29 protein-coding genes and 1 pseudogene (1 of these 30 only partly in view) are annotated in these 57,671 nt (G+C 50.4%); 25 read left to right on the top strand and 5 right to left on the bottom strand.

All coding sequences use genetic code 11. The annotated features are described in order from the left end of the window. A protein-coding gene (locus tag BN3912_RS10470) for a hybrid sensor histidine kinase/response regulator transcription factor (protein ID WP_230204691.1) crosses the window boundary here: on the bottom strand, window positions 1-3,745 show its 5' portion. Its footprint begins 302 nt before the window's first position; only the first 3,745 of its 4,047 coding nucleotides appear in the window; the start codon lies at window positions 3,743-3,745; its stop codon lies beyond the left edge, outside the window. A 186-nt stretch (window positions 3,746-3,931) separates the two neighbouring features. Here BN3912_RS10470 and BN3912_RS10465 point away from each other — a divergent pair, with 186 nt between their 5' ends. From BN3912_RS10465 to BN3912_RS10425, 9 genes are all read left to right on the top strand, one after another. Next, a complete protein-coding gene (locus tag BN3912_RS10465; RefSeq protein WP_023984065.1) occupies window positions 3,932-6,631 on the top strand; it encodes an alpha-L-rhamnosidase in 2,700 nt (899 codons plus the stop codon). After that, complete coding sequence (locus tag BN3912_RS10460) at window positions 6,628-8,475, top strand: hypothetical protein (RefSeq protein ID WP_023984066.1); 1,848 nt, start codon at window positions 6,628-6,630, stop codon at window positions 8,473-8,475. Before BN3912_RS10465 ends, BN3912_RS10460 begins: the two co-directional genes overlap by 4 nt. A 20-nt stretch (window positions 8,476-8,495) precedes the next feature. Continuing rightward, a complete protein-coding gene (locus BN3912_RS10455; protein ID WP_023984067.1) occupies window positions 8,496-11,540 on the top strand; it encodes a SusC/RagA family TonB-linked outer membrane protein in 3,045 nt (1,014 codons plus the stop codon). Window positions 11,541-11,561: 21 nt separating this feature from the next. Continuing rightward, the gene (locus BN3912_RS10450) at window positions 11,562-13,346 is read left to right on the top strand and encodes a RagB/SusD family nutrient uptake outer membrane protein (protein WP_023984068.1); all 1,785 of its coding nucleotides are present in this window, start codon (window positions 11,562-11,564) and stop codon (window positions 13,344-13,346) included. 41 nt (window positions 13,347-13,387) lie between these two features. Continuing rightward, window positions 13,388-15,007 carry a DUF4998 domain-containing protein gene (locus BN3912_RS10445; RefSeq protein ID WP_023984069.1) on the top strand — a complete coding sequence of 540 codons (1,620 nt, stop codon included), beginning with the start codon at window positions 13,388-13,390 and terminating at the stop codon, window positions 15,005-15,007. A gap of 61 nt (window positions 15,008-15,068) precedes the next feature. After that, entirely contained in the window at window positions 15,069-16,850 is a 1,782-nt protein-coding gene (locus tag BN3912_RS10440; RefSeq protein WP_023984070.1) for a phosphodiester glycosidase family protein, read from the top strand. A 357-nt stretch (window positions 16,851-17,207) separates the two neighbouring features. Continuing rightward, window positions 17,208-19,985 carry a beta-L-arabinofuranosidase domain-containing protein gene (locus BN3912_RS10435; RefSeq protein WP_023984072.1) on the top strand — a complete coding sequence of 926 codons (2,778 nt, stop codon included), beginning with the start codon at window positions 17,208-17,210 and terminating at the stop codon, window positions 19,983-19,985. 43 nt (window positions 19,986-20,028) lie between these two features. Then, window positions 20,029-21,261 carry an SGNH/GDSL hydrolase family protein gene (locus tag BN3912_RS10430; protein WP_023984073.1) on the top strand — a complete coding sequence of 411 codons (1,233 nt, stop codon included), beginning with the start codon at window positions 20,029-20,031 and terminating at the stop codon, window positions 21,259-21,261. Window positions 21,262-21,294: 33 nt separating this feature from the next. Then, window positions 21,295-22,266 carry a sugar phosphate isomerase/epimerase family protein gene (locus BN3912_RS10425; RefSeq protein WP_023984074.1) on the top strand — a complete coding sequence of 324 codons (972 nt, stop codon included), beginning with the start codon at window positions 21,295-21,297 and terminating at the stop codon, window positions 22,264-22,266. Between the two features lie 705 nt (window positions 22,267-22,971). Here BN3912_RS10425 and BN3912_RS10420 read toward each other — a convergent pair. Together BN3912_RS10420 and BN3912_RS10415 are read right to left on the bottom strand one after the other, a co-directional pair. Then, window positions 22,972-24,165, bottom strand: a pseudogene (locus BN3912_RS10420) (site-specific integrase); the annotation flags it as partial. 329 nt (window positions 24,166-24,494) lie between these two features. After that, window positions 24,495-25,523 carry a helix-turn-helix transcriptional regulator gene (locus tag BN3912_RS10415; RefSeq protein WP_023984076.1) on the bottom strand — a complete coding sequence of 343 codons (1,029 nt, stop codon included), beginning with the start codon at window positions 25,521-25,523 and terminating at the stop codon, window positions 24,495-24,497. Between the two features lie 374 nt (window positions 25,524-25,897). On the opposite strand from BN3912_RS10415, the gene BN3912_RS10410 reads away from it, so the two are divergent. From BN3912_RS10410 to BN3912_RS10330, 16 genes are all read left to right on the top strand, one after another. Continuing rightward, on the top strand, window positions 25,898-27,637 hold the full coding sequence (locus BN3912_RS10410) for a helix-turn-helix domain-containing protein (RefSeq protein ID WP_023984078.1): 1,740 nt from the start codon (window positions 25,898-25,900) through the stop codon (window positions 27,635-27,637). Window positions 27,638-27,901: 264 nt separating this feature from the next. Continuing rightward, complete coding sequence (locus tag BN3912_RS10405; RefSeq protein WP_023984079.1) at window positions 27,902-28,165, top strand: hypothetical protein; 264 nt, start codon at window positions 27,902-27,904, stop codon at window positions 28,163-28,165. Between the two features lie 58 nt (window positions 28,166-28,223). Next, window positions 28,224-29,504 carry a hypothetical protein gene (locus BN3912_RS10400; protein WP_023984080.1) on the top strand — a complete coding sequence of 427 codons (1,281 nt, stop codon included), beginning with the start codon at window positions 28,224-28,226 and terminating at the stop codon, window positions 29,502-29,504. Between the two features lie 77 nt (window positions 29,505-29,581). Continuing rightward, a complete protein-coding gene (locus BN3912_RS10395; protein WP_023984081.1) occupies window positions 29,582-31,174 on the top strand; it encodes a M26 family metallopeptidase in 1,593 nt (530 codons plus the stop codon). 132 nt (window positions 31,175-31,306) lie between these two features. Continuing rightward, window positions 31,307-33,988 (top strand): hypothetical protein, encoded by a 2,682-nt coding sequence (locus BN3912_RS10390; RefSeq protein ID WP_064972317.1) that lies wholly within the window; start codon window positions 31,307-31,309, stop codon window positions 33,986-33,988. Between the two features lie 71 nt (window positions 33,989-34,059). After that, window positions 34,060-34,266: a hypothetical protein gene (locus BN3912_RS10385; protein ID WP_036859531.1), complete on the top strand. Its 207-nt coding sequence runs from the start codon at window positions 34,060-34,062 to the stop codon at window positions 34,264-34,266. Between the two features lie 303 nt (window positions 34,267-34,569). Continuing rightward, a complete protein-coding gene (locus BN3912_RS10380) occupies window positions 34,570-36,864 on the top strand; it encodes a hypothetical protein (protein WP_023984086.1) in 2,295 nt (764 codons plus the stop codon). A gap of 551 nt (window positions 36,865-37,415) precedes the next feature. Continuing rightward, window positions 37,416-38,195 (top strand): DUF6261 family protein, encoded by a 780-nt coding sequence (locus BN3912_RS10375; protein ID WP_023984087.1) that lies wholly within the window; start codon window positions 37,416-37,418, stop codon window positions 38,193-38,195. A 35-nt stretch (window positions 38,196-38,230) separates the two neighbouring features. After that, window positions 38,231-42,883 carry a peptidase M26 gene (locus BN3912_RS10370; RefSeq protein ID WP_230204689.1) on the top strand — a complete coding sequence of 1,551 codons (4,653 nt, stop codon included), beginning with the start codon at window positions 38,231-38,233 and terminating at the stop codon, window positions 42,881-42,883. Window positions 42,884-42,954: 71 nt separating this feature from the next. Continuing rightward, entirely contained in the window at window positions 42,955-43,161 is a 207-nt protein-coding gene (locus BN3912_RS10365) for a hypothetical protein (RefSeq protein ID WP_036859531.1), read from the top strand. A gap of 303 nt (window positions 43,162-43,464) precedes the next feature. Then, a complete protein-coding gene (locus tag BN3912_RS10360; protein ID WP_064972316.1) occupies window positions 43,465-46,752 on the top strand; it encodes a hypothetical protein in 3,288 nt (1,095 codons plus the stop codon). A gap of 129 nt (window positions 46,753-46,881) precedes the next feature. Next, a complete protein-coding gene (locus tag BN3912_RS10355) occupies window positions 46,882-50,058 on the top strand; it encodes a peptidase M26 (RefSeq protein ID WP_154665159.1) in 3,177 nt (1,058 codons plus the stop codon). 88 nt (window positions 50,059-50,146) lie between these two features. Then, window positions 50,147-52,288 (top strand): hypothetical protein, encoded by a 2,142-nt coding sequence (locus tag BN3912_RS10350; protein WP_023984091.1) that lies wholly within the window; start codon window positions 50,147-50,149, stop codon window positions 52,286-52,288. A gap of 72 nt (window positions 52,289-52,360) precedes the next feature. Next, window positions 52,361-52,561: a hypothetical protein gene (locus tag BN3912_RS10345; RefSeq protein WP_036859540.1), complete on the top strand. Its 201-nt coding sequence runs from the start codon at window positions 52,361-52,363 to the stop codon at window positions 52,559-52,561. A 659-nt stretch (window positions 52,562-53,220) separates the two neighbouring features. After that, window positions 53,221-53,430 (top strand): hypothetical protein, encoded by a 210-nt coding sequence (locus BN3912_RS10335; protein ID WP_036859542.1) that lies wholly within the window; start codon window positions 53,221-53,223, stop codon window positions 53,428-53,430. 34 nt (window positions 53,431-53,464) lie between these two features. Beyond that, window positions 53,465-56,191 carry a fimbrillin family protein gene (locus tag BN3912_RS10330; protein ID WP_023984094.1) on the top strand — a complete coding sequence of 909 codons (2,727 nt, stop codon included), beginning with the start codon at window positions 53,465-53,467 and terminating at the stop codon, window positions 56,189-56,191. Between the two features lie 295 nt (window positions 56,192-56,486). On the opposite strand, the gene BN3912_RS10325 is transcribed toward BN3912_RS10330, so the two are convergent. Then, window positions 56,487-57,149, bottom strand: a complete 663-nt coding sequence (locus BN3912_RS10325) for a class I SAM-dependent methyltransferase (protein ID WP_036859544.1) — start codon at window positions 57,147-57,149, stop codon at window positions 56,487-56,489. 241 nt (window positions 57,150-57,390) lie between these two features. Continuing rightward, on the bottom strand, window positions 57,391-57,671 hold a 281-nt coding region (locus BN3912_RS10320), incomplete at its 5' end, for an ATP-binding protein (RefSeq protein ID WP_195906779.1).

Below are 57,671 nucleotides of genomic sequence, written 5' to 3'. Positions count from 1 at the left end.
GTTCGGCTTCAAGCAGCGTGTTAAGTTTGTTCATGAAGATGTAATCGGCAGAGAGGAAAGGCTGGTCGGAGGGTGCCTGTTCGCTCATGCCGGGCGTGGTGAAGTAGTGGCGGAGGCGCTCTTTGTGCTTGAGGAGATTCTTAATGGTGAGTAGAAGCTCGTTGGTGCCGAAGGGTTTACAGATGTAGGCATCGGCTCCGCGGTCGAGACCTTCGATGCGGTCAGCCGTTACAGTCTTGGCAGTGAGCATCACGACGGGGATTTGGCAGTAGTCGATGTCGTCTTTGATGGCAGAACAAAGTTCGTAGCCCGACATGCCGGGCATGATAACATCGGTGAGTACGAGGTCGGGCGTGTGTCGCTTTACGGCTTCCCATGCCCTTTTTCCGTCGGGAGCTTTGATGACGGAGTAGTTTTGTGAGAGGGTGTCGGCAATGAAGTCCAGCAGTTCGACGTTGTCTTCGGCGACCAGCAAGGTGTAAGTCTTGCCCTTGGGCGTGTCTTGTTGCGGTTGTTCGGCTGCTTCATTCCGCAGGGGGGATGTGACGAAAAGGCTCTCGGTCACTTCCTGCTTCTCTTTGTCGGTGTAGATGTCGTCAAGGGGCAGCACGAACGAGAAGCTCATTCCTCCTCCCTGCACGGCTGTGGCTTTGATGTGTCCCTTGTGTGTATTGACCAATGTTTTGGTGTAATGCAGCCCTATGCCGTTGCCGCTGTAATCGGGTTTGTACCCTGATGTCATTTCTATTTGTTGGTAACGCACAAAGAGGTCTTTAATTTTGTTTTCTAGGATGCCCTCTCCGTGGTCGGTTACGTTGATTTCAAGGTAGTCTGTCACGCTTTCATTATCGGAAATTCCGTATGTTGTAGCAGCTTGTGCGGCGTCGAGATGTTGTGTTGACAGGCTGATGCTTTTTCCGCTTGGGGTGTGTTTAATGGCGTTAGAGAGCAGGTTGTAGAGTATTTTCTCAATTTTGTCAAGGTCTGTCCACATGGTTTGTTCAGGCGCATGGGGGCTGAAACTCATTTCGATGCCTTTGCGTTCTGCGATATAGAGAAACGACTCGTGGATGTCGCGTAGCCGGTTGATGATATCCGTGTGCTGTACGTGCAGGCGCAGGGTGCTGTTCTCAATCTTGCTGAAGTCCATGATTTGGTTCACCAACTGCCACATTCGTTTGGTGTTTCGGGCGATGGTGTTGAGGAGATGTGTGCTCTTTGCATCACTTTGGGAGGAGATGATTTTCTCCAACGGTGCCGAGATGAGGGTGAGCGGGGTGCGTAGTTCGTGGGATATGTTGGTGAAGAAGGTCATCTTCATGAGCGCTATCTCTTGCTCTCTTTTCCTTTCATTGTGCTCTATCTCAGTGAGTTGTTTGTTGAGTCGCAATCGGATGAGAAATCTGATGATGAAGATGCTGAGCCCGATGGTGCATAAGATGTAGAACAACCAAGCCTGCCATGTGAGCCATGAGGCTGGTTTTATGATGATTTGGAGTCTTGCGGGGCGGCTGCTTTCCACGCCATCGCCGTTGATAGCGCTGACGCAGAAGGTGTAACTGCCGGGAGGAAGGTTGGAGTAGGCTGCGCGACGAAATGTTCCGACATAGTTCCATTGTTTTTCAAAACCTTCCAGTTTATATTTATAAGTGAGCTTTTGGGGCGAAAGAAAATCGATGCCTGCATAGTCAATGGATATGGTTGTTTGCCGGTGGTTGAGCGTTATCTCTTTGGTCAGGAGGATATTCTTTTGGAGTGGAGAGCCTTTTTCTCCCGGTCGAGCACTCTTGTTGAATATTTTCAAGTCTTCAATGTTGACCGTCGGGGCATAGGTATCGGGCTTGATGTCTGACGGATTGAAGAATGTGATGCCATGGTTGCCTCCAAAGAATATCTTTCCATCATATCCTTTGCAGCCCGCTTTTTCATGATACTGGTCGCCCAAGGTACCATCTGCCTTGTAGAAGTTCTTGATTCTTGGCTGTTGGCGGGCGAATGATATTATGGCTATTCCGTGTGAGGTGCTCAGCCATATATTCCCATCCAGGTCTTCCTTAAAACATAAGGTGTTGTTGTTTGGAAGTCCTGTAGCAACGAAGAACGGGATATATGTCCTGTCTTTGTAACAAAGTGCGCCGTTTCCGTAGGTTCCGAGCCATATTCTGTTTTGCATGTCTTCGAAAATCGTCACACAGTTTGTTGCTATCGGCATGAAACGGTGGGGGAATTTCACGGGAAAAGCAGCCGTTGTGTTCGGCTTTATGCGGAAGATGCCATTGCCGAAAGCAGAGAAAAGGATGTCGCCCGTGTGTAATACGCGGATGTCGGGGATGTTTGCGGTATATATTTTTTGCAGTGTTGCCGACCCGTTGTGCTCTGTCAGTTTGTACAATCCGTTCCAAGAGCCTATCCAGATATTGCCTTGTTTGTCTTCTTTTACCACCCTCACATTCTCTATATCAAATTGCTTCTTGACTTGAATGCTTCCTTCTTTGGTGATGTTTCCTTTCAACAGTTTGTGTTCAAAGGATAACCATATTCGTTTTTGGGAATCAATATAAATGTCTTCGAGAAACCCTTTTTCCGGAAGTTGGGTGACCTTTTTGATACCTTTCTGCGCATTATACCAATATAATCCCTTATAGCGGGTGGATATCCACAGGTTTTTATCGGTATCTTCGAGGATGCGTGTTACGAATATTCCTTTGAAATAATTGCTAAGTGTTTGATTTGTGTTGAAATTACTCCCATCTTTCTTATTTACGATGAACCCTTTATCGTAAGAACCAATCCACACATTCCCTTGCTTATCGCTATAGCATGTGTGCAATTGGGGGGAGAGTAGCGGATTGAAACGAAGAGGTGTGTTTTGTTGTAGGCTATGTGATACGATATCATAGCAGAAAAAGCCTTCTGTGGCAGTCCCGATCAGGAGTTTCAGTGGTTCAATTTCTTTTATAAAGGTAATCTGTGTTTTATTGAGCAGCTCGTTTTCTGCCGATGAAATGATCGGGGACTTGACGGCTTGAGTGATTGGATCGAAAATCACGATGCCATGGTCTGTGCCCAACCACCACTTGTTTTGCGGGTCAGCATAGATGCATGTCACTTTTCGGTTCCCCGGCAAAGTAAAATACTTCCATTCATTGTTGTTCTTTCTAACAGCCAACCCTTGGTCTCCATTCAACCCCATCCAAAGTCGTTGTGATTTGTCTTCCCAAAGTAGATTTACCGCTTCTGTTTTATTGGGGAAAACGATCTTGTGCGCTTCCTTGTTTATATATCCTGCGCCGGAAGGCGTTGCAAGCCAGACTTTCCTGTCAGAAGTCTCGAACATAGAATAAACAGGTGCTGGTCTTGTTGCGGTATATCTTTCAAAACACTGTTTCTCGTAGTTGAACCTGTTGAGTCCGGCAGAGGTGCCTACCCACAAATTGTGTGAGGAGTCGATTAATAAGGAGAAAACGAAATCATTTAATAATGAAGTACTGTCTGATGCTTGATGTGAAAAATGCAAATAATCATACCCGTTATAACGATCCAACCCTCCTAATGTCGCAATCCACATGTAGCCAAAAGCGTCTTGAGCAAAATCGTTGATGTCAAGAAAAGAAATGTCTTGCGAGACGATAGGCTCATAGCTGGACTGTTTTGTATCCGGTTTATATTCGTGTGTAGAACATCCCCATAGCACGAAAAAGACAACTAATATAGTTGTATAATAATGTATTTTCATGTACCTCATAGACGTTAGTAGAAATTATGCCGTTAAATTAGACTTATTTTTTGACATAACAGCATCTTTTTGACCGAAAGGTACAAAAACATCGTGATAAGATTAGATTTTACAAAAATAAGATTAGATTTTACAAGAAACAAGTATTGTACATTCGTATCTTTGTGATGGTTTAATACTAAAATAAGGAGCATCATGAGTTTACAAAAAGGAGTAAGAACTTTTTTAATATTACTATTTGTCGGCATTGTCTCTTTGCCTGTGGTGGGGAAGCAAAAAAATCCAACATTTCGTGTTCTTGGTTTACAATCCGAATATCAAGTTAATCCGATTGGAATAGATGTTTCTCCACGATTGAGTTGGCGCGTGCAATCGAATGAAATAGGATTTATGCAAGCAGCTTATCAGGTAATTGTAGCTTCTTCATTGGATAAGTTGAGTGCAGACAGTGCCGATGTTTGGAATAGTGGGAAAACAGTTTCTTCGCAATCTTTGGGCATATCTATATATAATAAGGTGTTGCAAAGTCGGCAACGATACTATTGGAAAGTGCGAGTATGGAAAAATGCTCGCGAAGTTTCTGATTGGTCGGCTCCCGCTTTTTTTGAAATGGGATTACTATCTTCTGATGATTGGAAATCAGGATGGATAGGTTATGTGCCAGGTATGCCGGGTAGAGTCCTTTATTTCAAAGGGACTTTCGTTCCTCGAGCGGCTATCAAGCAGGCACGAGCTTATGTATCGGGATTAGGTTTTTATGAACTTTATATCAATCGTAAGAAAGTTGGTAATCATGTTTTAGACCCTGCTCAAAGTACATACAGCAAGCGGGTTTATTATGTTACTTATGATGTGAGCCGCTATTTTAATAATAAGGCAAACAGCATCGTAGTGCCGGTTGCTCCCGGATGGCTTGGTACTTCTCGTTTACGAATGCAGATAGAGGTGACTTATCAGGATAACACAACGGAAATCTTGAATTCGGATCGCTTCCGTTCCGTAATAGGCGGTCCGATAATTTCTTCTACTGTATTTGATGGAGAAAACTATGATGCTCGCTTGGACACGGAGAAATTATATGCTCCGGGCATACCTTCCGGTCTGATGAACGACGAATGGGCATGGGCTCATAATACGGATGACCCTACAGGGAAGATGGTCGCACAGAAAATTGAGCCGATAAGAGTAGTAGAAGAAGTTGTGCCCATGCTCAAGCAAGAGATACGTCCGGGTGTATATGTGTTTGATGCCGGACGCAATCTTGCGGGGTGGGTCGCATTGAAAGTAAATGGAAAAGCAGGAGACAAGATATCAATACGTTATGCCGAAACATTGTATAAGGATGGTACTGTGAACCAAGAAAATCTGAGAAACGCAAAGTCGACCGATACTTACATATTAAAAGGTGGTAGTGTGGAGACTTGGGAACCTGCGTTTACTTATCATGGGTTCAGGTATTTCCAAATAGAAGGATTGCCGGGAAGACCGAAAAAGGGTGATTTTACCGTGAAAGTTGTACGTACCGATGTTGCTAAGACGGGTACCTTTGAGTGCAGCAATCCATTGTTGAATGATATCCATAAGATGGTTGTCAATACGGAAGCGAGCAATCTTCACAGCGTGCCAACCGATTGTCCGCAGCGTGACGAGCGTATGGGGTGGTTGAATGATTTGACTGTCAGGATAGAACAGGCTATTTATAATTTCAACCTGTCTCGTTTCTACCCCAAGTTTATTGATGATATACAAGATACTCAAGATAAAAACGGGACCATTACCTGTGTTGCTCCTTTCCGTTTCGGTATGCGACCTGCCGATCCTGTTTCGGCAAGTTACCTGCTGTTGGCGCAGAAGTGTTATGAGTTTTATGGGGATAAGCAAATTGTAGCTGACCACTTTGACGGGATGAAAGCATGGGTGGATTACTTGTATTCTCGGACTAAAGATGGAATTGTGGATTACAGTTATTATGGAGATTGGTGCCCTCCACGTGCATTCCTTGTTGACCCAAATGGCTCTGGGGTTTCGAGAGATACACAGGGGAGAATGATCTCTACCGGATATTTGTATTTATGTTCTAAAATCCTATCTGAAATGGCAATGGTTTTGGACAAGCAAGAAGATGCGGCTCGGTATGCACGTATGGCTAAAGAAACTGCACAAGCTTTCAACCATCACTATTGGAATGAAGAAGTGGGAGGTTATGCTTCCAACAATCAGGCGTCCAATTCGTTTGCCCTGTATTTAGGGCTCGTAGATGAAAACCATATACAGCACGTTGTGGAGAATCTTGTGGAAGATGTGAAAAAGCACGGCTATCATCTTACGACCGGAAACCTCTGTACAAAATATTTGTTGGAGATGTTGACGGAATACGGATATGTGGATGTGGCATACAAGATTGCATCACAAACGACTTATCCAAGTTGGGGTTTTATGTTGAAAAATGGTGCCACTACGTTATGGGAACGCTGGGAGTTTTTAACCGGTGATGCCATGAATTCTCACAATCACCCCATGATGGGCTCTGTTGGTTCTTGGTTTTATAAGTATTTATTGGGTATCGTCCCTATGTTTGAACGCCCAGGCTTTGAGGAGTTCTGTATCAAACCTTATATGCCAAAGGAACTTACTTTCGTAAAGGGTAGTTTAGAGACTGTGAAAGGTCTTATTAAGGCATCGTGGCAGAAAGAAGGAAATATGTTAATAATGGATCTAACTATTCCTGAAAACACGAAAGCTAAAGTATATTTGCCTGCCAAGGATGAAAAGATGATAACAGAGGGGACGCGGACTGTTTCCCATGTGAAAGAGATAACATGTTTGCAAAAAGAAGGAGAGCATGTTGTGTTGTTAGTTCCTTCAGGAAGTTATCACTTTAAGTGTAGACTATGAAAAAGAAAGAATTTATGCAAATTGCGTCGGCAATGTTTTTGCTGATTTGTTGCAGTATATCTTTATACGCTTACGGCGACCATAATTCTATCTCAATAAAAGATGGGATGGAAGAGGGACTTCCGGCAGGTAATGTTGGAAAGAATAACTTTCATGTGGTGGGCGTTGATCAATTTGGCAGAAGTTTCGGAACGATTTCCGGATACAAAAAAGACAGACAGGTTGGTCTGTTCTATTGGCCTTGGATAGGGCAGCCATTTGCAACCGGTATATATGATGCAACAAAAATATTGGCAAAACCTGATGGACTAAAAGTTTTAACGACGGTAGAAAATTCGGTTATCAGTCCAAACGGACAAATGCATTATTGGGGAGAACCTATATGGGGATATTATAACTCTGATGACGAATGGGTTATTCGCAAACAAATGCAGATGTTGACAATTGCCGGTATCGACTTCATTTATTTTGATGTAACAAACGCTTTGATTTATTCAAATGTAGTGTTGAAAGTTTGCGCTGTTCTTGACGAAATGTTGAAAGCGGGTTGGAATGCTCCCAAAGTGGTGTTCTATACGCATTCTCATTCTTTTCAAACGGTGAGAGACCTGTATAATACAATTTATCTTCCACATCATTATCCTTCTACATGGTATTATGTCAAAGGCAAACCTATGATAATAGCCTATACAAATCCGGAAGACGATTTAAAAGAGGCTGCCTCAAGAAAAGATACGGGATATCAACCCGGTGTACTGTCTCCAGAAATTCTGTCGTTTTTTCATTTTGTTAAGCCCCAATGGCCTTCTGATAAAGTTTTTCAGGATGGTTTCCCATGGGTGGAATGGCAGTTTCCACAGCCCTATCATTCTGTTTCTAAGGTGATGAATGTGACTGTAGCCAGTCATCCAATGGTTCCAATGTCATTCTCATTGACGCGTCCGAACTGGACTAATTGGGGAAGGGGATGGAATCCTAAAACAAAAAAGAATGAAACCGAGAATGTAGATAAAGGTAGCTTCTTTCAAGCACAATGGGACCATGCGATTGCTTGCGCTCCTCAAATTGTCTCCGTGGGTGGTTGGAACGAGTGGATTGCCTACAAGCAGCTTTATGATGGGGAGTATATGTTATGTGATGCAGCCACTAAAGAATATTCTCGAGACATAGAGCCTATGGTTGGAGGATACGAGGATGCATTTTATCTTCAGCTCATAGCAAATATTCATCGTTATAAAGGTATTATGGATACCCCAGTTGTCTATGCTCCTCAAACTATTACTCAAGGTAATATAGATGCACGTTGGAAGAATGTTGGGTATAAAGTACATAATACGGATCTTGCATTCGTTTCTAGAGATGCTTATGGTGGTGCTCCTACAGTTCGTTATGTGGAGGCAGCTCCTGAGAATAAAATTGTCGAAGTAAAGGTGTCTTATGATAAAGATTACATATACTTTTTATTAAAAGGGAAAGACCGGTTTAGTAAATATAATGATCGGAAAAATTGGTTGAATATTTTAATCGGAATAGGGTCGCCAAAGTCTCAAGGGTGGGAAAGTTATAACTATGTGATAGGTAGGAATATCTACAATAATACTATTTCTATTGAAACGTTGTCTAAGGATTTTAATACTCGTGAAAAGGGGAAGGGTAAATTTATTCAAAAGGCAGATGTTATTCAGATTTCATTACCACAATCTGCTTTAGGGCTTAATAGAGAAAAGATGTTCTATTTCAAGGTGGCTATGGGGGTATCGAAGCCGTCTGATATCATGAACTACTATACAACAGGGTGTGCAATACCCATGGGGCGGTTGAGCTATCTCTATATAATGAAATAAATGTTTAACTTTATAAAAGTATGAAAGCGAAACTAATCAAACTATTTACGATGGTCGCATTACTATTTTCTTATATGCAAGTAATGGGACAAACTGAACAATCCTGGGCTTCGGGTTCGGTTGTTGATAAGCAAAATGAGCCTTTACCCGGAGTAACTGTTAACATAAAAGGAGGTAATCAAGGGGTTGTAACCGACTTAGATGGAAAATATCGGATTAAGATCCCCAATAAAAATGCTATCCTTGTATTCTCTTTTATCGGTTTTCGAACCCAAGAAGTTAGGGTTAATGGGCGGTCAATAGTTAATGTGATATTGCAAGAAACTGTCACTCAATTGAATGAAATGGTTGTTGTGGGGTATGGACAACAGAAGAAAGAAAGCGTTGTTGCTGCTCTGTCTACAATCTCTGCCACTGGTCTGAAACAAACACCGGCATCGAATCTTGGCGTTGCTTTGGCCGGCCGACTACCGGGGTTAACCGTTTTACAGCGTTCCGGTGTTCCCGGTGGAGAAAGCTTAGACTTTTATATTCGTGGGCGCAGCACGATCAACGGGCAGCAGCCTCTTACGATTGTTGATGGTGTGGAGCGTAGCTTTACTGCTCTCGATCCGCATGAAGTGGAAACGATAACTGTCCTAAAAGATGCTTCTGCAACGGCTGTATATGGTGTACGTGGTGCAAATGGTGTTATTATAGTTACGACACGTCGTGGTAAAGTAGACAAACCGGCGATTGATGTAACGATAGAGCAGGCTTGGCAACAGGCTACACGTCTGCCCGAGATGACCTCTGCATACGATTATGCGAGATTAACCAATCAGGTGGATCGGCAGAATGGCAGACTCCCGACCTACAGTGATTACGCTTTGGAACGTTATCGATTGGGAGATAATCACACGTTCTTTCCTGTGAGAAACTTCATAAAAGAGTTTATAAGGCAATATGCGCCAATGCAGAGAGTGAATGTGAATGTCAGTGGTGGAACTGAAAGGATGCGTTATTTTGCGACTGTAGGCTATCTTCATCAAGAAGGTATATTCAAGACAGAAAAATTCAAGGAGTATGACTACGATCCTTCATCAAAAGCTAATCGTGTGAATTTCAGATCAAATTTTGATATTGACTTACATCGGAACTTAAAGATATTCCTCAATATTAGTGGATACATGCAAAAGAAAAACGATCCAGTTGTCGTTCCGAATAATGCAAGTTACCTGAACGATGTTCTTGGCTACTCTATTGTGTTAAGTAATTTGTTGTCTATTCCTAATAACTCACATAACGACCTCACTCCTGATGGAGAAGTTATGACAAGTTATCAAAGAGCCAATGTTCCTTACGGTATGTTGAACAGAACCGGATTTAGAAATACGCAGACAAATCAGGTTACCGCGACCTTGGGTGTAGAGCAGAAGTTAGACTTTATCACCAAAGGACTGTTTGCCAAGGTGGTTACTTCCTATGATTCCTATTCCAGTAATCAGCAGGTTAGGCAAAGAACTTATCAGTCATATCAGGTGCAAGGCGATCCAATGAATCCCGAAAGTGCTACTTATGAGCCGACAGGTTCCTCTACAAACAGCACCTTGTCAGATGCACAGTATCAAAGCTTTAGTAATTTATTCGATATTGATGCCTCTTTGAATTATAATAGAACTTTTGGCAAACACGATGTTACCGGTCTTATATTATTTAATAGGTATCAACGTGTTATTAATATTCAACTACCTTATAATTATATAGGATTGGTTGGAAGAGCTACCTACGGCTACGCTCATAAGTATTTGGCTGAAGTTAATTTCGGATATAATGGCTCAGAGCAATTTGCTCCCGGGCACAAGATGGGCTTCTTTCCCTCTTTTTCCGTAGGTTGGGTTTTGACAGAAGAGCCGTTTATGGACAAATTAAGAAACTATTTGTCTTACATGAAGATACGTGCATCATACGGGCAGGTCGGAAATGATAACATGAATGGTACACGTTTCGCCTTCTTGACTTTATGGAGTGGAAGCTACGAATCACAGATTGGAAATAAAAATTTGGAATGGGAAAAAGCCAATAAGTATAATATAGGTATTGAAACTCGTTTGTTCAAAGACTTTGGATTAGATATAGATCTGTTTTATGAAAGGCGAAACAATATTCTGATACCTGCAACCGGTCTGATTCCGACAGGAGTTTTTGGAACTGGTGGTGTTACAGCCTCCGGCATTATTCCTAAAATAAATGCAGGTGTTATAGACAATAAAGGAATGGAAATCACTGCAACTTACCAAAAGAATCTTGCTAAAGATCTTCGAATAGACTGTAGAGCAAATGCAGCTTTTAACCGAAATAAAATCATCTATATGAGTGAGGTCTTGCTTCCTGAAGACTATGCCAGTCGTTTACGGCGGACAGGCTATCGCTTAGGAGAGCCTTTTGGATACGAAGTCGCCGGTTATTTTAATACGGAGCAAGAAATTCTTGATTGGTATGACCAAACAGCATTAGGACCTAAACCTAAATTGGGAGACTTAAAATATAAGGATAAAAATGGAGACGGCATTGTAAATGACAAAGATATGGTGCCAATAGGTTATCCTGAGATTCCCGAATGGACGTTTGGTGCAGGTCTAAATATCCAATATAAGAATTTTGATTTCAGTATGATGTGGCAGGGAGCAGCCAACAGAAGTTATTATATGACGGGGCAGAATATTACTGAAACTTATAATTTCAATAATTGGCACAAGGAAGCATGGAGCCAAGAGCGTTATGATGCCGGAGAAAAAATAACTTATCCTCGATTAGATCCCGGAAGTTCTATCAATCATCTTCCCTCCAGTTTTTGGTATGTCAATGGAAACTATGTACGATTAAAGAATATGGAGATCGGCTACACGCTTCCTAAAAAAATAGCGAAGAGCATTCGTGCTTCCTCCATACGCTTATATATGAATGGATTAAATCTGTTGACATTCGATTGTTATCCTGTGAAGTATCAAGATCCTGAGCAGAGTAATGAACTTCTTTATCCGGTTTTCAAAACTTATAATGTCGGATTTAATATATCTTTTTAACGTATTTCAAAAACAAAGGTCATGAAAAAAATATCATTTTATTTACTTACATTACTAATTGTTTTGTGTAGTTGTGAGGGAGTTTTGGAAAAGACTCCGGATGGACAAATTACATTAGACAAAGTATTGAGTAACTATAGTCGCAGCAGAGGATTGCTTGATGTGGCTTATGGCGAAATCTATCTTGGTCGAGATTATATTTGTTTTATACATAATACCATAGAATCATTGACGGACAACACCTATTGGGCGGGTACATATAACGCATATGAGTGGCATAATGGCGCGTTGTCGTTAAGCAATCCGGTTATCGATTGGCAGACAAATTCCCCGCGTGACCAGTTGTGGGCTGATTTTTGGCGTGGTATCAGATTGGCTAATAATGCCATAAAGTATTTACCGATGTCGACAGCAATAACAGAGAAGGAAAGGGATACATGGGTAGCTGAAGCCCGCGTGCTGCGTTGCTGGTATTATATGAATTTGTTAGAGTTCTATGGTCCGATGCCTTGGATTGATGAGCCTTTGCAAGATGACTTCAATGGCTGGAATGAATTGAAGCGTCCCACATACGATGAAGTTGCTACGAAAATATCTGATGAGATCATGGACGTTGTTCGTTCCGGAATACTCCCCAACAGACAAACGCCGAGTGAGGCGCGGCATGTGGACAATGGAGTAGCCTACGCTATTCGAGCCAGAGTTCTTCTCAACAATGCGAGTTTATTGAACAACCCCACGCATGATAACGAGAAGTGGAAACGGGCTGCAGATGCAGCGCAAGATGTATTGAATTTGCCCGACTACAGACTTGTTCCGATGAGTGAGTATAAGAAGCTGTTTGTCGGAGCATTTACAACTCCAGTCTCTGAAATAATCTGGAGATCGTGGTTAGACAATTCGCATATCAATGACACCAATGGTGTGGATGTCGGCACTTACACTTGTTCTGACAATAGAATTAAATTGAATCACCTGTGGAGATGTGGAGACAGTCCTACACAGGAGCTTGTTGATTGTTTCGAGATGAAGAACGGTTCGCTGCCTGTAACATACAATGATGATTCGCGGACGAATGTCACAGTAACCCCGGGTGCTGCAGCTCTCGGATACAGTGAGGCTCCCGGTGGAGATCCGTATTCCAATAGAGATGCTCGATTCTATGTTGACATTCTTTATAATATGGCAAACTATGGAATTCCTTATAACTGTACTGAACCTTTTATTGTAGAAACCTACGTCGGAGGGAAAAACGGGTTCAATGAGTTGATTACAGACGCGGCTACAAACTCCTGCACAGGTTATTATAACAGCAAAGATACGCAGATAAAGTACTTTGGCCCGGGTGGAAGTCGAGGGAATGAGCCTACGCATTGGGTATTCTTCCGCTTGGCAGAGTTTTACCTTAACAAAGCTGAAGCACTTTGCGAACTGGGAGATTTGGATGGTGCATTGTCTGCACTCAATGTTATTCGCGAACGTGCATTGCAGCCAAAACTTCAAGAGGTGGAAGGATTCCAAAAGAACTATGATTTCATCATGAAGCGTATTCGTAATGAACGACGCGTTGAGTTCTGTATGGAAGGCTGGCGTTTCCACGACCAACGCCGCTGGAAGATATTGGATAAGACCAATAACTTCGTCACAGGTATGAAAATCACGAAAGATGAAGATAATAAATTCCATTATCAAAGGAAGAAAATCCGTGATTATCAATCAAACACTGATAAGTATTTGGTATTGCCAATTCCCTTGGAAGATGCCAAGAAGATGGAATCTATGAAACAGCCTGAGGCATGGCAATAAATGTGAATCGTATAGGAAAAAAGAACTAATTCTATCAAGATATGAAACGTATAATATATTTTGTCTTATCAACCATTCTTGTTGTTACGACATTCAGTTGTAAGGATGATCAAAATGGTGCTCCGTCTGCGGTCAACTCGCTGAGTGCATTCTCCGGAAACAATCGTGCGCTCTTGGAGTTTGCCACGCCCGGAGATGCTGTCTCGGGGAGAATCTTCTACGGATCCGGCAAGTTTCAGGATTTTACGATTGATAAGTCGGCAGAGCGCCAGCGGATCGTAGTGACACAATTGCCCGAAGGCGAACAAATTATTCGTGTCGTTACCTACAACTCGGCAGGAAACAACTCCGATCCCAAAGGCGTGAAGGTCACCGTTTACGGGAATACCTATTATTCCATGCTGGAGAATAGAACCCTGTTGACGCTCAAGCGCGTATCGTCTTCGTCCATTAGGATTGATTTTGACGAGAAAAAGCGAGAAGACGAATTGGGCGTAAGGGTGCTTTTTGTTAATACTTCAGGCAAAAACGACAGCGTCTTTATAGACCAAAGCCTGAAAACAGTAACGGTGAATGATATCGATTTGACCAAGCCTTACTATTTCTGCACGGTCTACAAACCTACCTCTACATGTATAGACGAGTTTGAAACACCCAAGGTTGATGCAAAAGAGGCTTCAATGAAAATCTTTGCAAAAGAAGATTGGACCATAGCCGGCATGTCGGGCGAGGTGACCAACAAGGAAGGTGCAAAACTTTTCGACGATAAAGTGAATACCGATTGGCAGTCAGAGACGACAACAACACCCCATTGGATTGCAGTTGACATGCAATTGGAGAAAATCTTCAGCGGTTTTAATATTGTACAATCACTGGCCCCCAAAGATCTCAGTTTCGGAAAAGACTTCCGTTTTGAAGTAAGCAACGACAATACCAATTGGGAAACGGTTAAAGAAGGGCGATTAAGAGGCTACAGCTACAAGCAGACCATTCGCTTTGACAAACCTGTAACAGCCCGTTATTATAAAATAACGATACTCAACAGCTATGGCACCGGAGCCACTTCGGCACAGATTGCAGAGATTGATTTGTTTAACGATTTGAATGTCAGCGGAGTCAATGGCGGCGATATGCCTGCGTTGAAGAATGCCCGTGCACCTTACAAAGGCGATGGTTCCGACTTGTTCCCGGGTGCCGGGGCGGGCAGAATGCAAAAGGTAACCGACTGGACACACAGTGACAATGTAAGGATCAGCTTCGATAATACCGAAAATCTGTTCAGTCCATGGTGCGCTCCGGTATGGGGCATTGCCCCTATCAACAACGGAAAGATGTATCAGACCCTCGATCTTCTGCCCGGTTTGTATCTTCTGAACGTCGAAGTAGGGAGCGTGAGCAGCGCTAATTGTGCCGATATGTATGGCGTTGTTGCCGAGGGTACAACCTTACCCGACTATAATGTGGTGGAGACGACACCAGAAACTTTGGGCAGCGATAAACTCTCTGACCATATCGGTACGACACGTTCTATTCGGTTCGCAGTCAAGAAAGCATCGAAAGTGACCTTTGGTACGGTCTTCAACCTGTACAACATGTATGGCGTAAACGGAACACCATGGTCTTACATGACCATTCGTGGCTTTACACTTGCCACACAGTAAATCCGGAAGATACGAACAGTTACAAAACAGATAAAGCTAAGAACTTGAAATAACAGCTATTATGAATAAAGATAATAAAGCTCATTATACAGTCATTCTGCGAGGAGCACAGACGCTATTCACGTCTATCGTCGTTTTCTGTGCCTGTGGGTGCACGGATTGGACGGGCCTCGTCAACAACGAAAAGAAGTTCACCATTCATGCCGTTGTGCCCAAGCAGCTCATGGCAAAAGACACGGTGACCATCGAAGGCATTGGCTTCGACGATGCTGTTAAGGTGTTGTTCAACAAGACCGAAGGCACTATCTTGTCGAAAAGCGAAGATGCTATCAGAGTGATACTTCCTGAAATTGCGAACGACAGTGATGCCTTGGTAGGGAAGGTGGCTGTTCGGGTGTATTCGCCCACCCAGTATCGCGAGAAATCCTACGAGATGCAATTCCGCAATGCGGTGTTCACACTCGAAGACCTCAAGTACACTGTCGACACAATTGCGCATTATCAGGTAGGTCCGGGAACCTATTACACGGAGTTGCAAATGGTGAATGAGGCACATCCCTTAAAGATTCATTTCCTGACAATGGACGTGCGAACCCCCAACCTCAAGTTCAGTCCCGTCCTTGCCAACGACCAATTGGGTAAAGTTGAGCGGGTTGTCCACATGGGACCGCGCAAAACCGAGCAGGGACACGGTCGTTACTTTGCCGGAGTCAATGGTGACTTCTTCAACTTGGGAGGCGATAACCGCATGCTGGACGGAATGATTATGAACGGAAATGTTGTGGCATTGCCCACAGAAACAGGCGTCGGTAACGTTATCGTGCAGAAAGACGGAGCCGTTTTCATCGACGAACTCTCTTATTCCAAGCCTCAAATCACGCTCAACGGCACCGCTACGCAGCTTGACAACATCAACAACGCCCGGGGCAGTAATCAAATAGTGCTCTACAATCGTTATTACGGAGAGGCAACCGGCACCGACAATGCCGGTACGGAAGTGGTTATCAAACCTACTAACGGAGGCGAATGGGCGCTTAATTCCAACGTAGAGTTCGAGGTAACAGCGGTGGCTGCCGCCAAAGGTAGCACCGCCATTCCCGAAGGTTGCGCCGTACTGTCAGCCAATGGCACCAAACAAGCCGTGCTCAACGCCTTGCATGTTGGCGATAAAGGCACGTTCAATCTCACTATTGCTGCCGGAAGTTACAATCTTTCAGCTCCTGTTCACTCACTTGGGGTCAAACCGCTGATCTTGAAGAACGGACAACCCACCTCGTATGTATGGAATGAGCGTCATCCCAGAACCTCCATAGGTCTCTCGGCAGACAGAAATACCATGTATATGTGCGTTGTCGACGGACGATGGAGCAACGTCTCGGTCGGTGTCACCACCACGCAGCTGGCACTCTTGATGAAACGTGCAGGCGCAACCACCGCTTTCAATCTCGATGGTGGCGGCTCGAGCACCATGTATGCCTACAATACGGGCTTTGAAGGAACGGGCTTGATGAATCGTCCCAACGGCGGAACCTACACCAGAATGGTGGCAAATGCCTTTTATGCCATAGCCGATGTGCCGGAGGATAATGCAATTGCCAAGATTGCATCTTCCGCTTACACCCTCCGTGTGAAGAAGGGTGAGGCAACCGCTCTTCGTTTCTACGGCATCAATCAGCACGGACTCATCGTCGACAATGATTTGAAGAACGTGCAGCTGTCGGTTCCAGCAACATTAGGTGCAGCCGAAGGCAACACCTTCACGGCATCGGGAACGCAGCTCAATGGCGTCATCACGGCGACCTATCAGGGCTTCAGCACGAAAATCAGAGTGTATGTCGAATGAACATAAAGCCTATAACCATGATGCAGGAGGCTACCGGTCACTCTTCAGCTATCGTATCCGACTTCACTTATATAGGGAGTGTAGTCAACAAGATACGGTGCTCTAAAAATTATCTACACGGTGAGACTTATTTCTCTACATGTAGAAAAAGATTTCTCTACGTGTAGAGACAAATTTCTCTACATGTATGGAATTTGATAAAATGCTTGCCTATAGACTACTGGCTACGGTTCTGATAAACAGAAGAGGCGCTTTGACAGAGCACAGGAGTAGATATCGTGTGGCTGAGCGCATACAGATGTGAGGAAGGAGAGGGCGGTTGTCCCGAATGTTTTAATAATGATAATCATCAAACGAATGAAAAGAAGGAGAATGTTTCTGTGCGTTATGCTTGCTTTGCTGATGCAGCATGGCGTGACGGCTTATGGGCAGAACGGAAACGGCAGCGATACGATAAAGACAGATCGCAAGGATAAGGAGGTTTCGTATGCCGGAATTAAAATGGAGAAAGTGGGCAAAAGCGAGCAACCGGCAACAGCCTATCGGTCGAATGCCAACGAACGGGTCATCAACGATACGGAGTTGACTTACTCGGGCAATTGGGAATTCAATCGATTGTTGCCCCGAAGCGGAGGCTATTTCTGCAATACGCGCAGCTATGCCCGGCAGGACGGCGCCACTGCTACGTGTTTCCTGACCGATTGCGAGGGCGTGCAATGGTATGCGAAGCCCGTTTCCCCCGGTGCAACGGCAGCAGTTTATATCGACGGGAAGTTGGTGGCAACAGTCGATTGTGCCAAGTCCGGCGCTCATGATTTGCTGTTTGATTCGGAACATCTGGCGAAGGGAAATCACACATTGGTCATTGTTGCCAAGTCGGGTGCGGTGGAGATTGACCGTATTCTGTGCAAAGGAAAGCAGACAAGCCCCGTGAAGATTGATGCCGGGAACCGCTCTTTCGTGCAGTACACGGCGGGTTTCAACCTCAAGCCGGCATCATTGGAGCATGACCGGAGTGTTGCTGAGGCGAGTTTATCGGACGAGGAATGGGAGTTTTATGCCAAGGGCAGCACCGTGAAATGCTATGGTGAGACCGGTCCCGATGGCGGAACAATGCAGCTTTATGTCAACGACAAAAAGTATAAAACGGTAAGTTGCCGTTCAGGCAAAGCGCAAAAGCATCAGTTGCTCTTTGTCGTTGACCACCTCGCAGCCGACAAGTTCAATCGGATTAAAGGCGTGGTCGTTTCCAAAGGGAAACGGGTTGCCATTGAGAACTTCGTGATAGAAGACCCGTCTTGCCTGATGGTAGAGATGAACAGACAGACAGATGAGGAGCTTGCCAGAATGAGCAAGCATGCAAAGACAGCTTCTGATCCGGCTCAATGGAAGTCCGTAAAGTTTGCTGCCACAGCGCCACAGCGCGATGTGAAGTTGGAGAACGGTGTCTTTAAAACCGTCTTCGACAGGAATATACAGTACCTGACAGACTGCCTTCACAAGCCCAATTGGGTGGATGCTAAGGACCAAGACCGCATTTGGATAGACATGCTTATGGCATCAAATGAGGGCAGAATGCTCGGAGGCATGGGACATACGCTGCGTTTTCGCGACGTTCCCGAGTTTAAGAAAGCAGTAGACGATATCTTGGAGCAAATTGATCGCCGACAGTTTGCCAATGGCAACGGATATCTGATGCCTTATCAGAGTCTCAATTATAGGATTTCAACGGACACGTGGCCCGGAGTTATGCGCGATGAACAGAAGAACTACGACCGTGCCATGCTGACAAAGGGACTGCTTGCGGCGGGGTTGAGCGGACATGAACGGGCATACAGGTTGGTGAGACCCTTCTATGATTGGTTTAACAACGCCAAGGAGTATCTTCCGCTGATGTTATTGGGCAGCATGGGAATACAGGGTAGCATTGCCGGACCGATGGTTTATCATTCGCCGGTGGGCAAACCTGAGGACATACAAACCAACATGAAATACTACGATATGGATTGGTGGTTGACAGATTTGGCACAAGGTCTGCCCGAGGCTGCATGGCGTTTCACGCTCAACAGACCCCATAATTACTTGCTTACGAGCGTCTGTGCTTTGTTCGACATCTATAAAGCCACGGGCGAGAAGCGTTATCTGGATGCCTGTCTCGGCGCATGGAAGATTTATTCGGGCTATTTTCAGATCCCGGGTGGCGGTATCAGCCTCTGCGAACACTTTGAATGCAAGCCGAAGTCGCACGTGCTGACAAATCTGCCCAATAATATCTATGAAACTTGCGGAAGCGTCTTTTGGATAGACCTCAATCATCGTTTCCTCGAACTTTGGCCCACAAAGGAGCGTTATGCTTCCGAGATAGAGAAGTCTCTGTATAATGTTGTCTTTGCAGCACAGGGCGAAAACGGTTGTATTCGTTATTTCAATCAGGTAAACGATGCCAAGTATCCTGCCTTGAGATATAACACCTGTTGCGAAATTCAGGCTACGGCGCTGTATGGAATGTTGCCGCAATACATCTATTCTCTTGCGGAAGACGGTGTGTTCGTCAATCTGTTCTCGGCTTCGGACATTGACTTCAAAGTGAAAGAGCAGCCTGTGAAACTGACAATGAAGACGCAGTTCCCGTATGACAAAGCTGTGGCGTTGCAGGTGGCAGTCGCTAATCCTGTGTCGATGAACGTTCGTATACGCATTCCCGAATGGGTACAGGGCGATGTTGCCCTCAAAGTGAATGGTAAAAAGGTGAAGACCGGTAAGCCGGGGAACTATGTGGAACTGGCTCGCACGTGGAAGAATGGTGATGAAATCACATGGGAACTTCCGATGAAATGGCGATGTGAGAAATATATCGGTGCCACACGCATAGACAATGCGACACGTTATGCCCTTTTCTACGGTCCGATATTGATGGCATTGCAGGGCCCGATGATGAAGGATGTGCTGCAAGCACCCAATGAACCTTCTGTAAAGTTCGCTTTTTCCGTGGATGAATTCTTGAAAATAATCAAGCCGACAGATAAGCCTTGCGAGTTTACCATTGAGGGAGAAGCCGACTATAGGCTCACACCTTATTTCGCTTTGCAGAGAGGAAACTTCACTTGTTTCCCGGGAATGAAGCTCGTTAAGTGACTTGAAAAATCGGATATTGAACGAAATGAATTATAATCTGAGAATGAAAATAAAGAATTATTGGCGCATAGTCTTCCTTTTACTGTTTGGTCTTCAGTTGCTTCCGTTGGTGCGGGGCGCAGAATGTTCTGTTGTACGGGCAGAGACGCATAAGAATGTGGCGAAAGAGTCGGTCTTGTTTGATTGGAAACTCAACAACAGAAAGCCAATCCCCGAGCTGTTACTTCATGATGCAGGAGGGTTTCAGAGGAACGGTTTGCTCATTACACAGAAGGATAGTATCGTGAAGCTAAACGTCTTTTATGCTTTGGCGGAGCGCGTAGTGAGATATCATGTCTCGTTTTCATCTGATGCCACGGCTCTATTCAGAAGCAGTCTTAGTGATTTCGGGGTGTATGTGGATGTGCCTCGTCAACGGGTTTCTATTGCGACAAACCCTACAACGGAAATGTCTGTCCCGTTTTTGCAGGGAGATAGAGAGTATATGATAGAGATTTATCATATCTATCAACAGGCAAAGGTGCGCATCACTGGCCTTCGGACAAAGAAAACCGCAGAGCTGAATGCTGTCAACGACGGCACGGGTGGTTGTGGAGCCGGCGCCTTGCAAAAAGGTTTTTCAGTCGGCATGCAATGGGACCACTACTGTTTTGGTTTGGTGAAAGGTACATCGCTGCTGGTAAAGCGCATAACCGTTTGCGCACTGAAAAGCAAGGTGAAGGTTTTGCTCTATGGTGATTCTATCACACAGCCCGAAGGTTATTTCCCTACAAACATTTTTCCCGGAGCGTGGACGCAACTCGTTATCGATAAACTAAATGGAGATGCGATGTCGAGTGGGCGCGGTGGTGGTAACATATCAATGTTATCCGAATATATAAAGAATGAGCTTCCCCATATTAAAGCCAAATATGTGGTGGTAACCATAGGAACCAACGGAGGAAATACGGAAGAAAACCTAACGGCTTTGGTCGATTATATCCGAAGTCAGGGTGCTATTCCCATTCTCAACAACATCCCTTGTAACGAGAGTGGCACGCAGATTAGTAATAACGAGATTATAGCTAAAGTGCGCAAAAAGCAGAGGATTAGCGGCTGTCGCTTCGATATTGCGACCTCGTTGGAGGGTGACGGGAAAGAAGTAGACAAATCCTTGATGTTTTGGGAAGACTATACGGGTAGTTATGGTTGGCAGATTTATCATCATCCCAACGAAAGAGGAGGTCGTAAAATGTTTGAGCAAACGCTTATGGATATTCCGGAAATTTATCGATAAATCAACATATTGTTAAACTTAAAAATCATATTTATGTACAAGTATTCTGTAATCTTAGGTAATTTAGGCAACACTTGTGATCGTTTCTGCAAAGGATACAAAGACAATCCAAGCACAGAAGACATGCTTGCCGAGGCAGTGAAAATTCCTTATGTGGAAGGTATGGAATTAGTGGGGACGTGGGATATTCGACCCGATAATGTGAAAGACATGAAGCGTCGCATGCAGGACTATGGGAAGACCTGCGTTTCCATTATTCCCGATGTGTTTACAGACAAGACTTATGGCAAGGGAACCATTACGAACAACGACGCTGCCATTCGCCGTAAAGCACTCGACTATCTGCGCAAAATTGCTGAAATCGCACTCGAAATGGATTGTAAGTTGGTGAACATGTGGATGGCGCAAGATGGGTACGACTATCTGCTTGCCACGGATTACGACCAGAAACGCGATTGGCTTTGCGAAGGTACAGCAGCATTGGCAAGAGAATTTCCGACCTTGAAGTTCGCTTTGGAGTATAAACCCAAAGAGCCTCGTAACTTCTCTTTCCATGCACGAATGGCTGATACCATTCTTGCTGCCAATGAAACAGGATGTGACAATGTGGGTATCTGCATCGATACCGGTCACAGTTTCTATGCCGGAGAGAATGCTGCTGAGGCTGTTGTGCTGGCAAAGCGCGCGGGCAATAAACTTTTCCACATGCATTTCAACGATAACCATGGCAGCTGGGACGATGATATGATAGTGGCTTCGGTGCACAGCACGATTTATGTCGACCTGTTGTTTCAACTGAAAAAGACGGGTTATCAGGGTTGGTTGTCAATGGATCAGTATCCTTATCGTGAGCATGCTACCGATGCTATCGGTGAAAGTGTGCTGTGGGTACGCAGGTTTGAAGAGATTGTTGAAAGCAATTTTGCTGAAATACAGAGCTTGATAAGCAAAGACGATGCCGTGGAAACATCAAGATTTATGCGTAAGGCATTGTTTGGAAAGTAGAGTATTTTAAGGCATACGCATGGATAAATATCCTAAAGCGTATGCTTTTGAAAATTATAGTTTTACACCTTAGTTGTTCGTGAGTTTCGATATAAGGCAGTATGTTTAAAAGTTGTAGGAGTGAAATATTTTTGAAGTTCAATCAATTATAAATAAATATCTACTTCTATGGCTGATACAATTTTTAATAGAAATATTCTGTGTATTCGATAACTTCTGTAAATATCTTGCTCAGAGTTAAAAAAAACATATACTTCAAGTACTGGGTAAACGGTATTGTAATCATTTATTCCGCATGTCAAACAGAGAGATAATGATCATTTTCGTACTTTTTCACATACATGGTTTTCGAGACTTCAAGCCCTTTGTCTGGGATGTATATGTCAACTATGCGTAAGGAGTTTCCGCATACAGCTTCCTATAATCACTTTGGAGCAGCAGACACAAATTGCACTGTAGCTGCTACTATTTTTTCAGACATATGTATTGGGTGAGTGTACCGGAAGACTCATTATTGCTTCTACACCATTAGTTCCTTGCCACATTAAACGGAAAAAGCAACACAATAACTATGAAAGGATGGGCTGCAAGAGATAAATGTACCATGGATTGGTATGGTTTGAGTGATAATGAGGTTGAACACCGGGGCAATGATCGTCTTCCTTTTAGCCGCTTGGTTGCACCGGATATGGGGAACTCTGTCCCCGACAACACATTCATTTCCTTGTTCAGCTTCTCGTTGGTGATCTTGGCGTATATCTGTGTGCTGGTGATGCACTTGTGCCCCAGTACGCTGCTGACAGATTCGATAGGCATGCCGTTGGACAGACAAACCACCGTTGCCATCGTATGCCGTGCCATGTGCCATGTCACGTTTTTACTGATGCCGCATATCCTTATGACGGTATGCAGAATTCTTTTGCAGGATGTATAAGCCGGTACGGGAAAGACGCGTCCGTCGTCGCACAGACCTTTGTATTTCTTCATGATTTGAAGGGGAATGTCAAGCAGACGGACATTCGTTTCCACGCCGGTCTTCTGCCGGTAGGTGTGTATCCACATGCTGTCGTCGAGCGGGTTGGACACGATGTTTTCATCCCGGAGGTTCTTCAGGTCGATATAGGCCAGTCCCGTAAAGGTGCAGAAAAGGAACAAATCGTGGATGAGCGTCCGTTTGAAGTTCATCTTCGGGGCATTGATAAGCAGCCCGAGTTCCTCCTTGGTGAGGAAGCCCTTTTCTGTTTCTTCTTTCGCTACACCGCAGTTAGGGAATGGGTAGCGCATCAGCCAGCCGTTCTCCACCACCTTGTGCAGCAGCATACGGATGGGAAAGGTATAGAGCCATACGGTATTGGGGCTTAGCAGGCAGTCCGTGCGCAGATACGCCTCAAAATCTGTAATGAACGTGGGTAGAATTTCTTTCAGGGCGATGTCGCTTACATGATAGCGTGATTGCAGAAAATCTTTCAGATGACCATACACGGCACTGTACTTTTGCAATGTGCTCTTTGCTTTCAGGCCGCAGTCTACTTTCTTGGTATAGTCTTCCAAAAAGAGATCATAAGCCTTTATGAGTGTCTGTCGGCGGTATTCCAAACCAAGAAATGCGTTCCTTACTTTCTCGGCTGTAACAAAGCTGTCGCGCTCCATGATTTCCTGATAATGCCTCGTAACGGCTGCGCGGAGCTTGTCGAGCAACCGGTTGGTCTCCCGTGCCGTTACACTCTTACCAACCGCACGACCACCCTTGATGCCCCAGAGGTCTGAATCAATGGAGAGCTTACAGCTGAACTGTGCCTGCGTGCCGTCCACGGTGATGCGCCCCATGATAGGCGAAGTGCCGTCTTTCTTGACCTTGTCTTTCTTCAAATAGAAGATGACTGAAAATGTACTTCTCATTGCTTTTGTTCCTTTCGTTTGCAAAATTATTTACTGTGGAGCGGTTTTCCACTAAGCAAATCGAGGGGAACGCGGAATAAGAAACCGACGGAGGGGAATTTTTATCCTAACGCCCTGTTTATGTGCGGATTTCCTTAATATTCCGCTTCTCAGTTATTACCCCGCAGGGGTTACGAATAGGAGACGGAACTCTGGCACAGATTGGCATAAATACCATACACCGTTGGCATCACACTACTTCCAAAAGCCCTTTTAAGTCATTGATTGATAACGCTATCGCTTCATTTTTCCAAATTTCATGTTTTATATGTACTTTTTGGTGGAGGAACTTATCTTTTCCTTTCCCCCTTGTCTAAATATCTTTTTTCTATCAATAAATTTATGAGAAATTTCCGCAAGTCTTGATCAGTGGGCACGTCGAGCTTTTTGCGGATGTGGTTACGCGTCACGTCCACGTTGTTCTCCGTTTTTTCGAGCAGCAGGCCGATTTCGCTCCGCTTCTTCCCCGCGAGGATGAGGCGGCACACGTCCGTTTCCGACTTCGTGAGACTGGGGAAGCGCTGGGCTAGGTCGCAGTCGTCCATCAAGTGGTTTTTCAGATGCAGGCGCACGGCGTTGACGAGGTTGCGCTGCGATTTCGGCTTGAGCATGGAAAACAGGCGGTCGGTGTCCTCGGGCGACGGGTGGTCGTGGCTGCTCATGCGCAGATAGGCCTCTATCTCCCGCTTGTTCAGCCTCACGGCGTGCATCAGGGCCGTCTCACGATATTGCAGGCTGACATTCTCCCTCGACACGCTCATCACGTTGTGCTGCAGCAGTTCGCCCAGCACACAGAGGAAAAACTGCACGAAGAGGAAGAAACCGAACAGCTGCCAAAGCGCGGGCTCCTGAAGATAATAGGCCAGACAACCGTAGCTCGTCAGGCTGATGACGGAGACGATGAAGGGGGTGAACCGCACAAAGCTCATCACAAGAAAGAAGATCGCCAGCAGCGATGTGATCTGATTGATCAGGATGAGCTGCAGAAAATGGTCGGGGCGCACGGCGGCGAAATAAAAGAAGCGCACGGCGATGGTGCACTGCGCCACGAGCGCCACGAGCGAGAAAGCCTTGGAAAGCGACAGCCGCCGCGTGAGATAGAGCGACAGCGAAAGGAGGCACGTCGCCAGATGGACGCCGCTCATCATCTGTGGTACCGCTTCCTGCGAACCGCCCAGGCCCATGAACTGCAACGAGATGACGGTAACAACGAGTACGGAGTGCAGCAAATACACGATGATGCGGTGGCGCTCAATGGCGTTTCCGCCGCGCGAGTGCAGGAAGACCAAAACCCTTTCGGTGAGAGAACGAGTGAACATGGTTGTCGTTTTTTACTTTTTTATAACCGCTGCAAAGATACGTTTTTATTTTCTTTTCCTCAATTTTTTTGTTAAGTATTTTTAAGGGGAAATTAAGGTTTTTAGGGTGTGATAACATCTTGATAGTGGTCTTTCTATTAAAAAAATCCCAAGCGCACAACCCGCTTTTTGTTATTTTTGCATTAAAATTTTACTATTTATGCACAAATGCTTCTCATGGAATAGGGTGGAAGAGAGCCATCCGGCATGCGAAATTCAGCAGACGGGAATGGGACACACACGACAGCGGAAAAGAATGGAGGAGGGCGGAAAGACGCCAAAGCCGATGGCGGTGCCATTGCCCAACCTGGATAAAATCTGAATATCTGTTGAAAATGAAGAATCTGATTACATTGCTATTTGTCATTACGCTCTCCACAGGAACGATGTGGGCGGTCACTCCGGCGGATTCCATCTGGAAAGAGATGAAGCATCTCAAGGGAGAGAAACTCTTGCAGGCATACAGAGATATTTGCCGGTTGGCAGCCGCTGAAGATAATATGGGCTATGAATTGCGCTGCATCCGTGAATTTCTTGCGGAAGCCCTACGGCAAAAAGACAAGGAGGCGGAAGCCCAGGCGCGCGTCAGACAGTTGTATTGCTATTATAACTACGAGATGACCGACAGCATCAACTACTATCTGCCCGAATATCTCAGCACCATGAAAAAGAATGGGACGTGGGATTATTACTACAATGCGTGGAACGTGCTGATCGAGAGTTATATATATGAAGGCAAATTGCAGACGGCGTTGCTCGAAGCACAGAAAATGTATGCCGTTGCCCAACGTGCGAAGAACAACTTCGGATTAGGGGTTTCCACATACGGCATGGCTTGTATCTACCAGACGATGGGGCGCTTCAAGGAAGCCGAAAAGACGATAGAGGAAAGCATTGCCGCCCTCTCCAAAGAAGAGGAAATATCCCAATTGCTCTCCGCCTACAATGTGTTGGGCGAAACGCTCGACGGGCTGCAGAAATATGAAAAGCTACGCGTGAAAAGCGCGGAATGGAAAGCGGTTATCGACAAATACAAAAAGGAAGCCCTGCAAAAAGGTTACACGCCGTCGCTCAACGGGCGCTATCTCTACTGCACGCTGGCAGCCACCATTGCAGAATTGGGAACAGGTCATTACGACCGGGCAGAGAAATTGTTGCAGCAGGCTGAAAAATATGCCGAAGGACGCAAAGCCGTCGCCCAGTTCAAGCTCCTTCAAGTGAAAGCCCGCTACTATGCAGCCACAAAACAGTATGAACGGGCCATTGCCTGCAACAACGAGAACATAGCCCTCATGACCGCCGCCGGCGACTCCGTCAGTCTGCTCACCGTGCAGATGCATCAGGCCGATTTATATACGGAGGCAGGGCGATACAAAGAAGCGGCCGAGATGTACAGAGCCGTCATCCCGCATAAAGACAAACTACGCAATACCGAGCTGGCCAATCAGCTCGACGAATTGCGCACCATCTTCGAGGTGGACAAACTCACCCTGCGCAATGAAATCGTCACTACGCGTTTCTACCTCTCATCAGTAATCGGGGCGTTGTTGCTTATCGCCTTCATCCTATATATTATATATACCCGCCGCTTGCGTCGCAAGAACAGGGCTTTGTATGACGCCATCCTGCTATCCCGAAAGGCGGAAGACGACATGGAAACCGCAGCAAAGCGCATTCCCGAAGAAGAACTCGATCAGGAGGGGCAAATCTACCGCCGACTGTGTGAGCTGATGCAGAACGAGGAAGTCTATAAAGACGTGGAATTAAACCGTGATGTCCTCACAAAACAGATCGGAACCAATGCCGTCTATATCGCCAATGCCGTGCACAAGTATGCCGACGGAGCCACCGTCAGCGAGTTTATCAACAGCTACAGACTGCGGCACGCGGCTTCGCTGCTCACCAAAAATCCCGATTTGAATATCAACGAAGTGGAATATATGTCGGGCTTCAATTCTCGCTCCACGTTCAACCGCTGTTTCCGGGCTTTCTACGGAATGTCTCCGTCGGAATACAGATCAATCTCCAAAGAGAAAAAGAAGAGTCAAAAGGAAGCCCCCGGTGATATGCCGTAGCCGCCTCGCCTATTTTTTCCATAAAGCAGATGATGGGAGGCGGTTTGGCATACCCTCAGAACAGCACTCGTCCACCGCCATCACCCACCTGTGCCATTGCTGCTTGCCCCTTGCCATTAAAAACACCTTTATTTCTTACGTTTCAAGCATTTCTGACCTTTCTTTTCTTCATGAATTACAAATCTGGCACAACTTTTTACAACCATGAAACGCCTTATTTGCCCCCGCTTCCTATTTTTGCAATAAAATTAACACGCAAAAAATATGAAAAAAATCTGTTGGGTATATATCGTAAAAAATGAAATGGGAGAAATCACCATTGGCTTTTCAGTCGATATGGATAAAAAGTTCATCGAAATCTCCATGCGAAAAGAAAAGCTGTCTTATCTCCGTCCTTTTGAAGAACCGTTCGACGGCTTGGCGCACAAACATCTTTTGGATTCCCTTTCCAAAGACACGATCAACCATCTTGTACGACGTAATCGGGAACAGACAGAAATATACAAGGAAGTCTTCCAGAAAACATAGTAACTACGCCATGCCCCCCAATTACCAAAAGAATATTTATTTCTTAATTCCAATTTATATGAAAACAAAAGAAATGATTCAGAGGATCAGCCTCTTCCTGTTTGTCCTCGTGTTGGCTGCGTTGGCGTGGGCACAGGGCAACAATGGCAACGAAGTAGTGAGCATCGGCTCGAAAGAAGATTGGCAGGCGTTCTGCAATCGAGTGAACAACAACGGCGAGACCGGTCTCAACGCCAAGCTGACGACCGACATTAACCTCGGCACGGACATCGTGATGCTGGGCAAATACTCCCCTTACAAAGGCACTTTCGACGGACAAGGCCACACGCTGAAGTTCGACTGGGATGGCGGCTCAAGGGACGACATCGCCCCTTTCAAGTATGTGAGAGGTGCCACCATCCGCAACCTGCGCACCCAAGGGAAGATCACGACGAAGGGTAGCAATTTGTCCGGATTGGTTCTGGAGGCCAATGGCGGCACCACCACCATTTCCCGCTGCGTCACCGACGTGGACATCACGGGAGGCCGTGCCGGGGAGGCAAGCTACGCAGCGGGCCTGATTCAAACGATTGACCTTTATGCCCGGGTTACTATCACCGACTGCGTGGTCAAGGGCAGCATCACCGACAATGAGGGTGACGGTTGGCAAGAAATGGCCGGCTTTGTTTATGTTAATAGTGGCAGTTGCACGCTGACCAACTGCCTCTACGTCAGCAAGAACAACGCCAGCAACGAAAACTGCCGCACCTTCGCCGACGGCAACGCCAACACCCTCACCCTCACCAACTGCTACTACCTCACCGCCTGCGGCAAAGTGCAGGGCGAGCACATCACCGAGGCGCGGCTGGCGAGCGGCGAGGTAACGAAGCTGTTGCAGGACAACAGAGAAAACCTCGTCTGGGGACAGACGCTCGGCACGGACAACGAGCCGCAGCTCATCGCTTTCGCCCCCGCGGCAGAGAAAGTATATCAGGTGAAGTTCAGCTACAACGGCAAAGTAACGGCCACGCGCTACGCCAACAACGGCGGAAAAGTGAAGCTGCCCACGGCACAGGAACTCCTCGGCACAGCGTATGACGCAACAAAAACATATACGCTCGCCTTTGACGGCGGTAACTTCTCGGCTACGACCACCATCAGCAGCGACCGCACGGTGAATGTAACCGTTACCACCCCCACGGGCATCGACGGCGTGACGGACGACAGGGTAGGCGAGCGGAACGCAGCCGTCTACGACCTTGCGGGCCGCCGTGTGGCCGACCGCCTCGACGCCGCCACGCGCAGCCTGTTGCCCGCCGGCGTTTACATCGTGGGCGGCCGCAAGGTCATCGTGAAATAAACGCCCCGCCATTTGACCAACAACATGGCAACAACAAACAACATGACAATAACAAACAACATTAAACAAACATCAAGATGAAAACAAAAAATTTCATTCAGAGGCTCAGCCTCTTCCTTTTTACCGCCCTCATGCTGGCCACGCCGGCAGGGGCACAGAACAACAACGAAATGAGCATCGGCTCGAAAGAAGACTGGAAGTCGTTCTGCGATCGCGTGAACAACGGCGAGACCGGTCTCAACGCCAAGCTGACGGCCGACGTCGACCTCGACGAAGTCAGGATGGTGGGCGAACAGTACTCTTACACCGGCACCTTCGACGGGCAGGGCCACACGCTCACGCTCAACTGGGATGCCGGCGAAGAGATAGAGATCGCCCCCTTCCAGCAAGTGGACGGCGCCACCATCCGCAACCTGCGCGTCAAAGGGCAGATCACGACGCAGGAACTCCGATTGGCCGGATTGGTTTGTGATGCCTATGGAACCACCACCATCACGGGCTGCGCCACCGACGTGCGCCTCACGGGGGGCTATGGGAGTAATGCATCCGAAGCGGCGGGGCTGGTTCGATGGATAGACGACGCCCGGGTTACCATCACCGACTGTGTGGTCAAGGGCAGCATCGACGACAAGTCTGCATGGCAAAAAATGGCCGGCTTTGTCTATGTGCTGAGGGACGGCTTCTGCAGCCTGACCAACTGCCTCTACATCGGCACCAACAACGCCATCGATAACGGAAACAGCTACACCTTCGCCCCCGAAGGCGCCACCTTCAACAACTGCTACTACCTCCACACCTGCGGCAGGAAGCAGGGCGAGCCCATCACCGACGACCTGCTGCAGACCGGCTATGTAACCACGCTGCTGCAGAACAACCGCACCGACGCCTGCCACTGGGCGCAGGTATTGGGCGACACGCCGAGCCCCTACCGCGAGGCCGACAAGGCAAAGGCCAACTACGTATATTACGACACGGCGAACAGCCGCTGGGCCTGCGACAACCTCCGCCTCACCGACGGCACGGCGCTGCCCATCGCGCTCGACTTCACCGCCGCCAGCGTAACCTACGAGCGCACCATCAGCAGCGCCGGCATAGCCACCATCTGCCTGCCCTACGAGCTGCCCGTGAGCGGCTTCCGCGCCTACAGCCTCTTGGACAACCAAGGCGACAAGCTGCGCTTCAAGCGGGAAACCGGAACGCTCGAAGCCTACCGACCTTACCTCATCAAGGCCGACGCCACCGTGCAGCTCGGCGGCACGAACCTGCAGGTGAAAACCATGACGGCCGAACGACTGAAACAATCCGCCGGCGACTACACCCTCGAAGGAGTCATCTATAGCGCCGACAACGCCGGAGCAGCATGGCGCCACGCCTACATCCTGCAGCGCGACGGACTCTTCCACAAGGTAAACGCCGGAACGCCCGCCGCCATGGTTCCGCCCTGCCGCGCCTTCATCACCTCCAACAGCGCGACAGAGGCCAAGGCGCTCTCCATCGCTTTCGACGACGACGGCACCACCACGGCCATCGACGCCATCCCGACCGACCACGCCGGCGCTGCGAACACCGCTCCCGTCTACGACCTCACGGGCCGCTACCTCGGCACCACGCTCAACGGCCTCCCCGCAGGCGTCTACATCGTCGGCGGCCGCAAGGTCATCCTGAAATAACTTTCCGTCGGGAGCGCCCCCGCCAACCCGTGGCGCGCTCCCGATAAACCCATCACTCGACAAGCAAAATAGAAACAAACAACATTCAACATTTAGCAAAATAGAAATAAACAACATTCAACATTCATCAAAATGAAAACAAAAGAAATCATTCAGAGGCTCTGCCTCTTCCTGCTGCTCGTGGCTTCCACCACGGGGGCTTGGGCAACAGATTATAATCGTTCAAGCTACTCGATTTTCCGCTCACGCGAAACCGTGGAAAAAGTAGGCAAGAAAAAACAGGTACGTACACTCCATCAGTGGGAAGTCGAAATCACGTTCAGCGATTGCAAGACCACCAGCGGAACGGACAACAGTGCCATCTACGAGTTGGCAAAGGGCTCTAAAATAACCGTAAAGGCCGACGAGGGCTATTCCATCCGCTGGATCATCCTGCGCGATACGGAGGGAGGAAAGCGCTACAGCGACAAAGAAGGCATCAAGCGCATCGACAGGGTTACATCGGGCTATGACTATTACTTCGAGAGGGATGCCCTCTCGAACTCGAAAATCAAAGAACGCAATTGGAATGGACTCAACGACGACGACAACAACATCGTTGTCTACAATTATGATGCCCCGGCACGAAGCGTCGAGATCGTCACCCACAACAATTCCAAGTGGGGACAGTTCAAGGTGCGCGACATCATTGTGGGGGTTGTCAAATTGTCCAGCGTGAGCTTCGAGCAAGAAAGGTATCATGTCTACTACAGAAACAAGCAGTTTCGCCCCGAGCTCAACAAATGGGATCACGAGAAATATCCCGAGTACGAGGTGAACAATAATCAAATTACGGATGTCGAACGGAACGGAACACTACATTTCAAGCGCCCCGGGACGGTAGTGCTCACCGCCATTTTCAATTCCACTGACTATTATGCCAAAAAGGAGTGTAGCACGGTAGTCGAAATAAAGCGCGACCGGGTAACTTTTGGCGATGGGTATCTGGCCCACCTGCTTTTAGACAAGACTTCTGACTTACGCAAAAATCTCATAATGAGAACAGAGAGCGGCGAAAAATTCGATTGGGAAAATTCAGGGTTTAGCGTTACTAGCAGCAATCCCAATGTCCTCCGCTACGCTGACGGCAAGCTTTATCCCGGTAGTACGTCAGGCGAGGCCACCATCACCGTGAAGCAGGAAGAGAACGATTACTACGAGGCGTCTTCGCTTTCATACACCGTTATCGTGATGCGCGCGGACTATAACGGCGCGGCGCTCATCAAGGACGCCAACGAGTGGAAGTTGTTCTGCAAAAGCGTCAACGAAAAGGGCATTAACTACATCTACGCCAAGCTCGAAGCCAACATCGACCTCGGCAAGAACTCCATGATGGTGGGAACAGAAGATCACAAGTACCGCGGCACGTTCGACGGACAGGGCCACACGCTGACCGTCCACGTCGTGGGCACCGGGCAGGGCACGGCCCCCTTCAACTATACGAATGGTGCCACCATCCACAACCTCACCATCGCGGGTAGCGTAACCGCGCCGGCCGGCGCGGACAATTTCCACACGGCCGGCTTGGTGGGATTCTGTGAAAACACGACTCTCCGGCGTTGCGTCGTAAAAGCTGCCATCCATCTTGAACGGACGGGCGACCAGTACTCGGCCGGCCTCGTGGGCCACATCTTGCCGGGCAATAACATCATCGAAGACTGCGCCTTCGTCGGTTCTATTACGGGCGACAAGGGCAACGTCAGCAACATCTCCGGCCTCGTAGCTTGGGGCGATAACGGCACGACCACCATCCGCAACAGCTACGTGAATGCCACCTACACCAAGGTCTCGGGACTCAATCCTATCCTGCGCCGAGACAAAGGCTCGGCAAACAATCTCAGCCACGTGTATTATTCCGAGAAGTCTAAAGGCATCCATCCGGATAATGAGAAGAATGGCAACTTGGGCGAGCAGGTAACCGAGGCGCAGCTGAAGAGCGGCGAGGTAACAAAGAAGTTGCAGGCCGACCGCACCTACGACAGCCATTGGGCACAGGTGCTCGGCGAAAATCCGAGCCTCTACAGCGCGGCCGACAAGGCAAAGGCGAACTACGTGTACTACGACTCAGGGAACAGGCGCTGGGCGTGCGACAACTTCCGCCTTACCGACGGACAGCCGTTGCCCATCGGGCTCGACTTCACTGCCGCCAACGTTACCTACAACCGCACCGGCAACAGCGCGCAGAATGCTACCATTTGCCTGCCTTACGAGCTGCCTCGCAACAACAGTTTCCAAGCCCACTTCCTCTCGGGCGGCAGCAACGACAAAGTCTACTTCAAGGAAACAACCGGCACGCTCGAAGCCTACCGGCCGTATTACATAACGGCGAACGGCACGCCGCAGCTCGGCGGCACGAACCTGCAGGTGAGAGCCTACACCGACGCCCGCCTGACGGCCACCGCCAAAGGCTACAAACTCGTGGGAACGATGGACGGCGTGGACAACGCCACCGCAGCCGCTGCCAAAGCCTACATCCTGCAAGACGACGGCAAGTTCCACAAGGTAACGACGGCGTATCCCGAAGCCGTGGTGCCCATCTACCGGGCCTACATCACCTGTCCGCCGCAGGCGTCAGGCGCCAAAGAACTCTTCGTCGTCCTCGACGGCGTTGATCCCACGGGCATCGACGGCGTGACGAACGACGCGGCCGACGCGAACAGTCCGGTATATAACCTCCGTGGCCAGCGCGTGGCCGACCGCTTCGACGCCGCCACTCGCAACTCGTTGCCCGCCGGCATCTACATCGTGGGTGGCCGCAAGGTAATCGTAAAATAAACGCATCCCATCGGGCGGGCGTCCGTCAATCGGCGGGCGCGCCCCGATAACCATAACAAACAATGACGAACATGAAAAAATACATCAAACCAGAAATCAAATCGCGACGCATTGATTTGGAAAACAGCGTACTCGCCGGTTCCATCGGCGTGATCACCGACGACGATCCCGCCAAGAAGCCGGCCCTGTCGAAAGGCTCCTTCTTCGACGACGACGAGGAGGAGGAAGCAAGCGAGGCCAACCGCGGCTATGCTCCGTACTCGGTGTGGGGCGAGTAACGTTCCCGCCCGCATTCGTCGGGGGCGCGTCCGCCAATCGTGGCGCGCTCCCCGATAACCCCGCAACCCTCTCATATATAAAAGATGGAAACGACAAACGACAGCAGGCTTGTCGAAGCCCGGCAAACGCCACGGAAATTCACATTTCAAACCCAATGTCTAACTTTTAAAACTTCAACGCCTATGGTATAATTCCAAATTTCAATCTCAACGAATCATTTCAAATTCAATTTGAATGATTCATTTCAAACATCAAATTTCAAACATCAAACTTAATGTTTAATTTTTTAATTTTAATTCAACATGAAACATTCAATTACAGTTCAGAGGCTCTGCCTCTTCCTCTTCGCCCTGCTGCTGACGGCGTCGGCGTGGGCAACAGATTATGGTTGTAACGGCTATGAGATTTTCAGCTCACGCTATACTGTGAAGGAGATAGGCAAGAAAAAGCCGGTAGATAAACTCAAAAGAGGGTATGTGCAAATCACGTTCAGCAATTGCAAGACCACCAGCGGAACGGGCAGCGGTGCCATCTACGAACTGGAAAAGGGTTCTCGCATCACCGTAAAGGCTGACGACGGCTTTTCCATCCGCTGGATTATCCTGCGCGACACGGAGGGTGGAGAGGACTATGACGACAAAAATGGCATCAAGCGCATCAGCAGCGTTACCTCTGGCTATGACTATTACTTCGAGAAGAAATCTATCTCGAACTCGGGAATCAAAGAAGGCAATAAGGATGATCTCAATGACGACAACAACAACATCGTTGTCACCCAGTATGATGCCACGGCACAAAGTGTCGAGATCCATACCCACAACAACCGCAAATGGGGACAGTTCAAGGTGCGAGACATCATTGTGGGTTATGTCCAGAAATTCCCTTCGCACTTTGAAAAACAAACCTACGATGAGATTATCAATGGAGGCCATTATATTAGAGCCTACGGCCTCAGTAAAGAAATCTTATCCTGCGATGATCCGAATATTGCTGAGTTTGAACTGATTGAAGGAAAGCATTGGCTTTTGCATGCTAAAGCCATAGGCTCTACAAAAATTCGTGCTCTGTTTTCAGCCGATGGCGCAAATGCCAAGGTAACTTGTGAAGCAACTCTTAACGTGCGCGACAGATTATATACGTCCCTCGGCAGATCCATACTATTCACAGAGGGTGGTGAGGCCCGTTCCATTTATGATATTATAAAGTTCGGTACGTCTAGTAAAACCCCCTTTGATCGAAACAACCCGGGATTCAGTATAAAAAGCAATAATCCCGATATCGTAGACATTTCTGATCAAAAAACAGGCAACCTCGTATTTAGCGGTAAACAAGGTACCGCCTCGATCACGGTAACACAGAGAAAAAACGCCCAGTACGAAGGTAAATCCATAACATATACGCTCACCGTGTTGCGCGGCAACAAGACGACTAATACCATGTACATCCGCAACCTCGATGAGTGGAAGCTCTTCGCCCATTTTGTCAACGAAAAGGATATGTTCTACCTCAATGCCAAACTCGACGCCGACATCAACCTCGGCACGGACATCACAATGGTGGGAATCAATGGCATAAAAAACTATTCCGGCACGTTCGACGGACAGGGACACACGCTTTCTCTCGACTGGAATACTACGCAAAACTTCTGCGCCCCATTCAATTCAGTGGGCAACGCCACCATCAAAAATCTGCATACCAAGGGGCAGATTGCGAATAAAGTGAATTTTGCGTCTGGATTGATTAGTGCCGCGATTGGCACAATCACGATCTCCAACTGCGTCAGCGAGGTGAATTTCAAGAACACCACTAATGAAGAAAGCCTCTCGGCGGGTATGGTCGCTTTCGTTAAGACAGATGCCAGAGTTACCATTAACGACTGCCTCGTCAAAGGAAAGGTTATCCGCGCGGACAACGGCAAACCTGAGGCAATGGACGGATTTGTAGGTCCGTCGGAAGGCGGAAGCAAATCTACACTTAACAACTGCCTCTACATTGACAGTAGCCCCCAAGACTACCTCGGAACCGTCCCCTTTGGTGAACTAATCGTCAACAACTGCTACAGCCTCAGCGCGCACCACATAAAACCACGTTACACGCAGGTTACCGCCGAGCAGCTCAAGAGCGGCGAGGTGACCTATCTGCTGCAGAACAAGCGCGCCGAAAACGTGTGGGGACAGACACTCGGCACGGACAACAACTCGCTGCCCACCGCCGAAGCCGCGAAGCATGTCAATAAGGTAGACTTCACCTACAAGGGTAGGCTGAAGGCCACCCGCTACGCCAACAACGGCAAGACCGTCAGCCTGCCCACCGCACAGGATCTCTTAGGCGCGGAATACGACGCCAAGAAAACGTACACGCTCACTTACGACGGCGGCTTCTCGGCTTCCACCCGCATCAATGCCGACCGCACCGTGGCTGTAAACGTAACCGTCGTCACGGGCATCGACGACGTGACGGTCGACGCAGCCGACGTGAACAGTCCGGTATATAACCTCCGTGGCCAGCGCGTGGCCGACCGCTTAGACGACGCCACACGCAGCTCGTTGCCCGCAGGCATCTACATCGTGGGCGGCCGCAAGATGGTCGTGAAGTAACGCCTTCCATCGGGGGCGGCGGCCAATGGGGTGGGCCGCTCCCGATCGCCCGCCATCCTATATATATATAATAAGGTGGAAACGGCAAACGACGGGAGGCTTGCGCGGCCTGCGCAGACGTAAAAGCAAACGACGAGGACCTTGCGCAGCTTGCGCAGACGTAAAAGATTAACAAGTCTTAAATGCGCAGCTTGCGCAAACGACAAAAGTTAACAGGACTTAAATGCGCAGCTTGCGCAAAGGTAAAGGCTTAACAAATCTTAAATGCGCTACCTGCGCAGACGTAAAAGTAAACGACGGCAGACTTGCGCTACCTGCGCAGACATAAAAGCAAACGACGGCAGACTTGCGCGGCCTGCGCAGACGTAAAAGCAAACGACGGCAGACTTGCGCGGCCTGCGCAGACATAAAAGCAAACGACGCCAAGGCTCACGCCACGGTGACAAACAAAACGAAAGAAAGGAGGTAGATTTGAAACATATAGACATTTAATCATTGAATCTTTAGTTATCGAGTTTTTTTAGTTATTCATTTTTTAAAAATCAGTTATTATGGCAAACGAAAGTAATGTACTGCAGATTGGTACCATTCATTTGAGTCATCTCACCAACGACGCCCACTTCATTTACGTGAAGGACGTGCACAACGTGATGGAAAGCGACGAGGCCGTGAAGGCCACGCCCAACGTGAAAGCTGCCGTGGCGGCACTCAAGCCCGCCATCGACGAGGAAGACAAGTACCTCATGCTATCGAAGAAAAACGCCTACACCGACCAGATCGCGGCCAAGGACAAGGAGCGCGACTCCATCTTCCGAGGCTACCGAACAGCCGTCAAGGGAATGCTGCGACTGCCCGTGGCCGACATGGCCAAGGCGGCCGCCGACCTGTGGCAGCACCTCAAGGACTACGGCATCGATCCCGACATGCAGCTGGAGCGTGAGACATCGCGCATCATGAACCTCGTGGACGACCTCAACTCCAAGTTCGCCGACCAAGTGCAGCTGCTCTCGCTACGGCCCTACGTCGACGCACTCAAAGAGGCCAACAACCGCGTGGAGGAACTGCTCGCCACCCGCACCGACGACGTATCGAAGCAGATTGCCGGAGCACTGCGCAAGGCACGACTGGCCACAGACGAGGCCTACCAGAACGCCGTCAGGCTGATCAACGCCGTCGTCGTCGTGGGCACCGACAAAGACTTCTCGCCGCTCATCAACTACCTCAACGCCAACATCAAGCGCTACAAGGAGCAGGTGATGACGCGCGCCAAGAAAGACGACACGCCCGACGCGCCCGACAACGACGAGGACGACGGCGACGAGAACGCGTGAAAACCATTCTATTCACCAAAAAACAAAAAAGTAATATGAAAACAACGAAAAAAGAAACGATTCAGAGGCTCGGCCTCTCCCTGCTGGTACTCGTGCTGGCCGCGCTGGCATGGGCACAGGCCGGCGGCGGCAACGAAGTCAGCATCTCCTCGGCCGCTGAATGGAAAGCGTTCTGCGAGCGCGTGAGAAACGGCGAGCGCGGCCTCAACGCCAAGCTGACGCAGGACGTGGACCTCGGCGGGGAGATCGTGATGCTGGGCTCTGTGAGCTACCCGTACTCCGGCACGTTCGACGGACAGGGACATACGCTCTCGTTCAACTGGAATGCGGGCGAAGATAACCAAATCGCCCCCTTCTATTATGTGGAGAACGCCACCATCAAGAACCTGCGCACCCAAGGGAAGATCACGACGAAGGGTTTCGGCTTGTCCGGATTGATTCGTGAGGCCAATGGCACCACCACCATCACGGGCTGCGCCAGCGACGTGGAGATCACGGGGGGCCGTTTGGGGGAGGCATCCCAAGCGGCGGGCATGGTTCTCGTTGTAGCCAGAGGTGCCTCGGTTCAAATCACCGACTGCCTCGTCAAAGGCAGCATCACCGACAATGCGTGGGAAAGCCAGAGAGGAATGGCCGGCTTTGTCTATTGGGCTGAGGGCAGCTGCACCATGACCCGCTGCCTCTACGTCGGCAAGAACAACTCCACCGGCGATCCCAACAGCAACACCTTCGCCAAGGGCAACGGCACCGGCACCACCCTCACCGACTGCTACTACCTCAACGCCTGCGGCGAAGCACAGGGCACGCAGGTGAGCGAAGCGCAGGTGAAGTACGGCGCTTTGGCCTACAAGCTGCAAGCCGGCCGCACCGACAACATCTGGGGGCAGTCGATCCTCACCGACAACGAGCCGCTGCCCACGGCCCTCGCAAGCAAGCACGTGTACAAGGTAGACTTCACCTACAACGGCAACACGGTTTCGCGCTACACCAACTACAACGGCAACATCGTCGGCGGTATGCCCACGGCCAAGGAGCTGGTGGGCGCTGACTTCGACGAAACGAAAACCTACACGATGATCTTCGACGGCGGCTTCGAGGTCTTCACGCTCGTAACGGCCGACATAACCGTGCCCGTGCAGATCACCGCCCATGTCAACGATGTCGCCATCTCGACGGCCGCTGACTGGAAAGCGTTCTGCCAGCGCGTGAACGGCGGAGAGCACAACCTCAACGGCAGACTGACGCAGGACATCGACCTCGGCACCGAGATCGTGCAGGTGGGCAGATATTTACATCCGTATGTCGGCACGTTCGACGGACAGAACCACACGCTCACGATCAACTGGCAGGGCGAAGCGGGAGCTACTCCCTTCCTTAACGTGGAGAATGGCGCCGTCATCAAGAACCTGCGCATAAAAGGAAAAATCACGGTGGATGAAAGCAATACGGCCGGATTGGCTTATGCAGTCTATGGCAACGTTACCATTTCCAACTGCATCACCGACGTCGACATCACGGGAGGCCACAGCGGAGAGCCGTCCAACGCGGGGGGCCTGATTAGCGGCGTAGGCAGTGCCCACCTCACCATTACCGACTGCGTGGTCATGGGCAGCATCACCGACCGGTCGGAGGAAAGCGTGCGACAATTGGCCGGCTTCATCTATACCGATTGGGCCGACTGCACGATGACCAACTGCCTCTACCTCGGCACGAACAACGCCTCCGACAACGGAAAATGCCACACCTTCTTACGCAAGGGCGGCACCTTCGAAAACTGCTACTACCTCAACGCCAGCGGCACGCTGCAGGGCGAGCAGGTAACGGCCGAGCAGCTCAAGAGCGGCGAGGTGGCCTACAAGCTGCAAGCCGGTCGCACCGACCAAGTGTGGGGACAGACGCTCGGCACCGACACCGTTCCACTGCTCACCAACGACGCCACAAAACAGGTGTACGGGGTGAAGTTCACCTACAACGGCAATGAGATGGCCTCGCGCTACGCCAACAACGCCCAGCCCGTCTTCGGCGGTCTGCCCACGGCCAAGGACATCCTCGGCACGGGCTATAACCCGCAGAACACGTACACGATGATCTTCGACGGCGGCAACTTCACCGCCGAAACGCTCGTAACGGAAGACAAGACCGTGCCCGTGAGCATGACCGTGGGCGGCACCTTCGAAATCGCCACCAAGGACGACTGGAAAGTGTTCTGCGGCCTCGTGGCCGGCGGCCATACCGGCCTCAACGCCAAGCTGACGCAGGATGTGGACCTCGGCGAGGACATCGTGCGGCTGGGCAGCTCTGTCGAGCAGTACACCGGCACGTTCGACGGACAGGGGCATACGCTCACGGTCAATTGGGAGGGCGAAGGAGTTGGCGCTCCTTTCAATTACGTGGATGGCGGCACCATCCAAAACCTGTGCGTCAAAGGAAAGATCACGACGAGCGGTGGCGGTGCTTCCGGATTGCTTAGTTATGCCAATGGCACCACCAAGCTTTCCAACTGCGTCAGCGACGTGGACATCACGAGCAGCAGAAATGGCGCATGCCAAGCGGCGGGCCTGATTCAATTGGTAGGCTACAATACCAATGTTACCGTCACCGACTGCGTGGTCAAGGGCAACATCAACGCCACCACGGAGGAGGGCCGGAAAGGCATGGCCGGCTTTGTCTATGATAATGTCGGCGGCAGCGCCTGCACGCTGACCAACTGCCTCTACCTCGGCGAGAACAACGCCACCGAGAACAGCTTCACCTTCGCCCCCGCCGGCGTCACCCTCAACAACTGCAACTACCTCTACGCCTGCGGCACGCTGCAGGGCGACAAGGTGAGCGGCGAGCAGCTCAAGAGCGGCTATGTGGCCCACAAGTTGCAAGCCGGTCGCGCAGAAAATGTCTGGGGACAGACGCTCGGCACCGACGACGAGCCGCAGCTCGACGCCACCGCCACGAAGCGCGTGTACAAGGTAGACTTCACCTACAACGGCAACACCGCCACCCGCTACGCCAACAGCGGCGGCGCCATCTTCGGCGGTCTGCCCAAGGCCAAGGAGCTGGCGGGCACGGACTACAATCCGCTGAGCGTGTACACGCTCTCCTTCGCCGGCGGCAACTTCACCGCCTCCACGCCCGTAACGGCCGACCAGACCGTGGCCGTGCAGATGACCTCCGTCCTGAACGACTATTTCACCATCGCCGACAAAGCCGACTGGAAGGAATACTGCGAGCTGGTGGAGAGCGGACAGGTGGTCAACGCCAAGATGACGGCCGACGTCGACCTCGGCACGGACGTCTGGATCGTGGGCAGTACCTACGCGCGTTACACCGGCACGTTCGACGGACAGGGACATACGCTGACCGTCGACTGGACCGCAGACGGGTATGACCAAGGCCATCCGTTCCGGATTCTGGGCGAGGGCGCCACGATCAAGAACCTGCGCGTCAAAGGAAAGATCAAGTCGGACAACGCCCCCATCGCCGGTCTGGCCGGCGTGACGGAGGGGAACGTTACCATCTCGGGCTGCGCCGTCGACGTGGAGCTCACCAATGGCCAGAACGCCTCGCACTGCTTGTCGGGCATGGTCAGATGGATACACGACGGTAAGGTTACCTTCACCGACTGCGTGGTCAGGGGAACGCTCAACGCCACCACCGACGAAGGCAAGAAAGAAATGGGCGGCTTCGTAGGGCAGCAAGACGGCACCTGCGTGCTGAACAACTGCCTCTACGCCGGCACGAACAACGCCGGCGCGGACAGCTACACCTTCGCCCGCAACGCCGGCGCCACCAACAGCTACTACCTCAGCCCCTGCGGCACGGCACAAGGCACGCAGGCCATAGAGAAGGAGCTACGGAACGGCGTGATGACGTCGAAGTTGCAGAACGGCCGCACCGACGACAGCCACTGGGCACAGGTGCTCGGCGACATGCCCGACCTCTTCCGCGCGGCCGAAAAGAACGTGGTGAACTACGTGTACTACAGCGCGGCGAACAGTCGCTGGACGTGCGAAAACTTCGTGCTCACCGACGGACAGCCGTTGCCCATCGGCATCGACTTCACCGCCGTCAAGGCAACCTACGAGCGCCCCTTCAGCAACCTGCACAGCGCCACCGTCTGCCTGCCTTACGAGCTGCCTGTTCAGGGCTTCCAAGCCCACACCATCTCGGGCGGCGAAAGCAACAGGGCCTACTTCGATCCGGTTACCGGCACGCTCGAAGCCTATAAGCCGTATTACATAACGGCGAACGGCACGCCGCAGCTCGGCGGCACGAACCTGCAGGTGAGAGCCTACACCGACGCCCGCCTGACGGCCACCGCCAAAGGCTACAAACTCGTGGGAACGATGGACGGCGTGGACAACGCCACCGCAGCTGCCGCCAAAGCCTACATCCTGCAAGACGACGGCAAGTTCCACAAGGTAACGACGGCGTATCCCGAAGCCGTGGTGCCCATCTACCGGGCCTACATCACCTGTCCGCCGCAGGCGTCAGGCGCCAAAGAACTCTTCGTCGTCCTCGACGGCGTTGATCCCACGGGCATCGACGGCGTGACGAACGACGCGGCCGACGCGAACAGTCCGGTATATAACCTCCGTGGCCAGCGCGTGGCCGACCGCTTCGACGCCGCCACTCGCAACTCGTTGCCCGCCGGCATCTACATCGTGGGTGGCCGCAAGGTAATCGTAAAATAAACGCATCCCATCGGGCGGGCGTCCGTCAATCGGCGGGCGCGCCCCGATAACCATAACAAACAATGACGAACATGAAAAAATACATCAAACCAGAAATCAAATCGCGACGCATTGATTTGGAAAACAGCGTACTCGCCGGTTCCATCGGCGTGATCACCGACGACGATCCCGCCAAGAAGCCGGCCCTGTCGAAAGGCTCCTTCTTCGACGACGACGAGGAGGAGGAAGCAAGCGAGGCCAACCGCGGCTATGCTCCGTACTCGGTGTGGGGCGAGTAACGTTCCCGCCCGCATTCGTCGGGGGCGCGTCCGCCAATCGTGGCGCGCTCCCCGATAACCCCGCAACCCTCTCATATATAAAAGATGGAAACGACAAACGACAGCAGGCTTGTCGAAGCCCGGCAAACGCCACGGAAATTCACATTTCAAACCCAATGTCTAACTTTTAAAACTTCAACGCCTATGGTATAATTCCAAATTTCAATCTCAACGAATCATTTCAAATTCAATTTGAATGATTCATTTCAAACATCAAATTTCAAACATCAAACTTAATGTTTAATTTTTTAATTTTAATTCAACATGAAACATTCAATTACAGTTCAGAGGCTCTGCCTCGTTCTCTTCGCCCTGCTGCTGACGGCGCCGGCGCTGGCGACAGATTATGGTCGTGAGGGATACGAGATTTTCCGCTCACGCTATTTGGGCAAGCACAGGAAGATAACAACACTCAACACTGTGCCGGTGGATATCACGTTCAGCGATTGCAAGACCACCGGCGGAACGGGTAGCGGAGCCATCTTCGAATTAGAAAAAGGTTCCGAAATCACCGTAACGGCTAAACACAATTATGCCATCCGTTGGATCATTCTGCGCGACACGGAGGGTGGAGAGGACTATGACGACAAAAATGGCATCAAGCGCATCAAATCGGTTTCAATGGGCTATGACTATTACTTCGAGAAGAAATCCATATCGAATTCGAAAATATCCGAAGGCAATAAGGAACAGCTCAATGACGACAACAACAACATCGTTGTCTATAATTATGATGCACCGAAACAAAGTGTCGAGATCAACACCCACAACAATTCCAAGTGGGGACAGTTCAAGGTGCGCGACATCATCGTGGGTTATGTCAAGATAGCCAAAGTGAAGTTCTCGAAGGGGCAGTATGATGTATACTCCATGTCAGGGGAGTTTACTCCTGTCCTCAATGCCGGTGGGCACACTGGCCATGTCGAATACAAGCTGAACAACAATGATGTTGCGGATGTCCTCAAGAACGGAAAAATAAACGTCAAGCGCCCCGGACAGGGAGTTTTCACCGCCACTTGGCATGCCAATGAGAAATATGCCAAAGCGGAGACCAGCACGACAATCAACGTGAAGCGCGACCGGGTAACCTTCACTCCCAAAAACATGTCCGACGTGATTTTCGACAACTACAACTTACGCGAACATCTCGACAAGACCACACAGAGCGGCAGAGATTTCCAATGGGACAATCCGCAGTTGAGCGTTACCAGCAGCAATCCCGCCGTCCTCAGCGCCTCTAAGGATGGCAAACTCACGTTCGGCGGTACGGCAGGCGAGGCCACCATCACCATAAAACAAGAACAGAACGATCGCTACGAGGCGGCTTCTTTTTCGCATACCTTCATTGCGGTGCGTGGCGACCAGCAGAGTAATACCATGTACATCCGCGACCCCAACGACTGGAAGAAGTTCTGCGGACTCGTGGAAAGCGGACGGACCAATCTCAACGCCAAGATGACAGGCGACGTCGACCTCGGTACGGACATCACGATGCTGGCCTATAGCAAACACTACTCCGGTACGTTCGATGGGCAGGGGCATACGCTGACGCTCAACTGGGATATCGGTTCAAACCATTGGAGAGCTCCATTCTACTATGTGGAGGGCGGCACCATCAAGAACCTGCGCATAAAAGGGACGCTCACGTCCAACGGAAAAGGACTTTCCGGATTGATTCAAAATGCCTATGGCACAGTCACCGTCTCGGGCTGCATCAGCGATGTGAACATCAAGAGCATCTATAACGGTGGCATATGCGAAGCGGCGGGTTTGATTCAATATATCAAAGATAATGCCCATGTTACTATCGAAGACTGCATCGTCAAGGGAACATTTAACGCCACGGAAGAAGGCAAGAAGGGAATGGCAGGGTTTGTATATTCTCAGCGCGGCCACTGCACCCTGAACAACTGTCTCTACATAGGCAGCGGCGATGGGAATGAATTTTCAAACACTTTCGCCAAGAACGCGAAGCTCAACAACTGCTACTACCTCAACGCCTGCGGCACAGCGCAAGGCACGCAGGTAACGGCGGACCAGCTGAAGAGCGGCGAGGTGGCCTACAAGTTGCAGAACAAGCGTCCGAAACAAGCGTGGGGACAGATCCTCGGCACCGACAACGCCCCGCTGCCCACCGCTGACGACGCGAAGCATGTATATAAGGTAGACTTCACCTACAACAACAAGGTGACGGCCACACGCTACGCCACCAAAGACAAAGGCTTCTATGGCGGCCTACCCGCCCTACAGGAGCTCTTAGGCGAGGACTACAACCCCCACCATTATTACAGCGGATTCGGCTTTGGGGGCAGCTTTAACGCTTCTACCCGCATCAATGCCGACTACAACGTACCAATCATCCCCACCGAAAAGGACTACTACGAAATCGCCTCGAAGGAAGACTGGAAGAAGTTCTGCGACCTTGTGAACGGCGGACAGAACAAGCTCAATGGCAAGCTGACAAAGAACATCGAGCTTATCGACGACGTCTGGATGGCGGGAACAGAAAACCATCACTATGGCGGCACCTTCGACGGCGACGGGCATTCGATCTATATCAAATGGAATACCCGAAGCCAAACCTTCACAGCCCTATTCCGGTATGTGGAGGACGCCACTTTCAAGAACCTGCACACCGCAGGAACGCTTGTGTCGACTACTAACTATTTGTCAGGATTGATTTGCTTACTGTATAATAGTGCTACCATCTCCAACTGCACCAGCAACGTGATTATCATGTGCACCACCGTTATCCAAGGCAACCTATACGGCATGGCAGGCTTTATTTCCGAGGCACACGGAAAAGGAACCATTACCTTTAACGACTGCCTCGTGTCTGGCAGCGTCTACGTCCCGGACGAAGCTGCCAAGAGAGGAATCGACGGATTTGCTGGTTGGATGGGAGAATACAGCGTATTCAACAACTGCCTCTACATCGGCGAGAACAACGCCAATGAGGCCGGCGCGACCTTCACCGCCAGCGGTCGCACCAACAACTGCTACTACCTCAACCCCTGCGGCACAGCGCAGGGCATGCAGACCACGCAGATCACCGAGGCGCAGCTGAAGAGTGGCGAGGTGGCCTACCTATTGCAGAACGGTCGTAGCGACCAGTTCTGGGGACAGGTGCTCGGCACCGACGAAAAACCGCGGCCCACGACCGACGCGGCAAAGAAAGTGTATAAGGTAGCCTTCGCTTACAACGGCGAGGTGAAGGCCACCCGCTACGCCAACAAAGGCAAGGGCATCCACGGCGCCCTGCCCACCGCACAGGAACTCTTAGGCTCGGCCTACAACGCCCAAAACACGTACACGCTCACCTTCGACGGCAACTTCTCGGCTTCCACTACTGTCAGTGGCGACCGCACCGTGGATGTAACCGTAACCGTCGTCACGGGCATCGACAGCGTAACGAACGACGCGGCCGGCGTGAACAGTCCGGTATATGACCTGCAGGGTCGTCGCGTGGCCGACCGCTTCGACGCCGCCACTCGCAGCCAACTGCCCGCAGGCATCTACATCGTTGGCGGCCGCAAGGTAATCGTGAAATAAACTCTTCTTTTCATCGGGGGTGCGCCCGCCAACAAGGGGCGCGCTCCCCGATCACTCTTAACTTAATCAAAGAAAAGAAATAAAAACAATAAACTTCATTAAATCTTTAGTAAAATGAAAACAAAAAACATGATTCAGAGGCTAAGCCTCCTGCTGCTGCTCGTGGTTTCCTCCATGGGAGCATGGGCACAAGGTTCGGAACTGTTCAAGTCCACGGAATCGCCCAAAGGTACGAAAGTCTACGACCTCAAGAAGGGTCCCGTATCCGTCCACTTCTACAGATGCTATACTTCCAAAAGCGGCACCATCTATGAATTGGCCAAAGGCTCGGGAGTTACCATCAGCGTGCCAGACGGTTACCGCATCCGCGAGGTTGTCTTGGAAGACACCGAGGGCGGCAGCCGATATGATAAGGGAGGACTCGACCGCATCGGCAAGTATGAAACCGCCCCGGGCACTGAGTACAGAATGCAATTTGTCAAGGAGTCCGGCTCACAGCCCGACAACAACAACATCGTGTTCGGCAACTTCGACGCGCCCTCGTCGTGGATCTACATCGAGGGGCACAACATGTCGAACAAGGGGCAGCTGAAGATACGCCGCATCACGGTACATTACGTCAAGGTGGCCAACGTGGGATTCTCGAAGGGACAGTATGATTATTACTCCTTCTCGGGATGGTTTACTCCCCAGGTCAACTCCGGTGGGCATACCGGCCATGTCAGCTACTATCTGAACAAAAACAATATAATTGCGACAGTACTCGAGGGCGGAAAATTAGACATAAAGCGCCCCGGAACGGGAGTGTTTACCATCACTTACCAAGCTAATCAGAGCTATGCCAAAGCGGAGTGCAGCACGACGATCAACGTGATGCGCGACCGCGTAACCTTCACCGATAAAGGCCTTCCCTCTATGCTTTTCGGCAACTACGACTTACGCAGATTTCTCGGTGAGACCACACAGAGCGGCAAAAATTTCCAATGGGACAATCCGCAGTTGAGCATTACCAGCAGCAACCCCGCCGTCCTCCGCGCCTCTAAGAATGACGGCCTCACGTTCGGCGGTACGATAGGCGAGGCCACCATCACCGTGAAGCAGGAAAAGAACGATCGCTACGAGGCGACTTCTTTTTCGCATACTTTCATTGTGGTGCGTGGCGAACAGCAGAGTAATACCATGTACATCGGCAACCTCAACGAGTGGAAGAAGTTCTGCGCCCTCGTGAACGACGGACATAACACGCTCAATGCCAAGCTCGATGCCGACGTCGACCTTGGCAAGGACATCACGATGGTGGGCGAAGGCAGACGCTATGGCGGCACCTTCGACGGGCAGGGGCACACGCTGAAGATGAACTGGGATGGCGGCTCAGGGAACAACATCGCCCCCTTCAAGTATATGGACGGCGCCACGATCAAGAACCTGCGCACCGAAGGGCAGATCACCTCGCGCGATCGCTATTTGTCAGGATTGGTTGTGGAGGCCTATGGCGCCACCACCCTCACTCGCTGCGTCAGCAATGTACATCTCACGAGCCACTATAGCGATGATGCATGCGACGTGGCGGGCATGATTCAATGTGTAAGAAAAGATGCCAAGGTTACCATCACCGACTGCCTCGTCAAGGGAACGTTTAACGCCACGACGGACAAAGGCAAGGGATATATGGGCGGATTTGTATGTTTTCAGTATGGCACCTGCACGCTGACCAACTGCCTCTACCTTGGCACGAACAACGCCACCGGCGGCAACACCTTCGTCTACAACTCCACCATCAACAACTGTTATTACCTCAACGCTTGCGGCAAAACGCAGGGCGAGCAGGTAACCAAAGAGCAGCTCGAGAGCGGTGGCGTGACCGCCAGATTGCAGGGCGACAGACAAGACCTAGTATGGGGACAGCTCATCGGCACCGACAAAGAGCCGATGCTCACCACCGACCCCGCGAGGCGGCTGCTTAAAATAGAATTCACCTACCACGGAGAGGTGAAGGCCACACGTGGAATCAACAGTGGCAAGAAAATCTTGCTGCCCACCGCAAAGGAGATTTTGGGCGATGACTACAATTCCCAAAATACGTATGAGATTGTCTTACCCTATGAATTCGTCCCTGATTATCCTCTCTATAGAAACAAAACCCTGGCTGTATACATGATCGTCAACGGCTACTTCCAGATTACCACGAAGGACGACTGGAAGAGGTACTACAGTTACCCATCCTGCAACGCCAAGCTGATGGCCGACCTCGACCTCGGCACGGAGATTATACCGATGAATAATCTCGAGAACTGTACCTTCGACGGACAAGGGCATACGATCACGGTCAACTGGGAGGTCGACAAAGATTACTGGATAGCTCCATTCCACGCTGTGATTAACGGCACTATCAAGAACTTGCGCACCAAAGGGTCGATAATAACGAAGGAAAACGCGGCCGGATTGGTTTATAGAGCGGAAAACGCCACCTTCTCCAACTGCGTCAGCGAGGTGAACATCAGTAGTAGCGACGACAAGCACGATTCCGGCATAGCAGGCATGCTTCGAAGCGGAGATAACACTGTCACCTTCAACGATTGCGTCGTCAAGGGAAGACTCTACGCCGAACATGACAATTGCCGATGGAACATGGCCGGGTTTGTAAGGAATTGGGACGAGAAACTCAACTTAACCTTTAACAACTGCCTCTACATAGGCAAGAACAATTCGGAAGGGACAGGATTCCTACGCACCTTTGGCCGACACGGCACCGTCAACAACTGCTACTACCTCAACACCTGCGGCAGAGCGCAGGGAACGCAGATCACCGAGGCGCAGCTGAAGAGCGGCTTTGTGGCCTATCAATTGCAGGCCGGCAGAAGCGACCAGTTCTGGGGACAGACCCTCGGCACCGACAACGAGCCGCAGTTCACGGCCGACGCGGCGAAGCACGTATATCAGGTGGCTTTCAGCTACAACGACAAAGTAGTGGCCACACGCTACGCCAACAAAGGCAAGGCCATCCACGGCTCTATGCCCACCGCAGAGGAAATCCTCGGCAAGGCCTACGACGCTGAAAAAACGTACACGCTCACCTTCGACGGCGGCTTCTCGGATGCCACTACCGTTAGCGCCGACCGCACGGTGAAGGTAACCGTAACCGTGCCCACGGGCATCGACGGCGTAACGACCGACGCGACCGACGTGAACAGTCCCGTGTATAACCTCCGGGGCCAGCGCATGGCCGACCGCTTAGACGCCACCACGCGTCGCCAGCTGCCCGCCGGTGTTTACATCGTCGGCGGCCGCAAGGTCATCGTGAAATAACCATCCATCGGGCGAGCGCCCGCCAACCGGCGGCGCACTCCCCGATCACCCATCACTGATAAATAACAACAACAGTTTTATAATCACAATGAAAACAACTACAAAAGAAATCATTCAGAGGCTCTGTCTCGTTCTCTTCATCCTATTGCTGGCGGCGCCGGCGTGGAGCAAAGAGTACACAACTACAGCTCGCAACCGAAACCTAAGAGAAGTGGAAGGCACACGCACATTCGATCATGGCATTCTTACCGTCACGTGGAGCGACTGCAAGACTGGGCCGGCATTGATTCCGGCCAACCGCAACTGGGAGATGGCAAAGGGTTCTACCGTTACCATCACTTGCAAGGAAGGCTGGCGCGTGCGTGCTTTCTATGTCCGCAAACAGCTGAAGAATGCTGAATATCTCCGCTGCACGTCAAACATATTCTATGATGGTGACGCCGGGAAGGCGAGAATAAAATGCTACGACGCGCCCGACCAAAGCATTACGATAACCGCGGAGGAAGATGTGGAGTTCTCGGAGTACACCATAGAGTATGTGCAAGTGCGTTCGTTCAGTGCCAAGAAGGACAGTTATACCATTTACGTGGACCAAGAAATCGACACGCCACTTGACCAAATGGTAAACAACCCTACAGGAAGTCCCATATCGTGGAGCATAGGTAACGGCAAAGTGGCTGAAATTCAAAATGGGAAGGTAAAAGGAAAGGGAGCAGGCCAGACCACCATCGTCGCCATGCTGAAAGCCAACAACGATTATGCTTACTCCGAAGCAAAGATTAAGATTGCCGTGCTTCGCTACGACATTCACCCCACTCTGGACAAAACGGACATCACGATGGAAGCATGGGACCGTCCGCAGCTACCCAAAGTGAACGGAATGCCCAATGACTACGACGGTCAAATAAAGTATGAGAGCAGCGACAGAAGTGTAGTAGAGATCGATGGAGGCAGACTGAAGTTCGGCGGCTCGGGCTACGGACGGTCGGCCACCATCACCGTTACCATTCCGCAGAACCGCAAGTACAACGGCGCGACGCTCAAATTTACTGTCAGCGTAAACAAGATGCGCATCGCTTCGAAAGAAGACTGGAAGGAGTTCTGCGACCTCGTGAACAACGGACTGACCGACCTCAACGCCAGGCTGACGCAGGACGTCGACCTCGAAACGGACATCACGATGGCGGGAACAGTCGACAATCCCTACTACGGCACCTTCGACGGGCAGGGGTATGCGCTGAAGATGAAATGGGATGGTGGAAGAGAAGGAAACATAGCGCCATTCCATTATGTGAAGGAGGCCACCATCTGCAACCTGCGCACCCAAGGGGAGATCAAGTCAAACGGTCGCGCTCTGTCCGGATTGGTTTATTCAGCGGATGGCACCATCACTATTTCCCGCTGCGTCAGCGAGGTGAATCTCACGGGGGGCTATGGTGGAAATGCTTCCCAGGCGGCGGGCATGATTCAAATTGTAGGCGACGATGGCGAGGTTACCCTCACCGACTGTGTCGTCAAGGGAACGTTCACCGACTTGGCGGATAAAGATTGGAGAGCGATGGCCGGGTTTGTATGTCTTCAGCAGGGCACCTGCACCCTGACCAACTGCCTCTACCTCGGCACGAACAACGCCGACGCAGGCTACACCTTCGTCAATGACGAGCAATCCTCCAACACCACCCTCAAGAACTGCTACTACCTCAACGCCTGCGGCACAGCGCAGGGCACGCAGGTAACGGCCGATCAGCTGCGAAGCGGCGAGGTAGCCCACAATTTGCAGAACAAGCGCGCCGGAAACGTGTGGGGACAGCTCATCGGCACGGACAACAACCCGCTGCCCACCAGCGACGACGCGAAGCATGTCAATAAGGTAGACTTCACCCTCGGCGGCTGGGTGAGGGCCACACGCTACGCCAACAACGGCAAGACCGTCAGCCTGCCCACCGCACGGGAACTCCTCGGCTCGGACTACAACGCCCAGAGAACGTACACGCTCGCCTTCGACGGCAACTTCTCGGCTTCCACCCCCATCAATGCCGACCGCACCGTGGCTGTAACCGTAACCGTACCCACGGGTATCAACGGCGTGACGAATGACTCGGCCGACGTGAACAGTCCGGTATATAACCTCCGTGGCCAGCGCGTAGCCGACCGCTTCGACGCCGCCACTCGCAGCCAGCTGCCCGCCGGCGTCTACATCGTCGGCGGCCGCAAGGTAATCGTAAAATAAAACATATTCCATCGGGCGAGCGTCCGCCAACCGGCGGGCGCGCCCCGATAACCATAACAAACAATGACGAACATGAAAAAGTACATCAAACCGGAAATCAAATCGCGACGCATCGATTTGGAAAACAGCATCCTCGCCGGTTCCATCGGCGTAATCACCGACGACGATCCCGCCAAGAAGCCGGCCCTGTCGAAAGGCTCCTTCTTCGACGATGACGAGGAAGCAAGCGAGGCCAACCGCGGCAATGCTCCGTATTCGGTGTGGGGCGAGTAACGTTCCCGCCCGCATTCGTCGGGGGCGCGTCCGCCAACCCGTGCGCGCTCCCCGATAAACCCGCAACCCTCTCATATATATAAAAGGTGGAAACGACAAACGGCGGCAGCTTTGCCGACAGGCGCACGGACGTCCCGACAAATGACGGGAGCCTTGCCGACACGCGAGAAGACGTCCCGACAAATGACGGCAGCCTTTCCGACACGCGAGAAGAGGTCCCGTCAAATGACGGGAGCTTTGCCGAAGCTCGGCAAACGTCAAAGCAAAAGAAATGTTAAATGCCGAAGCTCGGCAAACGTCCCGACAAATGACGGCAGACTTGCCGAAGCTCGGCAAACGTCTCGGCAAACGGCGGCAGATTTGCCGAAGCTCGGCAAATGTCAAAGCAAAATAAGTATTAAGTGCGGAAGTTCCGCAAGCGTAAGGTAAAAGGAAGATTAATTGCCATGGTGTGGCAAACGTCCCGGCAACGAACGGGACGGTCAGCTCAAAGACATTTTTTCTATTTTTATCAGCGAGTGTGCAGGCTGCGCCGGCGTGGGCGCAGGATGTGTCTGGCACCGAAAAGGACTACTTAAAGGCGCGGATATTTTAGGAATGGCAGACGGCTTCTTAATCTTAACAACAATATAAAATATAAATCAATTAGAATTATGCGAATGAAGAAAACAAGTAGACGGGCGTATGTGAAGCCCGCGACAAAAGTGTATGCCCTCGCTGTCGAGGACGCGATGCTTGCCGGCAGTCCGGCAGTTCAGCCGGGCGGTGGCGGCGGCGGAGACATCAGTATCGTGCCGCTGCCGGAGGATGATGACGACAATGATCTTTCGGGTGCGAAAAGGTCGACCCTCTGGGACGGCGAGGAGTAATTTACAAACCACAACTATGCAAAATCAAAGAAGTATGAACATCAGAAAGTATTTCATCAGTTTATTCCTCGGTAGCCTCGCGCTGCTGACACTTGTCTCCTGTGCCGACGACGAACTCGGCAAGGATGGCGGCGACAAGGACACCGCCGTATCGTTTATCGTATCGCAGGCGCAGGACGACGCGCGGGCGGCTAAGGACATGCCGGCCACACGTGCCGCTTTCGCAAGTCGGCTCGCCCTGCAGGGACTGACTCCCGAAGATCTCGCCTCGCGGAGGATTTCGGTGAAAGGGGCTGACGACCTCTGCCTTATCGAGACCACCACGGCCGGCATCGACGACGCGACACGTCTCACGACCACAGCCACGCGGGCCAACGTAACGGGCGAGACTACGGGAAAGTTTGCCGACGGCGACAAGTTTGCTGCCATCGGCTACCGTGGCGCGACCTCGGGCGCGGGCATCGACCGGCAATGGTTTTACAATGAGGAGGCCAACAACGACGGCACGCTCGTCAACGCCATTAACTGGTCGTGGCAGCAGCCATGGGGCAAGTTCTACGCCGTCTTCCCCAAGCCCTACTCGAAGCTCGCTCTCTCGGCTGCCAATCCGTCTGCCGTGCCCACCGTCGACTTCGAGGTGGAGCCTGACGTGAAAGACCAAAAGGACCTTATGACCGCCTACTCGGGCGAGGTGAGGTATGCCACGCAATACGTACCGCCCACGACTGACCTTAAGTTCCACCACGCCCTTACGGCCGTGCGGTTCAAGGTGGGGCAGAATCTTTCATGGAACAAGAATATTACCAAGATAGAGATTACCGGCGCGATGAGCAAGGGCCGATATACGCTTCCCGCCATCGCCGGCCATGCGGGCACGTGGGACACGCCGACGGCTCCTGCCACATTCGTCCTCGGCGGCGACGGAACGGTCAGCGCAAGCACCTCCGAGGCGGTGAACAACATCATCGTGGGCAAGCCGGGCGACAACTTCACGTTCTTCATGATTCCGCAGCAGCTTACGGATAAGGGCGTCCATGTGAAAGTCTACTTCTCCGACGGCTCGACGCCCATCGATGCCACCCTCAAGGGCGAATGGAAGCCCGGCACGACGAAGGTCTACGCTCTGTCGGAGAAGACGACCAACTGGAACTACGTGCTGAACGTTACCCAGACGATGCCGGCTCCCGTGGCCTACGACCAGACCGCCGCAGGCAACTACAGCATCACGAGCTATCGCGAAGACCCGACCACGCACACGCAGCAGGCCGTGGCATGGAAGATTGTGGGCTATGAGGAGAGTGCCGACGGCGGAAACACCTGGTCTGCACTCAGTAATACAAAGCCGGCATGGCTCGACGCACTGCCCGTAACGGAGAGCGCGGGAGGCACTGTGCCCGTAACCGGTGTGGCCTCCGTGCAGAAAGCAGCTTTCGTCGACAAACTCGCCGAATACAATAAGGTGCTCCGCGACGCCCCTGCCAAGGGTAGCCCGGGCAACTACTACAACCTCTCGAATGCGACAGGTGGGGCAACGGTTATGAACACCGCCAACTCGTATCTCATCTCCGCCCCGGGTTACTACAGGATTCCATTGGTCTACGGCAATGCCATCAAGGCAGGCGCAGACAATCCCTCGTCCTACAAGACCTCAAACACGGGCGCTCGCGTCCTCAGCAATTTCAAGGATCACGCCGGTGTCAACATCGATAATCCATGGATTACCCAGACTAACGGCGGGACGAACGCTCCCGACGGTGCGAAGATAGTGTGGACCGACCAGAGCGGTATCGTGGAGGCAGGCAGCCTCGCGCTGGAGGGCAGTGGCACGAATGCCTTTGTCCGCTTCCGCATACCGCAGGACAAGATCAGGAACGGCAACGCCGTCATCGCCGTTACCAAGGGCGGCACGGTGGTCTGGTCGTGGCATCTGTGGTTTGCCCACAGCGACGAACTCAACACCATTCCCGTGGTCAATTATCAAAACGTTACCTACAGTTTCACTACGCAGACGCTCGGCTTTGCCTACCGCAAGTGGGAGGGTACTTCCTATGACAAGCCCCGCCAGGTGCGCATTAAGGTGGAGCAGACTTTGGGCAACGGCTCTCCCGTCGTCAAACAACACGGCTATATCACCATCACGCAGAATCCCGGCAGCGTCAAAACAATCAGCTCTACGCACTATCAGTTCGGTCGCAAGGATGCCATGCCCGGCATTGATGTCGTCGCCGACGGTTCCTTCATCAAGAACGGCGGCAACAACATGTCCATCCAGAACGGCATCCAGCATCCCGAGACCTTCTACACCGATGGTACTTCTTGGTATGATAATCCCCCAACAGGTTACTCTTACTACAACCTCTGGTCGATGGACAACACGACCACAGGCTATAACGACAACCTCGTCGTCAAGACCATCTACGACCCTTGCCCTGTGGGGCTGAAGATGCCCGCCGGCAACGCCTTCACCGGTTTCACGCTGAACGGTAAGAATAACGGTACTCCCAACATCGATGGCACTTGGAACAAGGGTTATACCTTCAAGTCCAAGAGCGGCGGCAATACCGTCTACTTTCCTGTTTCGGGCAGTCGCGACAACAGCAATGGTTCGCTGAATGTCGCAGGCAGCTTCGGCTACTATTGGTCGGCCGTTCCGAACCCTACGCTCAACGCTTGCGGCTTTGGGTTCAGTCCGGGCTACGTGGTTCCGGAGGGTGGCGCCTCTCGGCCGTCCGGCTTCGCGGTGCGCCCCGTAGCGGAATAATCCGGTTCGTTCGATTCGTTTAATTTATTGCCGTCGGCGGAAAGCCGACGGCTCGGATACCGGTGCGGGCGGTCGATTTTGCCCTGTTTTATGTATCTTGACGTATCAATGGGGCTGTGTCAAAACTAAAAACGACAACTCCGAAAAGTTACAGATTATAATTATAACATATAAAAGGGTCGTATCAAACTCTATTTTGAGTAATGATACGACCTTTTTTAGTATTTTAGAATATTCAAATTTCAACTTTGAAGTTCATCTTCTTAAGAATTGAGTTTTGAACACCCTCATTTTTCTATTGGTTCTTCTGCGGCTTCACGCATCTGAACAGACAGGCGGAACTTATTTTCTCCGTCAGTACGTCGTCGCCGTACATGTTCCTCAGCCGGCTCCCGGCCTCAGCGAATGTGTCGTATGGAGGAAGGAAAAATCCCTTCCGTTCCAAGACGTTCTTAACAAATAAATCCGCCAACCGGCGCTCGCCCCAGACATAGAAGCAGCCTCCGGGTTTCAACACGCGGAAGGTTTCGCTAAAGGCTTTTTCTTTCTCCGGAAAAGCATGAAAGCCGTTCATCGACAGTACGCAGTCAAAACTCTCGTTGGCATAAGGCAACTCTCCGACATCCCCCTGCACCAAAGACAGGTTGGCTATCTGCTCTGTCTTTTTCCGCAAAGTCGCAATGGCTATCATTTCTTCGGAATAGTCCAAACCTATCACCTCGGCCCCTTTCAGCCGGCGATACTTCTCGGCGGTGAAAATGGCAGTGCCGACGGGCACATCAAGCAGCCGGCCCCGAAAGTCGTTCGGTATGAAATCAAGCACTTTTCGAGCCAAGAGATTACTGTCATCGTTCCAAATCCATCGCGTATATATCCTCGACCACCACTTCCGTCCGGTCAGTACGTCGTCGTAATATCCCATCATCCTTTGGTAGGAATTGCTCTGTCGGTTTTCCATTGTTTTCTTGTCAAGAATGTTCATTTCTTATTTTACAAAAGTACGATATCCGCTTCGTTCCAGCAATCGCCATTAATAATGATTTTTCTTTCGGCTATCCGCTATGTAGACTTGAGAACACAGAAGAACATCGCTAAAAAAGATGGAAAAGCCACTCAACTTTGCCCCCTTTGGCCACAGTTTGATTGCCCTTGTAAAGTCCTTGTGCAGGGGTCAGTTTTATTTTACCCTTTTAAATTCTCTAGTTTTTCTTAGACCTTAACTTACGCATGCTTTCACCGTATAATTCTATGGTACGCGCCGTATGGATGATGCGGTCAAGAATGGCATCGGCTATTGTCGGATCGCCTACCATGTCATACCAGTTGGACGCCGGGTACTGTGAGGTGATGATGATAGATTTTCTTTCATGCCTGTCTTCTATAATCTCGAGCAGTATGGGACGTTCCTTGGCGTCAAGAGGCACAAGGAACAGGTCATCGAGGATAAGCAGCTGGCACCGTTCAATCTTCTTGAGTTCTG

It is taken from the genome of Prevotella phocaeensis (genome assembly GCF_900065875.1).
Classification (GTDB): Bacteria; Bacteroidota; Bacteroidia; order Bacteroidales; family Bacteroidaceae; genus Prevotella; species Prevotella phocaeensis.
Note: the sequence above shows the minus strand (reverse complement) of the source record. Positions and strands in the feature narration are given on the sequence as shown.

Bases quoted from the DNA above. Each gene is read 5' to 3' on its own strand.
- BN3912_RS10465 (WP_023984065.1), top strand. From the start codon at position 3,932: ATGAGTTTACAAAAAGGAGTAAGAACTTTTTTAATATTACTATTTGTC.
- BN3912_RS10460 (WP_023984066.1), top strand. From the start codon at position 6,628: ATGAAAAAGAAAGAATTTATGCAAATTGCGTCGGCAATGTTTTTGCTG.
- BN3912_RS10455 (WP_023984067.1), top strand. From the start codon at position 8,496: ATGAAAGCGAAACTAATCAAACTATTTACGATGGTCGCATTACTATTT.
- BN3912_RS10450 (WP_023984068.1), top strand. From the start codon at position 11,562: ATGAAAAAAATATCATTTTATTTACTTACATTACTAATTGTTTTGTGT.
- BN3912_RS10445 (WP_023984069.1), top strand. From the start codon at position 13,388: ATGAAACGTATAATATATTTTGTCTTATCAACCATTCTTGTTGTTACG.
- BN3912_RS10440 (WP_023984070.1), top strand. From the start codon at position 15,069: ATGAATAAAGATAATAAAGCTCATTATACAGTCATTCTGCGAGGAGCA.
- BN3912_RS10435 (WP_023984072.1), top strand. From the start codon at position 17,208: ATGAAAAGAAGGAGAATGTTTCTGTGCGTTATGCTTGCTTTGCTGATG.
- BN3912_RS10430 (WP_023984073.1), top strand. From the start codon at position 20,029: ATGAAAATAAAGAATTATTGGCGCATAGTCTTCCTTTTACTGTTTGGT.
- BN3912_RS10425 (WP_023984074.1), top strand. From the start codon at position 21,295: ATGTACAAGTATTCTGTAATCTTAGGTAATTTAGGCAACACTTGTGAT.
- BN3912_RS10415 (WP_023984076.1), bottom strand. From the start codon at position 25,523: ATGTTCACTCGTTCTCTCACCGAAAGGGTTTTGGTCTTCCTGCACTCG.
- BN3912_RS10410 (WP_023984078.1), top strand. From the start codon at position 25,898: ATGAAGAATCTGATTACATTGCTATTTGTCATTACGCTCTCCACAGGA.
- BN3912_RS10405 (WP_023984079.1), top strand. From the start codon at position 27,902: ATGAAAAAAATCTGTTGGGTATATATCGTAAAAAATGAAATGGGAGAA.
- BN3912_RS10400 (WP_023984080.1), top strand. From the start codon at position 28,224: ATGAAAACAAAAGAAATGATTCAGAGGATCAGCCTCTTCCTGTTTGTC.
- BN3912_RS10395 (WP_023984081.1), top strand. From the start codon at position 29,582: ATGAAAACAAAAAATTTCATTCAGAGGCTCAGCCTCTTCCTTTTTACC.
- BN3912_RS10390 (WP_064972317.1), top strand. From the start codon at position 31,307: ATGAAAACAAAAGAAATCATTCAGAGGCTCTGCCTCTTCCTGCTGCTC.
- BN3912_RS10385 (WP_036859531.1), top strand. From the start codon at position 34,060: ATGAAAAAATACATCAAACCAGAAATCAAATCGCGACGCATTGATTTG.
- BN3912_RS10380 (WP_023984086.1), top strand. From the start codon at position 34,570: ATGAAACATTCAATTACAGTTCAGAGGCTCTGCCTCTTCCTCTTCGCC.
- BN3912_RS10375 (WP_023984087.1), top strand. From the start codon at position 37,416: ATGGCAAACGAAAGTAATGTACTGCAGATTGGTACCATTCATTTGAGT.
- BN3912_RS10370 (WP_230204689.1), top strand. From the start codon at position 38,231: ATGAAAACAACGAAAAAAGAAACGATTCAGAGGCTCGGCCTCTCCCTG.
- BN3912_RS10365 (WP_036859531.1), top strand. From the start codon at position 42,955: ATGAAAAAATACATCAAACCAGAAATCAAATCGCGACGCATTGATTTG.
- BN3912_RS10360 (WP_064972316.1), top strand. From the start codon at position 43,465: ATGAAACATTCAATTACAGTTCAGAGGCTCTGCCTCGTTCTCTTCGCC.
- BN3912_RS10355 (WP_154665159.1), top strand. From the start codon at position 46,882: ATGATTCAGAGGCTAAGCCTCCTGCTGCTGCTCGTGGTTTCCTCCATG.
- BN3912_RS10350 (WP_023984091.1), top strand. From the start codon at position 50,147: ATGAAAACAACTACAAAAGAAATCATTCAGAGGCTCTGTCTCGTTCTC.
- BN3912_RS10345 (WP_036859540.1), top strand. From the start codon at position 52,361: ATGAAAAAGTACATCAAACCGGAAATCAAATCGCGACGCATCGATTTG.
- BN3912_RS10335 (WP_036859542.1), top strand. From the start codon at position 53,221: ATGAAGAAAACAAGTAGACGGGCGTATGTGAAGCCCGCGACAAAAGTG.
- BN3912_RS10330 (WP_023984094.1), top strand. From the start codon at position 53,465: ATGAACATCAGAAAGTATTTCATCAGTTTATTCCTCGGTAGCCTCGCG.
- BN3912_RS10325 (WP_036859544.1), bottom strand. From the start codon at position 57,149: ATGGAAAACCGACAGAGCAATTCCTACCAAAGGATGATGGGATATTAC.